Here is a 52,683-nt window from a genome sequence, read left to right on the forward strand (position 1 = left end):
GCGCCAGGTGATCGTATTACGCTGGTATTGCCTGAAGCATCCGTCAGCATTGCCGGTATCGTACCGCGAATGAAGCGTTTTACAGTTGCCGGTATATTTTCAGTTGGGGCTGAGCTGGATTCCAGTATGGCCTATATCCATATTGAAGATGCGGCCCGTGTGAAGCGCATGCCTGCAGGCAGTGTGGATGGGTTGCGGGTTGCGTTTAACGATCTGTTTCAGGCGCCGTTTCTGGTTAGAGAGTTGGCATCGGAGCTGGCTCGACCCATGCAAGTGTCTGACTGGACGCGTACGCATGGCAATCTGTTTCAGGCTATACAGATGGAAAAGCGCATGATCGGCTTATTACTGTTTTTGATCGTGTTTGTTGCGGCTTTCAATATTGTCTCTACGCTGGTTATGGTGGTAACAGATAAACGCGCTGATATTGCTATTTTGCGTACTATGGGAGCTACCCCGGCGATAATTATGCGTATATTTATGATACAGGGTGCCGTGATAGGTTTTATTGGTACGTCGCTAGGTTTGCTGCTGGGTGTGATATTGGCGCTGACGGTCAGTGATCTGGTGTCCGGCTTTGAACGCCTGATGGGCATAGAGTTTTTGTCAGCTGAGGTCTATTTTATCAATTATCTGCCATCTCAGGTGCAAGTGAGTGACTTAATCTCTATTGTTACGATAGCCTTGTCGATCAGCTTCGTTGCCACACTTTACCCGGCCTGGAAGGCCTCAAGAACACAGCCGGCCGAGGCATTGCGTTATGAATAACACCAAGGTACTAAGCGCAACTCAGATCAGTCGTCGCTACCAGGAAGCTGGTCAGACATTGGAGATTCTGAACCAACTTGACTTCAATGTTGAGAAAGGGCAGCGCCTGGCCATCGTTGGCAGCTCCGGCAGTGGTAAAAGCACCTTGCTGAACATTTTGGGTGGTCTGGAAAAACCTGATACTGGTGATGTGACTTTGCTGGGAGACTCCCTTTACGCAGTGTCAGAAAATCGGCGTTGTCGTATCCGTAATGAAAAGCTGGGGTTTGTGTATCAGTTTCACCATTTGCTGCATGAGTTTAGCGCGCTGGAAAATATTGCTATGCCCTTGTTGATCCGGGGAGAGTCTGTGACAGTTGCCAGTGATGCGGCATCATTACTGTTGCAACAGGTTGGGTTGAGTCACAGGGGTAGCCATAAGCCCGGTCAGCTCAGTGGTGGTGAGCGTCAGCGTGTCGCCATTGCCCGAGCACTGGTAACGCATCCCGCCTGTGTACTCATGGATGAACCCACTGGTAACCTGGACCGGCATACGGCAGAGGAGGTGCAGAGCTATCTGGATTACTTGAACCAGGCGCTGGGGATCGCGTTTGTAGTGGTGACTCATGACTTGAATTTGGCAGCGAGGATGGATCAGGTGTTTGTACTGGAAGACGGGCGCTTGGTGCAGCAAGCGGGCTCTTAATCCGGGTTGTTCTGTTTGTCTTGCTGTTGACGTTTCAGGCGCTCCCGGCCTCGTTTGATCCAGGTGCGACGTACCTGGATAGTCCAGAGAATACGAATACTGATAAATCCGATAACGCCGGCAATCAACCCTGAGATCAAACAGCCCAACAATAAGGGGCGCCAGATATGCTTGAAATTATCGTAAAGCGTATCCAGGTGCCACACCATGGCATCTGCACTGTCGCCAACACCCAAGATTAATTGTCCGATACGATAGGAAAAATAGAGCATGGCTGGCATGGTGATTGGATTTGAAATCCAGACCAGAGTAACCGATATGGGTAGATTCGAACCAATGAATACGGCCAGTATCGCAGCGACAACCATTTGAAAAGGCATAGGAAGGAACGCACAAAAAATTCCGACCAGAAATGCCAACGAAACAGAACGGTGAGAAAGGTGCCAAAGTCCCGGGTTTTTGATATGTTCACCTAACCAGCTAAGCTGCGGGTGATTTTTCACCCAGTGAGGATCTGGCATATATTTTTTTAGAATTCTGCGGGGCATAATCAGCTAATCAAGGATTGGTTACCTGAGTATTATGCCGTGTTACACCAGTCAAACCAATAGCAAGGGTCAAGGATGATCGCTTATCTTTCCGGTCTGTTGAGCGTAACTTTTCTGCCTCAGCTTTCGCTGGCCTGGCTGCTTCTTTTGCTTCTTCCTTTTTGCTGGGTTTATCGCCTGCGCCAGATACTTCTGTGTTTTCTTGCAGGTGTATTGGTAGCTGCTATGTATGGCGCCTGGCAGTTACACCATCGCCTTCCGGAAACCCTCGATCGCACTGATGCTCTGTGTCAGGGTGTTGTCGCGGGTTTACCTGAATTTACTGATCGGCGAACGCGTTTTATTTTATCAGTGAAGGCTTGTGACAATGCCGCCCCGGCAATACAGCAACTACGTCGCATTCGAGTGAATCAATATCATCAGCACAATGACCTTGCTGGCTCAATAGCTGCCGGCGATAAGCTAACGCTTTTACTTAGGTTACGCACACCACATTTTCTGCAAAACCCGGATGCCTTTGATCTGGAGTTGCATTTTCTGCGTTCTGGCTGGGATGCCAGTGCGACTTTGCTGGAGATTAAAGAGCATCAATCGAAAGCGTTGCGTTTGCAGTCAATCCGAGGGCATTTTCGTGACTACCTTTGGCGTAATTTTGCAGGTACACAAGCTGCCTGGTTATTACCTGCCATTACACTGGGTGATCGTTCATCCATGACGGATGCGCATTGGCAGGTGCTGCAGCGAACTGGTACAGCACATCTGCTCGTGGTGAGTGGGTTGCATATTGCGGTGATAACGGGTGTTGGATTATTGCTAGGACGCCTGTTAACCAGTCTGTTGTTGCTGGCAGGGATACGTCACAGATACGCGCGTGCTTTACCATTAATATTGGCCTTTGTATTTGCTACGGGTTATGCCGTTATAGCTGGATTTAATTTGCCGGTTCAACGCGCCTGGTTGATGGTCTGCGTGTTTCTGGCAGGAGAGTGGCGATTGCTACAGTTTTCCGGTTGGATGCGTTGGCGTATTGCGCTTATAGTGGTTCTAACTCTGCAGCCTCTGGCGATTATACAGCCAGGTGCATGGATGTCCTTTGCAGCGGTCGCACTATTGCTGTTCCTGTCAGACTGTTATCAAACCAGACATAAGCGATGGTTGGGGCAGTTATTCAGGGCGCAGTGGGTCATTTTCATTGGCATGATTCCGGTTATGGCAGTGGTGTTTCAACAATTTGGTCCTGTGGCCCCTCTCATTAATCTGCTGGCAGTTCCGGTTTTTTCTTTGTTCATCATGTTATTGCCAGTTTTCTTGTTAGGGATGATGTTTGACTGGGGCTGGGTTGCCGGGGTGCTGGTTTTATTTCTGGATGGGTTTTGGCAGTTTCTGGAACAATTAGCCTGGATGCCAGGGGGGCATCATAGCATCGCCAGCCCTTCAACAACTGTATTGCTATTGCTGGTGCCTTTGCTAAGTGCCTTGTTGGCTCCGGTACCCTGGCGATGGAAGTGGATAGCCTTGCTGTTATGTGTGCCGCTGATCTGGCCTGCGTTGCAGAAGCCATCAAGGGGTGAGTTTCGTGCTCTGGTATTTGATGCCGGACAGGGGCTTGCTGTTCTGGTTGAAACGCATAACCATCTACTCATGTATGATACAGGTCCGGGTTATTTTGGTGGCGGCAGTGCCTGGCCTTATGCCATAGAACCCTGGTTCAAAGCGCGTAACTATGATGCTTTGGATCATCTGGTGATCAGCCATAATGACCTTGATCATGCCGGTGGCTTAGTTGCTTTGAATGCCAGTCTGGTAGTAGGACGACAGGAGTCAGGAAGCTTACAGCTGCAGGCGCGCGGTTTTGAATCATGTCATCTGCAGCAGGTCTGGGAATATGATGGAGTCAGCTTTCGCTATTTGACAGATGGGCCTTCAGGTACAGCCGGTGAGAATGATCGCTCGTGTGTGCTTGAAGTACGTAGTGCAGATTGTACATTGCTTCTGCCCGGTGATATCCGTGTAGCAACCGAGTATGACCTGATGCGTAGCAATCGTCTCAGACCGGTTACCTGGCTGGTTGCTGCGCATCATGGCAGTAACACCTCTTCCAGCGGCGTTTTCATAGACCGGCTGCAACCAGAGGCCGTAATATATACAGCCGGTTTTAATAATCGTTATGCCCATCCAGCCACAGAAGTGGTTGAGCGGTTTGCTCTACGCGGCGTTCAGGCATACGACACAGCCGTGATGGGGGCCATTACACTCAGTGCTGAAATCGGCCAGTGCCTGGAGTCAGCACAAAGGCAACGAAAAAGACGTTATTGGACAAGCGGTTGACCTGATGTTTTTGTTTGTTTCATGGTAGAGTTAACAGGTGATATAGGGAGGCTTGCAGAGTGTTTGAACTGATTAAATCGGGTGGTTGGCTTATGTTGCCGATCATCGCTTGTTCTATTGCTGCTATGGCGATCTGCTTTGAGCGCCTATGGTTTTTGAAAACAACGCGAGTGATTCCTCAGGGGCTGCTGGCTGAAGTCTGGGAGTTGATCCGCAGTGGTGAAATGACGCCTGAGCGTTTGCGCTCAATCTCAGAGGGCAGTCCGCTGGGAAGTGTGATCGTTGCAGGTGTGCGTAATGCACGCTATGGTCGCGAGATTATGAAAGACAGTATCGAGGAAGCGGCCAGCCATGTTATTCATGAGCTGGAGCGGTATTTGAACCCGCTCGGGACCATCGCGGTCATTACACCCTTGCTGGGACTGTTGGGCACTGTTATCGGTATGATCAAGGTCTTTACTGCTATCATGATTCAGGGAACAGGGAATGCCAATGTATTGGCTGGCGGTATTTCGGAAGCGCTGATTACGACGGCGGCCGGGTTGTCCATTGCTATACCCGCGCTGGTTATGCACCGCTATTTTCAACGCCGCATTGATACCCTGGTACTTACTATGGAACAGGAAGCTGTGAAGCTGGTTGAGGTGTTGCATGGCGAACGTGATGACAGTCTGTGACAGCAGGAGCGTCCGGTGAAATTTTCTCGTCAACGACAAGAAGACCTCAGTATTAATCTGACGCCATTGATTGATGTGGTGTTCCTATTGCTGATTTTCTTTATGGTAACCACGACCTTTACACGTGAAACCCAGTTGGAAGTGAGTCTGCCTGAGGCCGCTTCGGCGCAGACTGTCGCGCAGGAGCAGGAACGCATCGATGTGGTTATTAACGCTGAAGGGCTATATTCCGTCAATGGACAAGCGCTGGTAAATGCGCAGATACAAACGCTTCGCCAGGCTATCGCGGAGCAGATCGAGGTCGGAGAGCGGCGCAGTATTCCCTTTGTTATCACAGCGGATGCTCAAACACCGCATCAGGCGGTGGTGTCGGCTATGGATGTTGCCGGCCAGTTAGGTTTTTCTCAGCTGCGCATCACAACACAGGACAGTGCAGAGCCATCATCCTTGGCTACTGATGACCCGGACCGATGAAATCCATTCTGGAGCACGCCTGGTATAGGCAGGCAGCCTGGTTAAAATTATTACGGCCCTTGTCAGCTGCTTTTACTTTTCTGGCTCGGCGGCGGCGTGACGATTTTCGTAAAAATGAGCGGAGTTGGGTTGCGTCTGTACCTGTACTGGTAGTTGGCAATATTAATATTGGTGGAACCGGGAAGACACCGGTTGTTTTGGCACTGATTGAACTGTTGAAATCCCAGGGCTATAAACCGGGGGTGGTTAGTCGTGGTTATGGCGCTAATCCACCTTGCTTTCCCTGGTTGGTCGAACCTCAGCAGAGCGCTCATCAGGCGGGTGATGAGCCGTTATTGATTGCAACACGAGGACAGGTGCCTGTAGTTATTGATCCTGATCGTCCAGCTGCTGTGCGTCATCTGCTATCACACTATGATTGTGATCTGGTTATCAGTGATGATGGGCTACAGCATTATGCACTGGCACGCGATATTGAAATTGCGGTTATTGATGGTGTGCGCGGTCTGGGTAACGGACGCTGTTTACCGGAGGGAGCGTTGCGCGAGCCACCTGAGCGTCTGTCTGAAGTGGATTTTATCCTTCAGAATGGAGAGGGTGCCGGGTTGCAGCATGCGCATGCTCAGGTATTTCAACTGGCTGCGACGGCTTTTTTGAATTTGCACACCCAGGAAATGCAGCCGGTTGATCTATGGGTATCAGCGCATGGTTTAGCGCCTGTCACGGCGGTTGCAGGTATTGGCAATCCCGGACGTTTTTTTGCAACCTTGGAAGCATTGGGCTTACAGGTTGTGGAGCATCCTTTTGCAGATCATCACCCCTTTGTTGAAGAAGATTTACGCCAGGCGGATGGCACTTTAGTCATCATGACCGAAAAAGATGCGGTAAAATGCCGTCAGTTCAATTGTCCCGGTTGTTGGGTGCTGCAGGTCAGCGCCATTTTGCCGGATAGCTTTAAACAGTCACTACTGCAGCGTCTTGCAGTCGTCCAAGATGAAAAAGGTAATCTGTATGGATAAGAAATTACTGGATATACTGGTTTGCCCGGTATCCAAAGCACCACTTGAGTATAACAAGGATTCAAATGAGCTGATCTGTCGCGCCAGTGGTCTGGCTTATCCGATTCGTGATGATATCCCGGTATTGCTGGAAACTGAGGCGCGAACGCTGACAACAGAAGAGCGGCTGAAAGAGAAATAAAACCATGGGATTTTCTGTAGTGATACCGGCGCGATATGCGTCCAGCCGTTTTCCTGGTAAACCCCTTGCTGATTTACTGGGTAAGCCTATGCTTCAGCATGTTTATGAACGTGCCTGTGAAAGTGAGGCGTTGCGGGTCATCATTGCAACGGATGATCAGCGTATAGCCAATGCAGCAAAGCAGTTTGGTGCAGAGGTCTGCATGACCTCGTCTGAACATCCATCAGGTACCGACCGATTGCAGGAGGTGGTGCAGCTGCTGGGCTTTTATGCAGATGATATCGTGGTGAATGTTCAAGGTGATGAGCCGTTGATACCGCCACGTATTATTAATCAGGTGGCACATAATTTAATGGCAGTACCTGAAGCAGGTATCGCTACGCTGTCAGAGCCGATTGAGTCGATAGAGGCATTACTCAACCCCAATGTCGTCAAGGTAATTAATGACCGTCAGGGGATGGCATTGTATTTTAGCCGTGCCACGCTACCCTGGCCGCGCAATGCCTTTCAGTCAGGAGATCAGTCGGTGATGCCGCAAGGTTTTTCCTGGCAGCGCCACATTGGCCTATATGCTTATAGAGTGCGCATGCTAAATGATTTTGTGACCTGGCCACCAGCCGCCTTGGAAGAAACTGAGTGTCTTGAACAGTTGCGCGCTCTCTGGAATGGTGTGCGGATCCATGTAGCCCCCGCTGATGAGGCACCACCTACAGGTGTAGATACACCGGAAGATCTGGAGCGGGTCCGTGAATGGTTGGTACAACAGGCCAGTCGCTGATGCTTGAGGTGCAGAAGCAGGTATCGTTGCAGGCACTGAACAGTTTTGGTTTCAGTAGTATTGCTGACAGCTATACTGAAATTACTGAGCCGTCACAATTACCCTTGCTAATAGACTACTGTCAGGCGCATAAGTTGCCCTGGTTGCTGCTAGGTGGCGGTAGTAACCTGGTGTTGTCTGCACATGTGCCCGGTGTGGTTGCGCTAATCAAACTTCAGGGTGTTGATATTACTTCACTGGAGCCGCCGTATGTTCGTGTGCGCGTTGCCGCAGGGGAGCCCTGGCATGAGACGGTGTCCTGGCTGTTGAGTCAGGGTTATTATGGTCTGGAAAACTTAGCACTGATACCTGGTGCGGTTGGCGCAGCACCTGTGCAGAATATTGGTGCCTATGGTGTTGAGTTGAAAGACCGTGTCACAGGGGTTGATGTATATGACACCTTACAAGGACAGTTTACACGACTGAGTTCAGCTGAATGTCAGTTCAACTACCGTGACAGCCTGTTCAAGTCCGTTGAGCCGGGGCGCTACATTATTACAGCGGTTGAATTTGAATTATTTACTAATCCTGATCACCTGGTATTGAATTATCAGGCGCTGCAGAAAACCTGTGAAGTGTTGGCAGGTTCTCAGGTTATAACACCAAGGCATGTATTTGACGCGGTCTGTCAATTGCGTCGGAATAAATTACCCGATCCGGCAATGCTGGGTAATGCTGGAAGTTTTTTTAAAAATCCATGGGTGAGTCAGGCTAAATACCAGATACTCCGGCAGAATTTTACCGATCTGGTCGCTTATCCTGATGCTGGTGGCTACAAATTGGCAGCCGGTTGGCTGATTGAAGCCTGTGGCTGGAAGGGTAAGCATTACGAGAAAGTGGGGGTTTATGCCAAGCAATCTCTTGTACTGGTCAATTATGGTGGTGGTGACCGGGAGCAAATTGAAAGTCTGGCTACGCAGATTAGCGATTCAGTTCATGCTGTTTTTGGAATCTGGTTGGAGCCTGAGCCGCGTTACTATCCTTGATTCAGAGCACCAATAGAAAGGGCGGGGTAAACCCGCCCTTGGCTATTATGAAGAACTGCTATCGCTGTCTTCTGTTTGTTGAGCCTGACGCCGCTTTAAGCGAGGGTCATTAGAAGCACGACGACCAGATCGACGGGCTGGCGGCGGTTGAGGGATGCTCTCCTCAGGTGCTGTTAGCGTTTCCTTAACGTCACTGGATGCTTCTTCAGTATCCAGATCAATCGTTACTTCGGCAGCAGGTTCCTGTGCAACCTCTTTGGCTATCTTGACCTCAGCTTCTGGTTCAGCTTCTGGTTCAGCTTCTGGTTCAGCTTCTGGTTCAACCTCAATCTCAGGTGCCGATTCAACAATTTCCGTTGTCTCATCTGAGGCCGTGATTTCAGTATCCGCAGTGGTTTCTACAGTAGTCTCTGGAGTCTCAGAGGTGAGGTCGGTCGCTTTGTGATCAGCTGTCTCGTCAATTTCTGGCGCTGCTGGTTCTGGCGCTGCTGGTTCTGGCGCTGCAGGGGCTTCCGCTGGAGCGGGTTGTTCAATTATTTCAGCCTTTGCTTCAGTCTCATTGAGCGGCTCTGCGAGCTGTTCTGCTGTCTCTTCCACTAATGCTGTATTTTCCATCTGCAGCGGTGCATCTACCGAAGTCTCCTCGGCTTTGGAGGCAACAGCTTCCTGAACTTCCTGAGCTTCCTGTATTTGCTGTTCCGGATCTGACAGATTTGATTCTGTCTCATCGGTTGCAGTCAGTGTGCGTTTTGCATTGCGCTCACCGGTACGGCGACGACGCCCACGCTGACGACTACGGCTATTCTCGGATTCTGAATGCTCTTTCTCTGCGCCAGTATCCTGTGTAGCGGCTGTAACATCCTGTGGTTGTTTGTTCAGTTCGGTTTCAGTGACCGTCTGTTCAGATGCTTCAGGTTTATCCTGTCGACGCTTGTCATTGTTGCGACGGCGACGGCGTGGGCGCGTAGCATTGTCATCTTGAGTCGATTTTTCACCTATAGGTGGCAGGTTCTGCTCCGGCTCAATAGTGATGACTTCTTCCTGACGCTCATCACGACTACGATCCCTGCGTTTGTCGTTGTCTTTAGGACGACGGCGGCGCTTATCACCTTGTTGAGTCTGGCGTGCATTTTGTCGGCGCCCGTCAGCTTCGGTGCGACTGTTGTTGCTACGCTCTTCTGCTGGCTTTTGCGTTGGAGTCTGTTTCTGCTGCGTAGTCGCTGTCGTGGGTTGTGCAACAAACAGTGTTTTCAGCGTTGACATTACACGGCGTGCAAACGAGCTGCCGCTACTTTCCGGAGCTTTTACTGTGGGAGCATTGGATGGGCTCGGCTGTGCAGGAGCTTCGGTTGTAACGGACACCTTACGTTCAGGTGGCGTGATGGTTTTTACAGCGGCTTCTTCACGTTTTATCGGTTTGCGCGCACTGTCATCGGCATCCTGCTGCTGAGGTTCAGGCTTGTTGCTGAAGCCAGTGTTGTCTGTTGTGGCGACAGTATGATCATCACGTAGTCTCACGACTTCGTAGTGAGGTGTTTCCATATTTGGATTGGGTACGATAACAACCTGAACATCGTGACGGCGTTCAATCGCATGCACTTCAGCACGTTTCTCATTCAGCAGAAAGGTAGCCACGCTGACTGGCAGGATCGCACGGATCTGTGAGGTGCGGTCTTTAGAGGACTCTTCTTCGATCAGTCGCATGATGGATAGAGCCAGTGAGCCAGTATCGCGAATAACCCAGTGCCGTTACAGCGAGGGCATACACTACCACGGGTTTCGCTGAGGGAAGGGCGTAAACGCTGGCGTGACATTTCCAGCAAACCAAAACGTGAAATACGGCCCATCTGTACGCGGGCACGGTCCACTTTTAGTGCGTCACGCAAGCGGTTTTCGACTTCGCGCTGATTCTTGATTGGCGTCATGTCGATGAAGTCGATGACGATCAGGCCACCAATATCACGCAGGCGTAATTGGCGGGCAATTTCATCTGCCGCTTCCAGATTGGTGTTGAGCGCTGTCTCTTCAATATCGCTACCGCGTGTTGCACGGGCTGAGTTGATATCGATGGACACCAGTGCTTCAGTCGGATCTATAACGATAGAACCACCGGATGGAAGTTGCACTTCACGCTCGAATGCGGTTTCGATCTGACTTTCAATCTGAAAACGGTTAAACAGTGGTGTTTCTTCTTTATACAGCTTAATACGGCTTTCGAAGGTCGGGATGACCTGGCGTACGAACTGCAATGCCTGCTCATAGACTTCCGGGCTGTCGATCAGCACTTCACCGATGTCGGCACGCAGGTAGTCACGGATGGCACGGATAACCACACCACTTTCCTGATACACCAGAAACGGTGCTTTGCGTTGGTTAACTTCGAGAATGGCATCCCAGAGCGTCGTCAGGTAGTCAAGATCCCACTGCAGTTCTTCACTGCTGCGACCGATACCTGCAGTACGGATGATGACACCCATATTGTCAGGAACCTTTACACCGGACAGTGCTTCTTTAAGCTGGGCGCGGTCATCACCTTCGATACGGCGGGAGATACCACCCGCACGCGGATTGTTTGGCATCAGTACCAGATAACGACCGGCGAGGCTGATAAAAGTAGTGAGCGCAGCGCCTTTATTGCCACGTTCTTCTTTATCGACCTGCACAAAAACTTCAGTGCCTTCCTTAACGACTTCGCGAATATTTGGGCGTTGTCCGCGTTCAGGAGATTTACTGAAGTATTCACGGGAGATCTCTTTCAGTGGCAGGAAGCCATGACGGTCGGCGCCGTAATCAACAAAGGCCGCTTCAAGGCTGGGTTCAACCCGGGTAATGCGGCTTTATAGATGTTGGATTTTTTCTGTTCACGGCTATCCGATTCCATGTCCAGATCATACAGGCGTTGGCCATCAACAAGTGCAACACGCACCTCTTCCGATTGAGTTGCGTTAATCAGCATTCTTTTCATGTTGTTATGCGTTCTCAAAAACGTAACGCATTGCACCCCGTTCGCTTTGAGCCTAGCGGGTGTAAGTAAAGTCCAGTCTTTGTGACCGGCTGTCGCTATCGGCGAATGCAGCCGCAGGGCAGACAGTGTCTGCCAAACATGTCGGCGGTGAAGGAAACGTTAACCAATGTGGTTATTCTATATGCCTTGTGTCTGCGTTTAAGCAGTTTCCGGGTTAACGTGCATCTTCACCTCCAACCGGACCCTCGCTCTTGCAAAGGTGGTGAAAGCGTTACTTCAAATTCTGTTTTAATTTCAAATGAAATCAGTTAATGCTACTTGCACAAAGGCAACGATGGATTGAAAAAGTTCAGATATAAACGTCACCGGTTGCCCTGATTCGAAAATAGCTAAAGCCAACGGCTAGCAGCATCGGTAGAATATATCAGTAAAGCAACACCGCATCAATCAGTGAGACTGAATCAAAATATGTCAGATACCAAAGATCAAGCACTTCGCCCCAGTGTGCGCTTTATTACTGTTGCTGATGACAGGGATGGCCAGCGTATCGATAATTTTTTACGCACCGAGCTCAAGGGTGTGCCAAAGACCCTGGTGTATCGGATACTGCGTAAGGGTGAGATCCGTGTTAATAAAAAGCGGGTAAAGCCTGACTATAAACTCAATGCTGGAGATGAGTTGCGGATTCCGCCTATCCGAGTTCCAGAGCAAAATGAGCCTGTACCTGTGGGGCGGAGTTTGGCCGAGCATCTGGAGTCGGCAGTGCTGTATGAAACCGATGCACTCATTGTGATAAATAAGCCGTCCGGGCTGGCTGTGCATGGGGGCAGTGGTATCAATAATGGTTTGATAGAAGCGTTGCGGCAGATACGTCCCCAGGCGCGTTTTCTTGAGTTGGTACATCGACTGGACAGAGACACCTCTGGCTGCATTATGGTAGCAAAGAAGCGCAGCATGTTGCGTTATCTGCACGAGGGGTTGCGTGAGAAACGTATTCATAAAGTCTATCACGCGATTGTCTGTGGCAAGTGGCCTAACCGTCGCCAACGCATCAATGCACCCTTGTTACGGGATGAGCTGAAATCTGGAGAGCGGATTGTGCGGGTGCAGCCAGATGGCAAAGAATCTATAACTGATTTTCAGGTACTGCGCCGATTTGGTGATCTGGCTACGCTGGTTGAGGCCTGTCCTTTAACCGGACGTACCCATCAGATTCGTGTACATAGTCAGTTTAGTGGTTATCCTATTATAGGTGACACCAAGTATGGTGTTGATGCAGCGAATGCACAGATGCGCACAATGGGGTTGAAGCGGTTGATGTTGCATGCAGCGGAGCTTCGTCTGACTTTGCCTGATGGTGAGTTGTTGAAAGTTCAGGCGGAGTATGATGTGGAAATGGCTCGGGCTATAGAGGTGCTGGTTAAAATAATGGTTTGATCAGTAGCGGTATGCTAATCAAGGAGGGATCAGATGTTGACTATGCGTGCACGCATTCTGGCGTTAATCGGTGCATTAATTGCTCTGATGTTGGGTATGCAGGGCCTTTATCTCAACCTTAGTAAAGCTGATCTTCTGAGTGAGCAAATAGGACTGCGCGCCTTAAGTGTGGCCAAAACAGTTGCAGTGATACCTGAATTGATTGCAGCTTTTGATACCCAGGATCCAGCCATGATTATCCAGTCAATTGCTGAACGTATTCGGCAGGAGACTGGTGCCGAATATGTAGTGGTGGGTAATCGCGATGAGGTGCGTTACTCGCATCCGGTTCCTGAACGGTTGGGTCAGAAAATGGTGGGCAGCGATAATGAACCCGCCTTGTTTTACGGTGAATCTTATATTTCTTTTGCAACTGGTACGCTTGGGGAGGCTATGCGAGGAAAGACTCCAGTCAGGGATATACAGGGGAATATAATCGGTGTGGTCTCCGTTGGTTTTTTAGTTGATCAGGTATCTGAGGATGTGGGGCGCTTGCTCTATCTGGGGTGGCTGATGATTGCTACCTCAGTATTGCTGGGTTTGGGCGGTGCTGTGTGGATTTCGGCCCATATAAAACACCTTATTCTTGGTTTGGAACCGCATGAAATAGCAAGATTAATCAATGAGAAAGAAGCAATACTTCAGTCAATACATGAGGGTATTGTTGCGGTGAATCGTGAGGGTCGAATTACCCTGTTGAATCAGTCAGCGCAGCGCACACTTGGTATCAGTGGGCACCATGAATTTCAAGGTATGCCAGTGGATGAGTTAGTGCCACATTCACGTCTTCAGGATGTACTAACCAGTGGTAAACGCCAGTTTGATCAGGAACTCTGGATTGGCGATACATCAGTAATCGTAAACCGTGTGCCTATTTTTAATCCTCAGGGAGAGGTAGATGGTGCCGTGTCCACTTTTCGTAGTCAGCAAGAGATTCGCGAATTGAATGCGGCTCTGAAGCAGGTCAATGCAGATGCTGATCTTTTACGTGAACAGGCACATGAATTTTCAAATCGACTCTATACAATCTCGGGTCTGCTGCAGTTGGAGAAAATTAATGAAGCGCTGGCACTGATCCACCAGGAAGGGCAGGTCGAGCAGGATCAGGTGCGCTTTGTGCTGCAGCATCTTAAAAATCCGGTTGTAGGCGCCATGCTGTTGTCAAAGATGAATCAGGCGCGTTTGCGGCATATACAGTTTGATATGGATAATGACAGTTCGCTCGAAAGTACGCTGCATCAACAGGGTCAGGATGCTTTACTTAAAATTCTCAGCAATTTGATTGATAATGCCTTTGATGCAGCAGAGGAAAGGACTGACACCCTTCCCAGAGTGCGATTGTTTTTTACTGATCTGGGTGAGCAGTTGTTGATTGAAGTTGAAGATAATGGTGCCGGCGTTGAATCCACCACACTGGAACAACTGATCCAACAGGGGTATTCAACCAAATCTGGGAATCACGGTGGCATAGGTTTGGCCTTAGTCAAACGTATAACGGATAGCTATGCAGGAAATATCTATCTTGAAGAGGGCGAGCTTGGCGGGGCCTGTTTTGTCGTAACCCTGGATAAAGCCTTATCAGTATTGCAGATGTGGCGGGAGATCAATGACTGAATATCGAGTGCTGATTATTGAAGATGACTTTCGTGTGGCTGATATTAACCGGCAGTTTATTGATCAGGCTGATGGCTTTGTTGTGGCAGGTATATGTCACACGGCGAGTGAAGCGCTGAAGTTTTTGGAGCAACAGGAGTGCATGCCAGATCTGGTTTTGCTGGATGCGTATATACCGGATGTTAAAGGGCTGGAGTTGCTGTGGGAGTTGCGTCGACGTTATCGGGCTCTCGATATCGTCATGGTTACAGCCGCAAAGGAAGTTGAAACCATTCAGGAGGCGCTTCGGGGAGGTGTTTTTGATTACCTCATCAAGCCGATAGAGAGCAGTCGGATGATGCAGATGCTGAAGCGCTTTGGTGATGAAAGGGCATTGATGCAGCAACATACTGAACTTGAACAGTCTATGCTGGATCGGGCGTTGATTCGCAGTGATTATGTGCCGGTAGAGGGAGGCCGACTCCCCAAAGGGATTGATCCACTTACGTTGGATCGAGTTAAAGGCGGGTTAGGCACAGGTGTTGCGCACACAGCCAGCTCATTGGCGCAACAGACGGGTGTCAGTCGATCAACTGCCAGGCGTTATTTGGAGTTTCTGGTAACGCGAGGTGAAGTAAGGGCTGAATTGGATTATGGCGAGGTTGGACGTCCTGAGCGACGTTATTTACTGGCTTAATGATTCATGCTCTCCAGTACCCGTGAACAAAATGAGCAAAATGGCGTTTATGCTGCTTTTATCAATTATGATCACAAGGTTGTGAGCTAATAGCGAGCTAATTAGATTGATCCGTGGTTATCCATAAAATGATAAGAAACAACGGAGCGCTCTATGCATTCTCTATTAAAAAAACCTCTCAAAACCCTCACGTTGATGGCTACTGCAATTACGCTGTCTACAGGTCTTATCGGCAGTGTAGCTGCTGCTGACTGGACACCATCACGAGCTGTTGAATTTATTGCCCCGGCTAATCCCGGGGGTGGTTGGGATACACTCGTTAGAACCACGGCAAATGTAATACGCACAGAAGGCCTTGCTGATCAAAACTTTGCAGCAATCAATGTGCCAGGTGGCGGTGGTGCAGTTGCCTGGGCTCAGATAGCGCGTGATAGTGGTAACGACCACAAGCTCTTTGCCACCAGCCTCCAATTATATTGGTGCCTTTGGCAGGAACTTCGCGTTTTAATCATACTGATTTTACCCCCGTAGCTCGTCTGATCACTGATTACTCCATTGTGCTGGTGCCCAAAGATTCTCCTTATGAAAGCATTACTGATTTATTTGATGCGATTAGTGAAAATCCGCGTTTAAGTGTTGGTGGTGGCTCAGCTGCAGGCTCAATGGATCATATCTCTATGGCCGGAGCTGCCGCGGCAGCAGGGATAAATGCAACGTCAGTCAACTATATTGCCTTTTCTGGGGGTGGCGAAGCATGACCAGTTTGTTAGGCGGTCATGTAGAAGCCGTAATTACGGGTGCTGGTGAGGCCTCAGCTCAACTGGGTAGCGGAGAATTACGTGCGTTAGGTGTATCTTCACCTGAACGAATTCCGGGTCTGGATGTGCCAACTTATAAGGAACAAGGGTTGGATTACACCTTTGATATCTGGCGTGGTGTGATGGCACCCAAGGATATCTCTGAAGAAGCCTTGCGTTATTATGAAAATCTGTTTGCCAGAATGATGGAAACAGATGACTGGAAAGAAGCAACAGAACGCCTCGGCTGGTTGGATGCCTATCAGAACAGCGAAGAGTTCGGCGCATTTCTGGATATGCAGCTAACACAGTTCCGGACAGTTCTGAGTGAACTGGGGCTGCTGCGTAACTAGGTTACCTTAGACATATTGCCAGCGTTGACTGAAGCGTATTGCAGTCAACGCATTTATCTGACGTATAAAAAGGTGACTCTATGGCACGCTTAACGGCTAATCAATTGATTGGAATAATTCTGTTCGTCTTTTCATTAGGTTATATCTGGATGGCCTTTCAGATCCCGGTTTTTCCTATACCGCGCCCAGTGGATTCTGATGCGTTTCCAAAAATATTGGGTGTTGGATTATTGATATTGTCCATCGTGCTTTTTTTCGACAAACAAGCATCCACCAAAGTGGATTTTCCAGATGCTGCAGAGCTTTTACCAGAGGACGCCGCGCTATCGAAGCGACCGGCTGTCCAGGTGATGGGTGCTGCTGCGGCTGTTCTGGCCTATGCGTTGTTGATTGAGCCTTTGGGTTTTTTGTTGTCTTCTGCATTGCTTGGCTTTGGATTGGCATTTTGGTTTGGATATCGCCAGCACTGGATCAATTTGCTGACAACCGGTGGTGTCGTCCTGGCCCTTTACTTGCTGATGAATAAGGTCATGGGAATCTACCTGCCTCAGGGTGTGTTGCCCTTTTAATGCTTACCAGTTCAGATAATAAGAAGGTCTATCATGGAATCCCTGAATAACCTGATCTTTGGTTTCAGTATAGCGCTGGACCCTGTAAACCTGATGTATGTATTTATCGGTGTGTTTGCTGGCACAATTATTGGTATGCTGCCCGGATTAGGGCCTATTAGTGCGCTGGCGCTGATGATACCGATCACTTTTAATCTCAACCTGCAACTGGCCTGATTTTGATGTCGGGAGTATATTATGGCGCAATTTTTGGGGGCTCGACTTCATCGATACTGCTGAATGCTCCGGGGTTGCCGGCACAGTGGCTACGTCATTTGACGGTTACCCTATGGCACAAAAAGGGATGGCCGGTAAAGCACTGGCCATCGCCGCTTATGCTTCTTTTATCGGTGGCACAGTATCCGTTATCGGATTAATGCTGATCGCTCCGCTGCTATCTAAAGTGGCGGTAAGCTTTGGTCCAGCTGAATACTTTGCGCTGATGGTATTAGGCTTAACCGCTGTGGTCAGTCTGTCAGATAAATCACTGTCCAAAGGGTTGATTGCCGCCATAGTTGGCATGATGATTTCAATTGTCGGTATCGACTTACAGACGGGTACGGAGCGCTATACTTTCGATAGCTTAGAGTTGATTGAGGGTATCGATTTTCTGGTAGTAGCTTTGGGTATTTTTGCCTTGGCTGAAGTGTTTTACATGCTGTTAAAAGGCGGTGGTAAAGTTCAAAAACGTAACGAAATCGGTTCGCTTAGGCTGACCCGGTCGGAAGTGAAAGAGATTGCGGCACCTATAGGGCGTAGTTCGTTGCTGGGCTTTTTTACCGGTGTATTACCTGGTGCTGGAGCCACCATAGGCTCGTTTTTGGGCTACAGCATGGAAAAACGCATAGCTAAAGATGGCGATACTTTCGGTAAGGGTAATATCAAAGGGGTGGCTGCACCAGAATCAGCCAATAATGCCGCTTGTGGTGGGTCGTTTGTACCCTTGCTGACTCTGGGTGTACCAGGTTCAGGTACTACAGCGGTGCTACTGGGTGCGCTGCTGGTTATGGGTGTCACACCGGGACCGATGATGCTGGAGCAGCGTCCGGATGTGTTTTGGGGGGTTATTGCCAGTATGTATATTGGTAATATTTTCCTATTGGTGCTGAATCTGCCATTGATTCCTTATATAGCGCGTATTCTGGATGCACCTCGTCCACTGTTGCTGTCGCTCATACTGATTTTTTGTATGGTGGGGGTCTATGGTCTGAGCTTCAGTAGCTTTGATCTAATACTGTTGCTGGTGTTTGGTTTGATCGGCTTGGCGATGCGTTTGCATGGATTTCCAGCCGCACCACTTATCCTGGGGCTAATTCTTGGTGCCTTGATGGAGGAATCTATGCGACGAGCCCTGCAAATCTCTGGTGGAGAGTGGGGTGTATTTATTGAAAAACCCATATCACTAACCTTGTTGCTGATAGCCTTGTTATCACTGGGACTGCCTTTAGTTAAAAAAGCCATGTCAAAAATAAGGTCAAAATGATTTCTTAGTTGGATTGCGTATTTCCGCAAGGTTATAATACTGGCCTTTCGGAAATACCAACCGCAGGATCATAATGACCGCCCTTGATGAAATTCACCAGTTCCTTCCTTGTGCAACCCCTGATCGTTGGATCGATGAAGCCGTAAAGCCAGAAAATCTCTGCTTGCTGTTGACCGATCATGCGCACTGTGAAAAGAAAGCCGCATCCACCGCGATGACGTTGATGTTTCGTTATGTGGATCGTCCTGATCTGCTGAATAAGATGTCCAGGTTAGCGCGGGAAGAGTTGATTCACTTTGAGCAGGTGCTGGCGATCATGCAGGAGCGGGGGATGGTGTATGACCATTTATCCTCTTCACGCTATGCCGGCGGTTTGAGAAAGCATGTCAGAACATCAGAGCCGGGGCGGCTGATCGATGTGCTGATTATCGGTGCTTTGATAGAAGCGCGTTCCTGTGAGCGCTTCGCCAAGCTGGCGCCTTTTTTAGATGAGCAGTTGGGAAAGTTCTACCGTTCTCTGTTGAAGTCCGAATCACGTCACTATCAGGATTATCTGCACCTGGCACGTGAATATGCGGGCGAACCGATTGATGAACGCATCGCCTTTTTCTGTGAAGTCGAGCGGGAGTTGATTGAAGCTGAGGATGAGGAGTTCCGCTTTCACAGCGGAACCCCGGTAGCGTTGCAATAGCTACACGCCAGAATCCGGATCAGATCTCGAAAGAGATCAATTGGGTGCCGCGAGTATCGGCCTTGATATACCAGCCTTGTTTATCCCAGTCACCGAGTACCATGCGCTCGGCCGTGCCGCTGGTGAGTGCCAGTGGGTGAACAGCCGGGCGGTGCGTATGGCCGTGGATCAGGCGACTGACGGCGGCTTTTTCCATGGCTTGTTGCACCGTAGCGGGGCTGACATCCATGATCGCTTCAGCTTTTGCGGCACCCTGTTTTTTACTTTCCATCCGCAGTTGTTCGGCAATGGCGATACGCTCATCCACTGATTTCTGTAAAAATGCCTGTTGCCAGGCCGGATCTCTAACCTGTTGGCGAAACGTCTGATAGGCCGTGTCATCGCTGCAGAGCTGGTCACCGTGCATCAGTAACGTCATCACGCCGTCAGGAAAGCGTAGCTTAAAGGCTTCCGGCAGTAGTTGCGTGCCAGCCTGTTTGAGCCATTGCTGGCCCACCAGGAAGTCCCGGTTACCCGCCTGAAAAAACAACTGCATGCCGCGATCACTCAAACCTCGCAACTGCTCGGCCAGTTGTTCAGCTCCTGGCAGGGGGGCGTCATCACCTATCCAGTATTCAAACAGATCGCCCAGCAGGTAAAGCTGCTGGCAATCGCGATCAAGGTTGTCGAGGAAGCGGCTGAGCCCGGCCGATAAATCCGGTCGGCCGGGCTGCAGGTGGATATCAGATATCAGTATTAACGACATAAATTGATGGATTACTCGGCGTTCGGCGCTTCCACGATCTCAGCTGAGACAATGATAACGTCTTCAGCCGGAACATCCTGGTGGCCTGCACGAGAAGTAGTCTTTACCTGTTTGATTTTATTAACAACATCCATGCCTTCGATCACTTTACCAAACACGGCATAACCCCAACCCTGAGAGGTTTTGGCGGTGTGATTAAGGAAACTGTTATCTGACAGGTTGATAAAGAACTGGGCTGATGCTGAATGAGGGTCCATGGTACGGGCCATGGCGATGGTGCCGGTATCATTGGTCAGGCCGTTGTCGGCTTCATTTTCGATGCTGTCTTTGGTGTCTTTTTGCAGCATACCGGGTTCAAATCCACCACCCTGAATCATAAAGCCATCGATGACACGATGAAAAATAACGCCGTTATAAAAGCCATCTTCCACGTAGGATGCAAAATTAGCGGCTGTTTTAGGCGCTTTTTCATGATTCAGTTCAAGGGTGATGTCGCCGTGGTTAGTGTGCAAAATGATCATCGTTTAAATCCTGTTGTGCTGAGTAAGGCCACTATTATACGCAAGTAGAAGTTTGCTGCATCTCAACTAATACAATTTTCAGTCGTTTTAATGTTCAATCGGCTACGCTGGGCCGTGCTTTAGCAGCTGCAGTCAGTTTATAATAGTCGGTTAATGTCAGTGATAGCTGAACCGCTATCCGTTTCATCAGCCAGTATAAGTTGCCCCTATGACCAAGCATGACAGCGTAAAGCCCACTAATTTTATTCATCAGATCATTGAACAGGATCTGCAGAACAACCTTAATGATGGCAAAGTCACTACCCGTTTTCCGCCAGAGCCGAACGGTTATCTGCATATAGGTCACGCCAAATCCATCTGCCTGAACTTTGGTACGGCATTAAAGTTCGGCGGGGAGTGTAATCTGCGTTTTGACGACACTAACCCGGAGAAGGAAAGTCAGGAGTATATCGACTCAATTGTTGAAGATGTGCGCTGGCTGGGTTTTGAGTGGGCTGGCAAGATACGTTACACCTCGGATTACTTTCAGCAGTTGCATGACTGGGCGGTACACCTGATCAACACAGGCAAAGCCTATGTGGACCACCTGAATGCGGAACAGATGCGCGAATACCGTGGCACCTTGACGGAGCCGGGGTGCAATAGTCCATATCGGGAACGCACAGTTGAAGAAAATCTGGCACTGTTTGCACAGATGAAATCCGGCGAACTACCTGAAGGCAGTTGTGTGCTGCGGGCTAAAATTGATATGGCGGCAGCGAATATCAATCTGCGTGATCCGGTGATCTATCGTATTCGTCATGCGCACCATCACCAAAGTGGTGATAGCTGGAAAATTTATCCTTCTTATGATTTTGCTCATGGACAGTCTGATGCGTTAGAGGGGGTTACTCATTCCATCTGTACCCTGGAGTTTGAAGATCACCGGCCATTATATGACTGGCTGATCGCCAACCTTCCAGTACCGGTGATTCCGCGCCAGTATGAGTTTGCCCGGTTAAATCTGAACTACACCATCACCAGTAAACGCAAACTCAAGCAACTGGTCGATGAGCAGCATGTCAGCGGCTGGGATGATCCACGTATGCCAACGATTTCCGGTCTGCGTCGTCGTGGTTATACGCCGGTAGCTATTCGTAATTTCTGTGACATGATCGGGGTCACCCGTTCCAATGGTGTGGTGGATATGGCGATGCTGGAATCAGCCATTCGCGATGACCTCGATGCCAATGCCCCACGCGCCATGTGTGTGACACAGCCGTTGAAAGTGACCATTACCAACTTCCCGGAAGGGGAAGAGGAGTGGTTCGAATTACCCGCACACCCGAAAGATGACACGATGGGTAGCCGTAAAGTGAGCTTTGGCCGTAATTTGCTCATCGAGCAGGAAGACTTTGAAGAGGTGGCGCCACGTAAGTGGAAGCGCCTGGCTGCAGGCGAGGCGGTGCGTTTGCGTGGTGCCTACGTGATCCGTTGCGAGGAAGTAATCAAGGATGCTTCAGGGCAGATTGTTGAGCTTAAGTGCAGCTATGATACAGCCACCCGAGGTGCCAATCCTGAGGGTTATAAAGCCAATGGCGTGATTCATTGGGTGAATGCAGATAACTCAGTGGCCTGTGAGGTGCGTCTGTATGATCGTCTGTTTACAGAAGCCAATCCGGAAGCTGATAAAGAGAAAACATTCCTGGATTACATTAACCCTGAATCTCTGGTGGTATTAACTGGTTGTCGTGCTGAGCCTGGGCTGGCAACAGCGGTAGCCGAAACCAATTTACAGTTTGAGCGTTTGGGCTATTTCTGCGTAGATAAAGCCACAACGCCTGATCAGTTGGTGTTCAATCGTACCGTTACTCTGCGTGACTCCTGGGCGAAGATTCAGAAAGGCTGATGAGTTGGCGTCTGATTCTGCTTGTGGCTGTTCAGCTCGGGCTTATAGCCTGTGCAGAACCGGCAATTAAGCCCGATCCGGTCGATTCCGGTGAGTCAGATGAGGCGTTTGTTTCTGAGCCGTTTGAGGCAAACGCTGAATCTGACCCCTTCGAGGCGGTTGTCAGTCAGGCTTATCCTGAACTGCCAGATCGTTTAACCATCGAGGCGCTGGCCGGATTAGCGGACGCCGTTAATGAAAGCTCAGGTCTGGCCTATCGCAATGGACATGTCTGGACGCATAACGATAGCGGTAATGATGCCATGTTATTTGAGCTGAGTGCCTCGGGTGAGCAGATTAACCGTCGCGTACATCCGCTGGAATCAGTCAATCACGACTGGGAAGCCTTGGCTCAGGATGATGATTACCTCTATATTGCTGATTGCGGCAATAACCTGGGTGATCGGATCTGGATTCAGATTTATAAAGTAGCCTGGGATGAGCTGGATGCGGCTCGGGATCGTGGTGTGGTGGCTTCACAACGGCTCAATGTTCGCCTGGCCGATACGCAGCCTGAGCGTAATCTGCGTGCTCATAATAATGACTGTGAAGCGCTGACAGTAGTAGGTGATGAACTTTGGCTGCTAACCAAGAACTGGCAGAACAATAACACCCGCCTGTATCGTCTGAACAAGCATGCTGAGGCTCAGCAGGCTATCAGTCATGCCGAGTATCCAGTCCGAGGTCTGATTACCGGCGCAGATTATAATCCGCAAACACAGCAACTGGCATTAATTGGCTATCGGCTGGGGTTTTTAAATACATCCGCGTTTATCTGGTTGTTACCGGTCACAGACGGACAGCCAGACTGGAGTCAAGCCAGTTATCATCAGCTTAACCCGATGGGGCAGTGGGAAGCTATTATGTGGCATGAGGGTGATCTCGTCGTCACGCGTGAGACCAGTCTGCTGGGCCGGGCGCAGCTTGGCATTATCCGACTGAATTAACCTTGGGTTAACCTGTATCCTATATAATCCGTGCTCTGGCTGTGTCGCAGTCAGAGGCCATATCAAGATCAAGAGTGCATAGCATGTTACAGATATACAATACCCTGACACGTTCCAAAACACCCTTTGAACCTTTGCAAGCTGGGAAAATCGGCATGTATGTGTGTGGTGTAACGGTCTATGATTATTGTCATATTGGGCATGCACGGGTGATGGTGTCGTTTGATGTGATCACCCGCTATTTACGCTGGTCTGGCTGGGAGGTCAACTACGTCCGCAATATCACCGATGTGGATGACAAAATCATGCGCCGGGCGGCCGAAAATGGCGAAACCGTTGAACATCTGACTCAGCGGATGATCGCCGCAATGCATGAGGATGAACAGACCCTGTCAGTGTTACGCCCGGACCATGAGCCGCGGGTCACCACGCACATGGATAATATCATTGTGTTTATCACTGACTTGATTGATAGAGGCTTTGCTTACCGGGCTGACAATGGTGATGTATATTACCGTGTCGAGAAGTTTGATGGCTATGGCAAGCTCAGTGGTCAACAGATCGAAGAGCTGCGTTCAGGTGCGCGTGTGGAAGTTGATGCCTTGAAAGAAAGCCCACTGGATTTTGTGCTCTGGAAAGCGGCCAAGGCTGGCGAGATCAGTTGGTCCTCCCCCTGGGGAGATGGGCGTCCGGGCTGGCATATTGAGTGTTCAGCCATGTCGCGTTGCTGCATAGGCACCACCCTGGATATTCATGGTGGCGGGCCGGACTTGCCGTTTCCACACCATGAAAATGAGATAGCCCAGTCCGAAGCGGCCAATGATTGTACCTATGCCAATTACTGGATGCATGCGGGTGCCGTCAGGGTGAATCAGGAAAAAATGTCCAAGTCGTTGAATAACTTTTTTACCATTCGTGACGTATTGAAAGCCTATAACCCGGAAGTGGTGCGCTATTTTCTAACCAGTGCACATTATCGCAGCTATATCGATTATTCAGAATCCAGCTTGACTGAGGCGCGTTCTGCCCTGGAGCGTTTCTATCAGGCACTGCAGGGTGTTGAGCTTGCCGCTGAACCACAGGGGGTTAATCCAGCCTACCAGCAGCGTTTTTGTGAGGCGATGGATGATGATTTTAATACTCCGAAAGCGCTGGCGGTGTTATTTGAGCTGGTGAATGAATTGAATAGCGCAAAACGTGAGCAGTCTGCATTACTGCCGCATCTGGCAGGGGAGCTGAAACGTCTTGCCGGAGTGCTGGGGTTATTGCAGCAGAGTCCGGATCAGTTCCTCAAGGGGGAAGATAAAGCCGGTGAGATCAGTGCGGCAGAGATCGAAAGCTTGATAGATGCACGTAAACAAGCCAGGGACAACAAGGACTATGCAGGTGCTGATCGGATCAGACAGACGCTTCTTGATCAAGGCGTGGTGTTGAAAGACAGTCGTGAAGGCACCAGTTGGTATCGTGAAACGGTTTCCTCCTGAGCTATAGCAGTCAGCGGAGCTTCTGGTCGTAATGCTGGAATACAGCATTCCACTTCAATCAGTTTTGTGTAGATAGAGGGTTTTCATGCACGAAGGAACGCAGTTTTCATCAGCTGAAGAGCAGCTGGTTTATTTGCAGGCATTGATTGAAGCTGAGGATCACTCAGGTCTTTGTCGTGCCTTGGAAGATAAAGAATCTGCTGATCTTGCGCGCTGGCTGGAATCCTTCCCTGCCAATCAACGCCATCAGATCTGGTTAGCCGTACCGGATAGCCAGCTCGGTGAAGTGCTGGCTGAAGTGGCTGAGGATATCCGTACAGAGTACATGACCGATATGTCGGTGGCTGATGTCACTGAGCTGGTCAAAGGACTGGATGCGCAGGAAGTAGCCGAAGTACTTGATGTAGTCGAAGACCACCTTAAAACAGAGGTCTATGAGTCACTTGACGAGATTATCCGCTCTCAGGTGGAGGTGCTCCAGGCGTATGACGAAGATACCGTTGGTCGTTACATGGACCCGGAAACCGTCAATGTCAAGCAGGGCGTAACTCTGGAAGCCGTACAGCGCTTTGTACGTATTCATAAGTTGCTGGATGATGAGTCACAGGAAATTATGGTGACAGATAAGGATAAGCGCCTGCTGGGTACGATTACCCTGATTGATCTGGTTAAACAGAATCAGGATTCGCTGGTAGATGAGTTCATGTACAAGGCCTTCACCCTGAATGACACTATGAAGGTCAATGACGCCGCTTCAGTGCTCAGGCCAGGGAACTTTATTTCGCGCCGGTAACCAATGCTGAGGGGGTCTTGGTAGGGCAGTTGAACATTGCCGATATTATTGAAATTACTCAGGATGATTCCGACATGACTTTAAAGCACATGTCTGGTGTCAGTGATGAGGAAGAGTTATTTTCCCCTATTCTTCAGAGTGCCAAAAGTCGGGGTATCTGGCTGGGTATTAATCTGGCGACAGCCTTTCTGGCCGCGGCCGTGATTGGTCAGTTTGAGGCCGTACTGGAACAGGTAGTGGCTCTGGCCGTGTTGATGCCTGTCGTTGCCAGTATGGGCGGCATTGCCGGGAGTCAGACGTTGACAGTGGTGATACGCGGTATGGCGCTGGGGCAGATAGCCGGTAATAACAAGGTCTGGCTATTCAATAAAGAGTTATGGGTGGGGTTGACCAACGGGGTTATCTGGCACTGGTCGTTGGCCTGATCTCTCACCTCTGGTTTGGTGATCCAAAGATATCTCTGGTCATTTCAATTGCAATACTCGTGAATATGACACTTGCCAACCTGGCCGGTATTACGATTCCGTTGCTGTTGAAAAAGCTGAAGATCGATCCGGCTCTATCAGGGGCTGTCATTCTGACAACGGTAACCGATGTTGCAGGCTTTTTGTCTTTCCTGGGGTTGGCAACCCTCATAATTTTGCATTGAAGTAGTAAAGCACATTAAAAAGCTTATATAAGCCACAGAATAGTGGAGCCGAGAAGTACCGTGCAAGATATTCCTGCCCAGACTATCAGTGTCTGATGTCTTTGGTGAAGCCATCCCAATAAGCGTGTTTCAGGGGTCAGATCATCGTCTATACTACCTTGGGACCAGCGCTGTTGTGGTTTCATCACGTATGTATCCTTAATAATTAAGCACAGAAGGCGTGCGTGGTTGCCTTTGGGGTATATACAAACCAGTGCTGATGCGTTGCCGCTTTCTGTATTGTCCCAGCCGGTTTGCCATGGATAGCAGTTGTGCCATCGGGTTGCCTACACAGAGTTTTACGGGTGAGTTCCACAGGTAAAACAACAGATCCTGGGTAATCTCATTAGCAAAATTGGCGGATCCGAATAACCCTGAAAGATAGGCATTCAACTCTTCATGATGTTGAGACAGGTATTCAGACAGGTCAGTTGCTTGTTCATCCATCCTCTGATTCTCCCGGATAATTCATTTCAATAAGCTTACATTAGTCGTAATGATAACTATTATCAATAGCAGTCATAGTATTTTTAAAAAAAATCAGGAAGGATAAAAATCTCTTGTAATATTTATGATAAGCGTTATCATTTGTGTTGAGATTGATTAGATTAGAGGGCTTGCTGATGTATGTCTGTATCTGTAATGGTGTTACTGAACGTGAAGTGCATCAGGCAATTGATAGTGGGGCGACGAGCGTGCGTGATTTGAATCGTTCACTTCAGGTGGGTAGTTGCTGTGGCAAGTGTGTTTGCCTGGCCCGTGATATGTTGCGTACGCAATCACAACCTGATGTTAGTTGCGACTTTGTAGATGCGGCTGCCTGTTAGGTTTTGCCTCCTGATGCTCATGGAAGAGCACTGAATTTCTGTTCCCATCCTCATTTCCCTGTTCATTTTCCTTTCTGTAAGACATCTCTTTTTTCAAAATAATGTTAAGTCCCAAGGTGTTGGTTTGTGTATGCCTGGGCGATTATCTGCGTTGATATTCAAGCGATTGGCGAAAAAAAACCGTAACACAGTTTGAGCTGTGTTACGGCCTAACGTGCTGAGAGCACATGAACTGTAGTGCGGTTAAGCACGAGTTCAACCTGTCAATGAATCTTCATGGTAATGCAAAGCGTTATCGTTTGCAATTGCTTTGAAGAAAAAATCTATAATTTTTTTTAGTCTTGTTTGTGGATCAGATTTGCGACTGTAAATAATTCTGCAGCCCCAGTTTTTCTATCAGCCCGAGTTGCTGCTCAAGCCAGTGGGCATGATCTTCCTCTGTATCCTTCAATAGCGTAAGTAGCATGTCGCGACTTTGATAATCCTGCGCTGTCTCACACAGTGCAATAGCGGATTTGAGCTGAAGGGTGACTTCGTATTCAAGATTCAGGTCAAACTGCAGCATCTCCGGTACGGTTGCCCCTATATTGCTGGCCCGCGAGTTGACAGGTCGGGTTGGCCGCCAAGAAGGAGAATGCGGTCGATCAGCATGCCGGCGTGGTTTTTTTCATCATCAAACTCATGCGCAATACGCTCATGTAGTTTGGATAGCCCCCAGTCTTCGTACATCTTTGAGTGTATAAAATACTGGTCCATGGCAGCGAGTTCGCCACCCATCAATTTGTTTAGCGCGTCAATAACATCAGGATTGCCTTTCATGCTCTATCTCCGTTCGGTTCATTGTTCAGGTCATGGACTGTAGGTAGTTTTCTATGCTGATACTATCGATCAGTTGCAGCTGGGTTTCCAGCCAGTCCAGATAATCTTCTTCATATTCCAGGATTTCTTCAAGCAGCTCACGGCTGACATAATCCTGCTCGGTTTCACAAATTTGTATAGCTGTTTTTAGCAGTGTCAGTTGGTCTGATACAAAACCCAGATCCGCTTTAATCATCTCTTCCGGAGTTTCACCAATGCGAAGACGATCAAGGTGTTGTAGGTTGGGAAGCCCTTCCAGTAAGAGTACACGCTCTATAAGCTTGTCGGCTTGTTTCATGTCCTTGATGGACTTTTTATACGCCTTTTCATTCAGTGCTTCAAACCCCCAGTTGCCGAACATTCTGGCGTGCAGAAAGAACTGGTTAATTGAGGTTAACTCACAGGTTAGTACCTTGTTGAGTTGTTGAATTACGGATTTATCACCTTTCATAATGTCAGTCCGATCAGTTGGGTTGTCTGTTTTATCCAGATAAATAATAGCACTTAATCACTAAACTGTGTTGACAAACGGCTTGATGGTAACGATAATTGTTATCGTTAGTATTAAGGAGCTTATATGAGCAATCAACCATCAGTGCAGGTCAAGGCTGAACAAAAGAAGGCTGCCCCACTCATTGGCAGTCATGGAAGTTCACCAAGGATATCCAGCGAGGAGCTGCTGGCAGGTAATGGACGACTCGAGATAGTGCATGAAAATGAAGTCTATCGTTTATCACGGACGAAAAATGGAAAACTGATACTGACCAAGTAGTACGGATCAAATAAGTACCTGGTACTAGCAATCCCAATCAACGACGCGTAATGCCAGCGACCCAGTGCCCTCAGGCAGCCAGCTCACGCGGATGACATCTTTTGATGCTATCCACGGAGCCAAAACATGAATAACTATTGGTTTGAATTTGTTTGCATCGGCGTAAGCGCCTTGTGTGCTTCGATGTTTTTGCTGCCTTCACAAATCCCTATCTGATGTTTCTTTCTCTCTCATTCAGGTGGGTGACTATTATATGGGTGATAACGTTATGAGCTACACAGTTTATTTTCCACGCCAACTGCTGGCTTTGGCAGTTGGGTTTGCAATGTCAGGTTACGCTCTGGCTGAAGCATCAGTACATCAGGTATCGAAGGCATCCCTTAAAGAGTTAACGGTTACCGCCTCGCATACCGAGCAGGATGTGCTGAATGTAGCCAACACTGTCAGTGTTATCACAGAAGACGATGTGCAGAAGCAGCAGGCTGCCGATGTGCAGGATATGTTGCGTTATGAAACCGGCGTGTCTGTTCGTGCTCAACCTATGCGAGCCGGTGCAACATTCAGCAGTGTCGGTAGGGGTGGGAATGAAGGCATCAATATTCGCGGCCTTGAAGGGAATCAGGTAACCATTCAAACCGATGGCGTTCGTTTGCCAGCGCTTTACAGCTTTGGTCCGATTGTAACCGGTCGCGCTAACTACCTGGAGCCTGAGGGTTATCGTCGGGCTGAAATTCTTCGAGGGCCCAGCTCAACCTTATACGGCAGTGAAGGTCTGGCCGGAGCTGTCAGTTTTGTGACCAAAGACCCTGAAGATCTGCTGACGCTGGGTAAGGATCAGCAGTTCAATATCAGAACCGGTTATGCTTCAGAAAACAGAAGCTGGTTTGCCACGCCCTCGGTGGCGGCGAGAAATGAACAGGTCTCAGCCATGCTGCTCTACACAGTAAGGGATGCCGAGCAACTGCGCAATCAGGGTAAAACAGCCGGGGTTGGAAGTTCCCGAACCCTGTCAAACCCGCAGCAGATCGATAGTGATTACTGGTTGGGTAAACTGGTATGGGATATCAATGAGGTACATCAGCTGAAATTTACCGCTGAGATGATTGATCGAGATACGGATACGGATGTTTTGACTGGCGTAAGTGGCACAGTAACCGCTTTGAATGCTGATGATCGAGTACGTCGTGATCTGCATAAGATCGATTATCTGTATCAGCCTGTAAATCCTGGTTTTTTGCGCATGGCGCGTATCAGTTTGTATCAGCAAGATAGCAGTGAGCGTCAATTCAGTGATGAGCGTCGCAGCAATGGAGATCGGACGCGTGATAATGAATACAGTGAGTTAGTGCAGGGTGTTAATACAGTATTTGAAAGTCAGATAGAGCAAGGTACTGCTACTCACACCTTGCATTATGGGCTGGATTATTCTCAGACAGATGTCGAAGCCATGCGGCTTGGCACGCCGGCAGGAACCGATTTTCCGGATAAGCCTTTTCCAGATACCGATTATCAGTTGTTAGGGGTGTTTGTTCAGGATGAGATAGCCCTGGGTCAGTGGCGCATTATTCCGGGTCTTCGCTACGACAGTTACAAGCTGGATCCGCAAGCAGATGATCCTCACTATCGTGGTTTGGCGCCGGAGTCATTGGCGAATAGTGCGGTGTCAGCCAAACTCGGCATTGTCTGGCAGCAGTCACAACGGCTGAACTGGTTTGCCCAGTATGCTGAAGGCTTCCGGGCTCCTACTCCTCAAGATGTAAACAGTGGGTTTACCAATCTGAGCAGCCCATTCTTTTCTTATCAAACCATTGCTAACCCTGACCTGAAGGCTGAAACCAGCCGCATGTATGAAATAGGTTTACGTGGACGTGATGAGCAGTTGCGCTATAGCGTCAGTGTGTTTCGTGCTGACTATAAAAATTTTATAGAGAACGTGTCTGTCAGTGGAACGGGTTCACCCGCTGATCCTATGACTTTTCAAAGTATCAACCGTGACAAGGTCAAGGTTACAGGTATTGAAGGTGATGCCAGATGGCAACTGGATCCTGTCTGGGCCGTTTCTGCCGGTTTTTCCTGGCACCGTGGTGATCGACGTGATGATGAGGGTAAAACGCCCTTGGCCAGCATTGATCCCGCCAAAGTGTTGGCCGGTCTTCACTACGCGCAAGGTGGATATTATGCCGACCTGATGCTGACGCATACGCAGGCAAAAAAACGTAATCCTGACGCCGACGGTTACTCACCCGGAAGTTTTACGACCGCGGATCTGATGGCCGGTTGGCAGATTAATCAAAATGCTTCACTACAGGCGGGTGTATTTAATCTGACCGATGAGCGCTATACCCATTGGGCTGATGTGCGAGACCTGAAAATCACTGATTCACAGGTGGTTGATGCTTATACCAGCCGGGGCGTAATTTCAAGGTGAGTTTTAATTATCAATTCTGAGTCTGAGGGCGCAGGGATAGGTTATGAATATGATGAATCACAATCTGGAAATGATTATGCAGGAAAATCTTATTCAGCAGGTTGAGACGCTGATGCGGGAAAAACCACAACTGCGCCCTGTTGAAATGGCGGAGCAGTTAAAGGTTAGTGAATGGGCTGTGGTATCAGCCTTGCCAGGCGAGATGGTCTATCTGATTAAGGGAAACCTGGCTGAAGCCATTCTTCAAGATGTTTCACATTGGGGAGCTGTGACTACAATCGTTGAACGAGACGGCTCAATATTTGAGTTCAAGGGGAGTTTGCCCGAAGGTAAGCCGGGTTTTGGCTACTATAACCTGATGGGTGAGGCAGGGCAGATGCATGGGCATTTGAAGCTAAATGCCGTAGCGAATATCGCATTGCTCAGCAAGCCTCTGCGAGGCAAAGAAGCGCACGCTATCGTGTTCTATAACCGGTCCGGTGCCTGTGTATTTAAAATCTACCTGGGTCGTGATGCGCAGGGTCTGATTCATGCACATCAGTTGCAGGCTTTTAATCGACTTAAGGGGTTGGGTTATGCCCGTTAATTTACGTCGCATAGGCTGTTCAGTGGTTTTTTTTCTGTCAGTTGGCATGGCTTCTTTGGCAGTCGCTGAGCCGCAGCGTGTGATTTCAGTCGATGGCTCTATTACTGAAATTATTTATGCATTGCGGCAGCAGCATCGGTTGGTGGGTCGCGACACTACCAGCACCTGGCCGGAGGAAGTAAAGGCATTGCCCGATGTGGGTTATATGCGCCAGCTGTCGGCTGAAGGCTTGTTGTCCTTAAGGCCGGATCTGATTCTTGTGACGGCGGATGCAAAGCCCGAATCAGTACTGAATCAATTGCAACAGGCGGGTGTGAATATCCGTGTGATCCCAAATAGTTACTCGGTATCGGGTGTTGAGTATAAAATTGCTGAAGTGGCTGATGCGCTCGGGGTGTCCAGGGAGGGTGATGCGCTAATACAAAAATTTTCTGATGAAACTGATCGTGTGATATCACGCTTGAGGGCTAATCATTCGAAACAGGTCCGTGCAATCTTTGTCATGGGTGTTCGTAACAGCAGCATGATGGTGGCGGGAAAAGGAAGCCGGGCAGATGCATTTTTGAGGCTGGCCGGTCTGATTAATCCCTTTAGTGACAGCGTTGAAAACTATCAGACGGTGTCTGCTGAAGCACTGATAGAGGCTAATCCAGATTTAATTCTGACTCTGGAAAATGCTGAAGTGATGGGCGGCGGACGAGATAGGGTCCTGGCTGATCCCGCTATCAGTCGTACGCAAGCAGGGCAGGCTGGCAGCGTCATGGTCATCGATCCACGCTGGCTCAATTTTGGTCCGGAATTGCCTGAAAGTCTCAACACTCTGGTGAATAGCCTGGCTCCTGAAAACTCTGTCGGTCTGGCGGGATCAGGAGAGCAGAATTGATGCCGCGAGTTATAAGCTCACCGCGACTGGCGGCCTGGCTGTTGGTGCTGGCGTTGCTGATAACGCTCAGTGTTGCCTTGACACAGGGGGCTATGACGCTAAGTGTCTGGCAGGTCTACGGTGTACTTGGCGGTTTGCTGGATGATGCGCAGGCTGCCCTGGTTGTTATTGATATTCGTTTACCACGTGTCGTTCTTGGTACGATCGTTGGTGCTGGCCTTGCTATTGCCGGAGCCGCTATGCAGGGGCTTTTTCGTAATCCGCTGGCAGACCCTGGCCTGGTTGGCGTATCCAGTGGCGCTGCCCTGGCGGCCGTTATGGTGATCGTGCTGGGTGGCAGTTATCTGCAGCAGTGGGTGGTCTTATGGGGTTACTTCGCATTGCCGTTGGCTGCCTTTATCGGTGGGATATTGGTAACGGCATTAATCTACCGGGTGGCAACCCGTGACGGACGTACCGATGTTGCCATCATGTTGTTAGCCGGTGTTGCCATCAATGCGATCGCCGGCGCGGCTACAGGCATTATGACCTATTACGCGTCTGATGAAGAGCTGCGCACCCTCACTTTCTGGTCGATGGGCTCACTGGCCAGCGCCTCTTGGGTAGATGTAGCCATGTCTGGAGTACCCATTCTATTGGCGTGCATTTTATTGCCTTTGTATTCCCGGACACTGAATGCTTTTTTGATGGGCGAAAGTGTCAGTACGCATATGGGCTTCGATGTAAAACGCATGAAAACTATCGTCATAGCCCTGACTGCACTGGCGGTAGGGGCTGCTGTTGCGGTCAGCGGTGTGATAGGTTTTGTAGGATTGGTGGCACCGCACCTTGTGCGTTTACTCACCGGTCCGGACCATCGTTGGGTGTTACCCCTGAGTGCCGTGATGGGAGCGCTACTGGTAGTGGCTTCAGATATTTTTGCCCGGCTACTTATTGCACCTGCAGAATTGCCTATTGGGTTGATGATGGCTTCGATTGGTGGTCCTTTCTTCCTATGGCTTTTGTTACAGCAACGTGCAAGGGTGGGTTTCTGAATGTTGTCCGGATATGAATTAACGCTGAGGATAGAGGGCAAAAAACTCCTCGACTCTATCTCGTTAGCTATACCCGCTGGCGAGATGCTGGCCGTTCTGGGGCCGAATGGTGCGGGCAAGTCTACTTTGCTCAAGGTGATGAGTGGTGATGTTGTCAGTTTGCAGCATCAGGTGGCACTGCATGGACGGCGCTTAAGTCACTGGACTACCGGCGAATTGGCACAGTACCGAGCTGTAATGCCACAGAGTGTGCAGTTGAACTTTGCTTTCACGGTCGAAGAAGTGATTGAAACCGGTATACGTCACCCTATGCTCCGGTCAGAGCGGCGGGCCCATATAGTGAATATGCTGTCGCTGTTTGATGCCGAGCAATTGATCGCTCGAAACTATCTTACACTATCTGGCGGGGAGCAGCAGCGAGTGCAGTTGGCACGAGTTTTGTCACAGTTAGAGTCGATGCCAGCTTCGCAGCCTCGCTATTTGTTATTGGATGAATGTACTGCAAGCCTTGATTTGAGTCATCAACATCAGGTGTTTTCAGTGCTGCAGCAAAAAGTGCGTCAGCAGGGTATGGGGGTGCTAGTGGTACTACATGATTTAAATCTGGCCGCTCAGTATGCTGATAAAATTCTACTGATGAGTGCGGGTAAAGTAGCCTGCCAGGGTTGTGTAAGAGATGTGTTGCGGTCTGACCTGCTCAGTGAAGTGTACCGCTATCCTATTGATGTAATGGAACACCCCGGTGGGTGGCCACTTGTGATTACCGCGCCATCTGCCGAGGTTGCGTGATACAGAACTTATAACAGAACTTATAACGGTTACCGGAGAAACGCAATGAATGAAGATCAGAGCCATTTACAAGAACGTCTTTTACCAGAGGTCAGGGTATTTAGAGATAGCCGTAAAACACTGGTGATGGCTACGCTGGACCAAGCGGCTAATCCTAATGTCAGCTACGCTCCCTTCGCGTTACAGAAGGATGGATATTATGTGCTGGTTAGTGAAATTGCGCGGCATGGCCAGAATTTACAACTCTGTAATCGTGTATCAATCATGTTGATAGAGGATGAAAGTGAGACACGTCAAATCTACGCGCGTAAGCGCCTGACGTTTGATGCTGTGGCAAATGAAGTATCCAGAGATAGTCAGGAATGGCAACAGGGCATTGATGCACTGCGTGTGCGGCAGGGTAATATTATTGATAACTTATCTCAGCTAGGTGACTTTCATTTGTATCGTTTGATTCCTGAAAAAGGTTTATATGTCAAAGGCTTTGGGCAGGCATTTACTGTATCAGGTGATGAGTTGATAGACTTCGTTCATCTTAAAGAGGGACATAGAAAATTAAAAGCATCCTAGGTTTTATTGGAAGTTTGATAACCCGTTAGGTTTACTAACCAGCCAGCCAGAGAGCTGTTTTTCTCGTGCCAGCCAGATTCAATCACATTATCCCTGTTGGGATTTTCTGGAAATTAAACTATGTGTACTGGTTATACACGTCGAAGTCTACTGCTTGTGGTTACCGCAAGTACGATGTTACTGACTACAGTTGTGGTTGCTGCTGATAAGCACCTTTTGCCGTCAATGCGAGTCGAGGCTGGAGCGCTTGAATCATTGGATCAGGGAACAGAAACCTACCATAAATCCTTAATCGAGGCACTGCCTGGTGGTAATGGTGATATAACCAGCGTGCTTAAGCTTAACCCCAGTGTACAGTTTGATGACACGCAGCTCAGCAGTAAAACCCCGGGAGAAATAGACCCGCCAATATCAGTATTAACGGAGCCGTTTATTGGCAAAATTCATTTTTACTGGATGGCATTTCCATCAATAATGATCTGGATCCAGTTAGTGATAACGCGTTGAGTATGACCGATGTGCCAGGCCGTAGTCAGGGGATAGCTCTGGACACGGATTTAGTAGACAGTATTGAAGTTTTTGACAGCAATGTCAGCGCAGAGTTTGGTGGTTTCAATGGTGGGGTCGTTAATGTGACCTCGCGCAGACCAGCAGACCGCCTCTCCGGAAAAATATCCCTGCAGCATACCAATGACTCCTGGACGCAATATCATATTCACGAAAGCGAACTGGCCGATATGGAAAACTCGACATCAGCGCTGCGACAACCTGAGTTCAGTAAGTGGATAACACGTGCAACCCTGGAAGGTCCTGTAAATGATGAACTGGGGCTGCTGTTCAGCTTTTCACGCAAGGATTCGACCATTCCTCTGAAACTTTACAATCCTGATACCTATGCATCACCGGCGGGCGGGGGGCAAAAAGACCAGGAGCGCCGCATTGATAATTACTTCCTTAAATCTCACTGGACACCAACCGAAAACCTGGTCGTAGATGCCTCGCTTACCCACGCACCACAGGATAATTTGTACTTTATCGCCAACGGAAAAAATACCGATACACACATAGTTTCCGGCGGCTATAGTGCTAGCGTCAAAGTAGACTGGACACTGCAGTCGGGCGTCCTTTCGCAAACTTTTGGTTTTAGTGACCTGGAAAACTCACGTGAAACGCTTACCGATTATTACCGCGGCTGGCGTTGGTCACCGGAAAAAAACTGGAGTAATCCATTGGCAACGGATGCAACACATTTAAGCTCAGAAGGTAGCTGGGGCGATATTGAACAACAGCAGCGCAGTGTCAGTTATAAGTCGAATATGGACTGGGATACCCTGTATACAGGGGCTGTAGAGCATCGCATTAAAACCGGTGTGGAGCTTGGCTGGCAGCGCGCTAGTTATCAGCGCCCCGAGGATATGGCCTATGGATCTTTACTGGCGGCTACCACCAGCTGTATAGAAACGGTCTGGTGCTCCATGAGTCCCACCCCACAGTACGGCGGTAACGGACAGGCTTTCCGGCGCCTGAATGTCTATGAAGCCGGAGAAATAGAATATGAAACTACTCAATGGTCTGCTTACCTGGAAGATACGCTGACACTGGGACGTTTACAGTTACGCCCAGGTGTCCGCTTTGATGCCGACAGTTTTATGGATGATGCCACCTGGTCACCGCGTTTTGCGGCTGAACTGGATGTATGGGGTGATAGGCGTACCCGTTTAAGCGCGGGTGCAAACCGCTATTATGGTCGGAATATGCACGCCTATCGCCTTAATGAAGGTCGGTCAGCATTAAAATACGTTCTGAATCGTTCCAATGGCTCCCAGGAATGGGGTGATCCAGTCCGCACCCTGAATAATACCCGCTTGAATGAATTGAAATTACCCTATGATGATGAACTGATGCTGGGGTTGGATCAACAATTTGCGGGTTATCAACTGGCGCTGAAATATGTTCACCGAGATGGCAAGGATCAAATCGTACGTGCAAGAAGCAGTGCGCTAGGTCTTGAACCGGGTTCTGGTGATCTGACAGCAGACTACTTCACCTACAGCAATCAGGGGAGCAGTACCAGTGAGACGCTCACCTTGACTCTTTCGCCAATGGAATCAATTCGTTTTCGGGATACTGAGCATCATTTTCAACTGGCTTTGGACTGGACAGATGTGACGCGCTCGCATCGGGACTACAGCACCACTATGAGTTCAACTGAGTATGATGATCCTTACATACGTTATGATGGCCGCTTTATGCGTTACTCTGAACGGCCTGCTGATAATTTTAACCGTCCCTGGACAGCCCGCTTGACGACTGTGTCCAGTCATCCGGCAAGTGGACTGACCCTGACCAATTTCCTGCGCTATCGTGCCGGGTATCGGGCTATGGGTGTCACTGACGATCTGGTTGAATACCAAGGCGGGTTAGTTGAAGTGTGGGAAGAGTATCAGTACAAAGAATCAGTGAACTGGGATATACGCCTGGGATGGGAAAAACGCTTATCGGGTGAGTCGGCTGTGTTCGCCAACCTGGACGTGTACAACCTGCTCGATAAGGTGAATCTGATTGATTTGAGCAACAGCGATGTGCCGACCTACGAATCAGGTCGTCAAGTCTGGCTGGAGGTGGGGTACCGCTTTTGATGATTAGCTACATAAACTGGAAAAAACCACTGCTGATTGCAGTGGTTTTTTTGATTATGCTGGTCAAATACAGCTATGAAACCCCTAACCAGGGTACTGATTTGTCGTTGCGTCAAATTTATTCTCAATCCAGCGACAGTTGGCCGGCGCCCTGGATTGATACTGGTGTTAACTGGCAAGAGTTAGCTTATATACCGAGCAGCCATCCGCTGATGCTGGCTTGATAGCCCTGGGAGAGCAGCTCTTTTTTGATCCCTTGCTATCAGCGTCAGGGCAAATCGCCTGTGCCTCATGTCATGAACCCGAGTTGGCTTTTGCTGATGCCCGGAAAGTATCCTTTGGGCATGACCGTCAGGCAGGCAAGCGTAATGCCCCCTCTATACTTTTCAGTGGTCATTTTCAGGCACAGTTCTGGGATGGCAGGGCGGCTAGTCTTGAAGCGCAGGTACTGATGCCGATTCAAGACCCGGTTGAAATGGCCCTTACCTTGCCTGCTTTACAGCAGCGTTTGCAAGCACATGATACCTATCCAGCGGCCTTTGCTCAGGTGTCGGGTGAAGCTGGCATTACGCTGGAAGCTGTGTCCCAGGCACTCAGCGCCTATATTCGTAATCTGCGTTGGCGCACAACTGCGTTTGACCGTTTTATGCAGGGAGACTCGCAGGCACTGGATGATGTGGCTATACAGGGGTTGCATTTATTTCGAACCAAAGCCCGTTGCATGAACTGCCATCATGGCGCGTTGATGTCAGATCAGCAGTACCATAATCTTGGACTTACTTATTATGGTCGTCATTATGAAGATCTGGGGCGTTACCATGTTACAGGTGATGTTACCGATGTCGGTGCATTTCGTACACCGACACTCAGAGGAGTAAGCCGGACAGGCCCATGGATGCACAACGGCTTGTTCCCATCGTTAGAGGTATATTGCGGATGTACAATGCGGGTATGCCAAGACCTCAAGCTACAGATAATCAACAACAAGATCCACTGTTTCCCGAGACCTCTCACTTATTGCAGCCACTGGAATTGTCGGCCGACGAAATCCAGGCGCTGAAACATTTTTTAGATCAGCTATAAAAGCAACTTTTTAAAACCCGGTGTTGCAATAAATATTAATTATACTGATAATAGTTCGCATTAGCCTTACATGTAACTAATTTAAGGTTTGCAATGTGTTTAGCCAGCCACCTGAAATCATACATTCAGTCAGCCAGTCACAACATGCTTTGTATCCCTCGGTAAGCAGCTCTGTGGGTGCACTTTGTCTCAGGTAACTAATGAATTTGGAGTGGTGAATGAAACGACTACGATTAAAGCTATTGGCAGCTTCAATCGCTTCTGTGACTGGTATGGCCGTTGCTGATGAGGCTGTGCGGTTGGATAGCATGGTTATTAGTGCTTCGGGTTTTGAACAGAAAATTGCTGACGCACCGGCAAGTATTACTGTAATTACGCAAGAGGAGCTGGCATCGAAACCCTATATGACCCTCCTGGATGCAGTGCGTGATGTCGAAGGGGTGGATGTAGGAGAAACCACGGATAAAACCGGGCAGGGTGGCATCAGTATTCGCGGTATGGGCGCTGACTATACGCTGGTATTGATCGATGGTCGCAGGCAAAACAATGTGGGTGACCTCTACCCGAATAATTTCGGTGGAAACCAGTTCAACCATATTCCACCGCTGGACACGATAGAGCGTATCGAAGTGATCCGTGGTCCCATGTCAACGCTCTATGGAGCCGATGCCCTGGGTGGTGTGATTAACATCATTACCAAAAAAGTGTCTGATGAGTGGTCTGGCTCTATTACACATAGTCAAACCTTTGAAGAAAATGATGATTTTGGTAATGACCGTACCACGGACTTCAGCGTATCTGGCCCGTTGATTGAAGGTCGCTTGGGTATTGGTCTGCGAGGCAGTCTGTATAATCGTGATGAATCCAATCCCCAGTACGCCTCTGTGACCGATCCGGCGGGTACAGTACATGACCGTAATCTTGGCTTTGGTCGTGGAGGTCGTACGGTTGATAATGAAAATAAAAATCTCGGTATGAAATTGAATTTTCGTATCGATGAGCGTCAGGATTTGACCTTTGATTACGAAACCTCCAAGCAGGTGTATGACAATACGCCACGTGAAGATGGCTCATATCCGCTGGGCACCAAGGATGAAGTGGGTTCTGTTATGCGGGTCTCCGGTGGCGAGGTACAACCGCGTGTAGGTTATGCGGCCGATCAGGAATTCACTCGCGAGCAGTTTTCTCTTCGCCATGAAGGGCAGTGGCGCTTTGGTAACAGTGACCTTAGTGTGCATTATATTGAGACCAATAATAACGGTCGTACTCTGCCTTTTACAGTGCAGGAGCGTGACCAGTTGCAGCAGATGTATGATGACAATGGATCCAGTTGGGCTGGTATTGAGGATCAGGTAGAAGCGACATTTTTACCGCGTCCCAAGCGTGTGATGGAAACACGACAAACCACCTATGATGCGAAGTTTGATGCATTGCTGGGTGATCATTTACTGGTGTTTGGTGGTCAGTATATTGATGCGGAAATGGAAGACGGTGTGTTTGGCATGGATGGTGATGGATACAAGTCAGGCACAGCACAACCTCACAAACAATGGGCGCTGTTCCTCGAAGATAACTGGGAACCCTTGCAAGACCTGACTCTGACTGGTGGTGTGCGCTACGACAATCACGATGTGTTTGGTAGTAATGTCAGCCCGCGGCTCTACGGTGTTTGGCAGGCCAATAGTGACTGGACCATCAAAGGTGGTGTGAGCACTGGTTACAAGACACCGAAAACCAGCGACCTGTTTCCCGGCATTACCGGTTTTGGTCGTCAGGGCACCATGCCATTTGTTGGTACACCGGATCTGCAGCCTGAAACCAGTGTGAATACGGAACTTGCTGTCTATTATACCCATCCACAAGGCATAACTTTAATGCCACAGTGTTTAGTAACAAGTTCAAGGATAAAATATCCAGTGGTGACAGTGTGCCTAACTGTGAAGTAAGTGCTGTTCCTGGCTGTGTGGATATAGGTGGTGGTTGGGCCGATCTGGGCTTTACTGAGTTTTCCCAGAAGCAAAATATTGACCGCGCTGATATTACCGGACTGGAGCTTGCCGGGCGTTACTGGATAACCCCTTCCTGGTCGATTCGCGGGAATTACACCCTGACAGACTCAGAGCAGAAGAGCGGTGATCAGGCCGGACAGCCGTTAACCGGTACCGCCAGGCATATGCTCAATGCGACATTGGACTGGAAGGTTAATTCTGACCTGAATCTCTACGTGGCGATGGAAGCCCGCTCCAAACGTTACCGCGGTTGGGATGAAGATACAGACTCAGCACTGCACTACAAGGATTACGAAATCTTCCATTTGGGAGGTTCCTACCGCGTTGGCAAAAACCTGACTATTCAGGCACGAGTAAACAATTTGCTGGATGAAGACTTCACTTCATATCAAACCAGTTTTACTGATAATGGCGATGGAACCTATACGCCAACCTACAGGGATGATTACAACATAAAGGCAAAATCAAGAAACTTCTGGTTGTCAGCTAACCTGCGTTTCTGATCAAGCACTTTAACTGCTTTAACATACTAGACTTGAGCCACCCCAACCGGGGTGGTTTTTTATGTACAGGATGTACGGTATACCCAAAACACTCGCTCCGCTCGCGGGGCAGGCCCTGCCGCGGGCGCATGGATGCGCAGGAGCGGCGCGATATACCGCGGGCGCATGGATGCATTTAAAACTGTAAATTATTGTAAATATTATCATTACGCATTGCTGCATTGATGGGTTTTTCCGGATAATGCTCGAAGTGTTTCAAAGGAATTCCGTAATGACGCAAACAAAATCATCTTTATCTACCTGGCTTTGGCTGCTGCTGGTTTTAATCAGTGCCGGTATGGTTGCAGGATATTACTTTCTATATACCCTCAGAATGATGCGCCGGTGGCTTATGCTACTGTATCCAGTGGAACGATCGAAAATATCGTTACGGCTACCGGCAGGTTGCAGCCGCGTGAATATGTTGATGTGGGTGCTCAGGTTTCAGGTCAGTTGGTTGAAATTCATGTCAATGTTGGTGATCAGGTTGAGGAAGGCCAGTTGTTGGCCGAAATTGACTCTACAGTTTATCTGGCCAATGTTGAAGGAACGCGGGCGCAGTTGCGTAATTTGCAAGCGCAGATGAGCGATAAGCGGGCACAGCTGGAATTGGCGGATATACAGTTCCGTCGTCAAAAACGGTTGGTCGAGACTCGCATGACTTCTGAAGAGTCTTTGCAGATTGCCGAGGCTACCCAACGCTCAGCGGCTGCCCAGGTGCAGGCACTGGCGGCTCAAATTGAGCAAACTACGTCTTCATTAAGGCTGAAGAGGCCCGCCTGAACTACTCACAGATCTATGCTCCTATGTCGGGTACTGTCGTTGAGGTATTGGCACGCAAAGGGCAAACACTGAATGCCACGCAGCAAACGCCGACTATTTTACAGATTGCGGATCTCTCGGTAATGACGGTGCAGGCACAGGTGTCTGAGGCGGATGTGAACCGTCTCAAGCATGGCATGGAGGCTTATTTTACTACCCTGGGTGATCAAAATCGTCGTTGGACCGGGCAGCTGCGTCGAATAGAACCGACACCACAGGTTGAAAATAATGTTGTTCTCTACAATGCCTTGTTTGATGTAGAGAACAGCCAGAGCTTACTCTTTCCGCAAATGACGGCACAGGTCTTTTTTATTATTGATCGGGCGGAAAACGTTCCAGTGCTTCCGGTGGGGGCGTTGAGAAAACAGGTTTCTACATCAACACCAAGTTCGAAGCGGGGTGATCACCCTGTCGAGGTGGTGTTGGTTAATCCAGGCGGTGAAACCCAACGTCGGGAAGTGACTACAGGCTTATCCAATCGTGTACAGATCGAAATTGTTGCAGGGCTGGAGTTGGGTGATCGTGTTGAATTACCTGGTGCAGCCACATCGGGTGGTAATCGGCCTCAAGCATCAGCCGGTGCGATGAGGGTGCTAGATGACACAACCTGGTATGCCTCTTATTGAGCTGCGCGACATTTATCGCACCTTCCGCAATGGTGACGAGAATGTGGATGTCCTTAAGGGTGTTAACCTGAGTATTCAGCCAGGGGAGTTCGTAGCTATTGTCGGGGCATCGGGTTCCGGTAAGTCAACCTTGATGAACCTTCTGGGTTGCCTGGATCGACCTACTAAAGGCCAGTATCACTTCAATGGCCGGGATGTATCGTCACTCAATAAGGATGAGCTGGCGGCCTTAAGACGTGATGCGTTTGGGTTCGTATTTCAGAGCTACAACCTTCTTCCCAGTGCAACGGCAAGAGAGAATGTTGAAGTGCCCGCCGTCTATGCCGGTATTGCCAGGCTGGAGCGTCATCAACGCGCTGAGACATTGTTAACGCGTCTGGGACTTTCCGATCGGCTGGGACACCATCCCGGGCAGTTGTCTGGTGGTCAGCAGCAACGCGTGTCCATTGCTCGTGCGCTGATGAATGGTGGTCAGGTTATTCTGGCCGACGAGCCAACCGGTGCGTTAGACAGTCAGACAGGTGAAGAAGTGATGGCGCTGTTTGCAGAGCTGGCAGCGCAGGGGCACACGTTGATTCTGATTACCCATGATGCCAAAGTTGCGGCGCATGCTGATCGGGTGATCGAAATCAGTGATGGTGTGATAACTTCAGATCCGAAGCCAGCAGCCTCCCGGCATGATCAGCAAACGCCTATTATTGCATCGTCTTTGAACACGCGCCCCGGGAATTTTTTTACTAATATGGGTGAAGCGCTGCGTATGTCTATAGGGGCGCTTACCGGTAATCTGTTTCGTACGGTGTTGACCTTACTGGGCATCGTGATTGGTGTCGCGTCCGTTATTACTATGCTTGCCATAGGTGATGGGGCGCGGCAATCCATAGTCGACCGTTTCAGTTCCATGGGCAGTAATTTGTTGCTGGTGCGTCCAGGTGCACCTAACCAGCGTGGCTGGGGGACAACAACACTGATTCCTGAAGATGCTTATGCTGTGAATGAGTTACCTGGCATTGTTGCTGCTATTCCGGAGCAAAGTGGTTCAGTGACTCTTCGGGCAGGGGGCGAGATCATAGCTCTGAGGTGATGGCGACATCCTCAGCTTTTTCCGAAGTACGCAACTGGCCAGTAGAGCGCGGCAGTTTTTTTACAGCGGAAGATGAACTGGATTTTGCCAGTGTAGCAGTGCTGGGGCAAACGGCAGCTAAGGCAATTTTTCCAGACCAGGATCCACTAGGGCAGTATGTGATGGTCGATAACGTGCTGTTTCTGGTGATCGGTGTGATGAGCCGCGAGGCGCGTCTCCCATGGGACGGGATGAAGATGACGTGATCATCGTACCATTTGAAAGTGGCGGCGTACGGCTGTTGGGACGCCGTTATCTGCGTACCATGACGGTAGCCGTTGCCAGTGATGCCGATATTTATCAGGCACAGCAGCAGGTACATGATCTGCTGTTCATGCGTCATGGTGTTGAGGATTTCCAGATACGCAATATGGAATCCATCATTGAGTCTGTAACTGAAACCCAGAACACCATGACGCTGTTATTGGGCTCGATTGCGGCGATATCGCTGCTGGTTGGGGGATAGGGGTGATGAATATCATGCTGGTGTCGGTCACTGAGCGCACGCGGGAAATCGGTGTGCGGATGGCGACGGGCGCCCGAACCGGCAACATCATGCAGCAATTTCTGACTGAGGCTGTACTGGTCTCTGCACTGGGTGGTTTGCTGGGGTGGTGATTGGGCTATCTGTGACACTGATGCTGGAAAAGCTGGGAACAGACGTTGCTTTCAGTAGCCTGCCGGTCATGCTGGCTTTTGGTTGTGCTTTTATGACGGGCCTGATATTTGGATACTTGCCTGCCCGAAAGGCTGCGCACCTTGATCCAGTAGTCGCACTTGCCTCTGAATAAAATTTAGCCCTTGTTTACAAAACTTTACAGCACTTCATTGATGTTACATTTGACAATCATTATCATTAGCATTAAATTATTGATTCTTAATCGATAAGCATTCGGCTGCGTTCGGTACACAGGAGACAGTTGCATAATGAATAAAAGTTGGTTGTTCGGTGTTGGGTTTTTATTAAGTTGTAGCCTTCCCGTGTTAGCTGAAGAGTCAGTCAAGATTGAGCTTACGTTGCCCGTTATTGAAGGGTCGATGCACTACCGTCCTATGTGGCCGTCTGGGTTGAAAATGAGCAGGGTGATGTAATTAAAAATCTGGCTTTATGGAGTAAAGAGCCTGATTGGTTAAAGGATATGCGCCGTTGGTGGCGAAAAACAGGTCGCTATGGCGGAGCTGATATTGATGCGGTTTCCGGCGCGACCCAGCGTCCTGGTCGTTACGAGTTGGTCTGGAATGGTTTAGATTCCGATGGTAATGCTGTTCCTGCAGGCCGTTACAGTGTTCATCTTGAAGCCGCGCGCGAACATGGTAGCCGCAGTTGGGTGCATACAGAGATTGAGCTGGGACAGGGGCAGAAACACTACAGCATTGAACCCAGTGAAGAGTTAGGCAGTATTCAGATCACTACAGGAGTTACGCAATGAAAGCGGTAAAAAAGATGGCCGGAGCGGCCGCGATCACCATGGCGTTGGCAAGTGCTGGCGCTGTAGCGCATCCATTATGGATGTTGCCAAGTGAATTTAACCTATCAACCGATGAGGGGCATTGGATCACGGTTGATGCCACAGCGTCACATGGTGTCTTCAGTTTTGATAAGCCGGTTAGCTTGAATAACGTTACCATTTATCGTCCCGCGGGTGAGCGTCAGCGTATGGGTCCTTACTACAAAGGGCAGCGTCGCAGTGTGTTTGACCTGCAGCTCAATGATCAAGGTACTTATAAGGTTGAGCTGAAAACGCCGGCGCGCTATATGACCCGCTTTGTCGTGGGTGGCCGGGATACACAGCGCCGCATCATGGCCAATAAGCAGGAAGCGGCCTCTCAATTGCCAGATGAAGCACGTGATGTTGTCACTATGGCGATGCAAAACATCAGTGTTTTTTATGTTTCCCAAAAAGCGCCCACTCGCGATGTGCTGGATGTTACCGGTGAAGGGTTCGAAATGGATGCGATCACCCACCCAGTGATATTGTTGTGGGAGAGTCAGCCACTTTCCGTTTTACCTTTGATGGTGAACCTTTAGTTGACGCCCCGGTTGAAGTTGTGCCTCACGGTACCGCTTATCGTTCTTCCCGTCAGCAAATTGAGCTTGTCACCGATGCCGAAGGGCGAGTTAGCTTTGCCCCTGAAATGGCGGGTCCACACCTGTTGTCTGCCAATGTGCGTTTTGAAGGGATGGTGTGCTTGCCGATGAAGTGGGGTGAATTTCCTGTTTTCATTTGAAGCAATTCCGGAATAACACAGGGAGGTCGAATGAACAAGTCAGCCTTGTGTTTGGGACTGCTTCTACTGAGCTCGCAGTCGGTCTGGGCGCACTATCCCTATATGGACTGCGCTCGTGAAGGTGAGGGAATACGTTGTGATGTTGGCTACAGTGATGGAAGTTTTGCCGCAGGAAGTGACGTGGTCATTTATGATTACGACGAGCAGGAAATCGACAGGGCAATATCCGATGAACACTCCAGCGTTTACTTTGACTGGCCGGAAGGTGAGTTTTTTATCCAGTTTGATGCTGGACATGAAGAGCCAGCTGAGTTTGATTATGTGGAACTGCAGTGATGTCTGAAGTATCCGCTGCTGCTGTGATTGAAACAGTGATGCCTGATGATGGTAAGCGCGAATCACTTTGGGTGTGGCTGTTGATAGCGGCGGTGCTGCTGCTTGGGGCGCTAGGCATCTGGTTGCGTCAGGAAGTTGTACCGCAGCGGACTCAGATTGCCCTGAGCCCGTCACAGTCGCAACAGTTAATGTCCTTGTCGATCGCCAGAGAGGAAATTCAGTTCCTGGCTGAAAAGCCCTGGCCTGCGCCAGAAAGCTTGGAAAGTCTCGGACTTGAGCTGTTTGCCTCATCTTCCAGTCATCGCTGGCATCAGCCAGGTGATGACTGTTACCAATGGATCTCCCGGCAGCATGACGGCGACTTTTTATTGCGCATTTCAGACGCTGTGATTTTTTATCATCCCGGTGAGGTAGAGTTGCTATCAAGTTGTACTCCGGATGAGCATTGGACGTTAATGGATAATTGATCTTATGAAAAAGCTCTTTTTGTTGTGTGTTTTGTTGTTTATTTCTACGCTGGCATCTGCCGAAAAATTAGTGGTGGGCATTACGCTGCATCCTTATTACAGCTATGTCAGTAAAGTCGCCGGTGATCGGGCCGAGGTGCTGCCGCTGATTGCAGGGGGCTTTAACCCCACAGCTATGAGTTGCAACCGGCAGATTTGACCCGGCTTTTGCGTATGGATGCGCTGGTTGTCAACGGCATAGGGCATGATGAGTTTGTTATGCACGCGCTGCAAGGGTTGGAGTTGCCAAAACTTACAGTGATTAATGCCAACAAGGACTTACCCCTACTGTCGTCTGGTGAAGGCAGTAACAGTTACAACCCACACACCTTTGTTTCCATTGATGCTGGTATACGCCAGATCTACACCATTGCCCGTGAAATGGGAAATCTGGATCCAGACAATGCCGCTTATTATCAAGCAAATGCACTGAGCTATGCGCGCGAATTAAGAACGATGAAAAATCGTTATCTGACTGAAATACTGGAACTGGATCTGGTCGGTGTACGCATCGCCAGCACCCACAATGCTTACGGATACCTGTTGCAGGAATTTGGCATAGGTATTGATACAGTGATTGAGCCAGCACATGGTGTAGAACCTAATCCCACCCAGTTGCAGGATACAATAGAACGGATTCGCAGCGCTGATATCCGTGTGCTTTTCACTGAACTGGATATGGAGAACCGTTACGTATCCGTGATTGAAGAGGTGACCGGTATCGGTATTCACCATTTCTCGCACATGACCCATGGCGAGTATGATGCAGACATGGTTTCCAGGGAGATGGAACATAATCTGTCCACGCTGGTAGAGGCGCTGAAAACAGCTGTATCTGCGCCATGAACATTAAAGGACCTTCTGTTGAACTGATAAACCTGTCTCTGCAACTCAATCGGGTGACACTGCTTGAATCGCTGAGTGCACATTTCCAACCGGGACGTATGCATGCAATAACCGGCCCCAATGGTGCCGGGAAATCTTCACTGATTAAGTGCTTGCTGGGGTTAATGCCACACTCAGGCCAGATTCGGCGACACTGGCCGGGGCGTCCCGGTAATATTGCCTATGTCCCTCAACAGAGCGCCTTTGAACCCTCGCTACCGGTTACGATTGAAGAGTTTATGCTGACATCTGTGTCGCGCTGGCCGATGTTTTTCAAGCGTAGAGTTGCTGAACAACAGCGTATCAGCGGTTGTTACAGCGGGTTGGTCTGGACAATAAACAGGATTTGCGCCTGGGCCAACTCTCGGGCGGTGAGCGTCAGCGGCTTCTGTTTGCACAAGCCCTGGAGCGAGACAGCCATCTCTGGTGTATCGATGAGCCGATGACCGGATTGGACCAGTCAGGCCAGGCCCTGATGACGGCTGAAATGATCAAGTTACGTGACCAGGGCGCAACACTATTTGTGGTGCATCATGATATGGACTGGATCAAGCGTCATGCTGATGAGCTATGGGTCATTGAAGACGGTCTTAAGGATCATCAGCAGTTGCATCGACCCAGCCAACTTCCTGCCTTTGAATTTGCCGAAGCTGTGGAGGCATTTGCGTAATGGAAGCACTACGTCAACTGGCCTATACACTGTATGAGTCAGGTTATTTACCGGAAATGTTCCAGTATGGCTTTCTGACCAATGCTCTGGTTGCGGCTTGTATTATGGGGCCGCTATTGGGGGCGCTTGGACCATTGGTGGTGGTCAAGCGCCTGGCATTTTTTTCTGAAGCCGTCGGGCATGGTGCCCTGACAGGTGTCGCTATTGGAATTTTGCTGGGAGAGCCGGCCACTCAACCTCTGGTTGCACTGTTCTGTTTTTGTACGTTGTTTGCCTTGCTGCTGCATTGGATCAAAAGCCGTACAGACATTCCTTATGATGCACTGGTAGGGGTGTTTCTGTCATTCGCCATCGCGCTGGGCGCCGCCTTACTCTTGTATGTTGCCAAGCGAGTGAATGTACATATTCTCGAAAACGTGTTGTTTGGTTCCATTCTGACAGTACGGGATATGGATATTCTGGTGCTGCTGATCATCGCGGTGTTCTCTGTCGGTTTGTTGTTGTATTCAGGGAACCGTGCCTTGCTCGCCAGCTTGTCACCCGATTTGGCGCGTACCCGCGGTATGTCGGTTCGTCTTTATGATTATGCCTTCGTGTTACTGATTGCCCTGGTCACCGTCGCCTCTGTCAAAGTCGTTGGCGCGATATTGGTTGGTGCCTTGCTACTCATACCGGCAACGGCTGCACGCTTGATCAGTCGGAATGGCCGGGAGTTTTTCTGGTACTCAGTGGTGTTTTCAACCTTCAGTTGCTTGCTGGGTATCTTGTTACCTATGGCAGGTACCTTACCGATTCCTTCTGGTGCAGCAATCGTGATGATTGCCTCCGCCTGTTTTCTTATTGCTTTGGGAATACGTCGATGGAGAAGTATACAATGAAGTCCTTCTGGTCATTGCTCGCACTGCTAACTCTGCTGATGCCTCTTTCTTTGCACGCCTCTCAGGGGCGGGTCGTCAGTATTGCACCGGTTGCGCATCTGATTGCCACTGAACTTCTGCAGGAGACCGGCATAGACACAGAGTTTCTGCCACCCGCACGCTTACCGGTTAACCGTATTCCAGGCTGGCTTCGCCGGGTTGACGCGGGTGATCTGGAGTCGGCTGATGTGGTGATTACGATTGAGTCGGTATGGCCGTCGTTGCCGCTTTACCCCTTAATGCGCTCCGTCTCTATTCAGGTTGTACCCATAGATCTGGCAACCGAGCTGGCACCGGGTGGTGCGCGCGTGCTGATGCATCCAGATGCTGTGGAGAGTGAATATTTCTGGTTAGATCTGAATAACTTAACGCAAATGATTAATGTAGCTTCTAAAGATTTGTCGCGTGTCTGGCCGGAAGAGTCAGGTACTATTGAGCGTAACCGGTTTGACCTTCAGCGCGCCATTCAGCGCACCCAGATACGCATAGATGGCTATTTGCTGGAGCGTGATATCGAGACCCTCAGCCTGGCTGACGAACGCCTGATGCCCTTGGCTCAGTCCCTGGGTATGCCTATCAGTGAGACCGGCCATAATCTGCGTCTGACACTAGCGGCGGCTGACGATCAACATCCTGAATGGCTGATCGATCCGCTGCATCGTATTGGCGCTGATTCGCTCAAGGATTGGCTGACAGCGCTGGAAACAGGGCTTCAGGTTAACTAGTGATGAGGACACCTGTTTCAACGCCCGTTCCAAGCAGGCTACCGCAGATCAATCGCTGGATACGCTGGCTGCATATATACAGTGCGGCACCGGTATTATTGTCGATGCTGTTTTTTGCGATTACCGGTTTTTTCCTGAATCATCCGGAAATACCTCTGGGGGAAACGCGCACCAAACAGCTTGAACTTGAAATTCCTGACGCCATAGCCGCTCAGGACTGGCAGGCTAACAAGACACTCTACAGTCTCAGTATTCTTGGCTGGCTGGATGAGTCGCATGATATTCGTGGCGTCAAAATAGAGATCGAATGGGAAGAGTCCGATGATCTGCTGATGATCGTTTTGGAAGGCCCAAACGCCAGTCAAACGATTGAAGTATTTCCGGAAGAAGGCCTGGTAAATGTTTTCACACTCTCTTTGCCTGTGGTGCCTATGCTTAACAATCTGCACCGGGTAAAGAGCGTCAGTGAAAGCTGGCGCTGGTTTTCGGATATTTCAGCTATTCTTATGCTGATTTTCTGCCTGACGGGGCTCTGGCTGTTGTTGGTGAATAAACTGCAGCGTGTTACCTCGGTAACCTGGGTGACCTTGGGTAGTGCTGTGTTCCTGGTTATCATTTATCTGATGCATTAATGATGATCATTGGCGCGATGGTGCATAAAACAGCCTTCTGGATAGCGATGCATCTGTCACGACTACTTTGGCTGGTACTGGGTATCGCTGTGCTGCTGGTTGGCATGCTATTGCTGCTGCGATTGGAAGGCCGTCTGGATCTGGAAATTAACGCTACACTGCCGATAGAACCCCTGGGTATATTGGGAACACATTGGTTAGGCCGCTTACATTCACTGCCTGTGGCCGGGTTTGATAGCCACATTACCCACCTGTTTACCGTCACGGAGATGCGGGTGTTGAATACCCTGCAGCAATTGTTCCGCCTGGGCGTGGTGTGCTTGTCACTGGGCCTGGTGTTGCTGTGTATAGCTGATTATCGGCGCTATTGGCGCCATATACTCCTGATGGCCGTGTTTTTGATTGTTATGCAGACGACTCAGCTGTTTTTTCTGCTGGGTTCCGGCTCCTCAACACCGGTGATGGATGTCTCTAAATTATCGTTCGTGCTGTTGCTCAGTCTTTGGGCCCGACCTTATCTGCAGTTGCAGGATGCGGCGAGTAAGCCTTTTTGATTGCCTATGCCAGCCAGACGGGCAGTGCCAGGCAACTGGCAGCTCAACTGCAGCAATCCATAGGTAATCAAGCCGAGCTGCGCTGTATGTCAAAACTGACTCCCCAGTGTCTGGCACACTATGATATCGCCTGCTTTGTGGTCAGTACCTGTGGCCAGGGTGAAGCGCCTGATTCAGCCATTTCCTTTATGCATTCAATGCAGCAGTCAGCATCACTCACTCAGCAGACCGCTTTCAGTGTGTTGGCCTTGGGGGACAGGCACTACGCCGATTTTTGTGCCTTCGGGCACAGCCTGGAGCAACGGCTGATGCAACAGGGGCTGCACTGCATTGCGCCCCTGGTTGAAGTGGATCAAATGGACATGACGGCAGTAAATCGCTGGTGGGAAAGCCTGTCTATCCAGCTGGGACAGGAAACCCAAGCCATCGAGATAGATTATGAGCCGTTTGATCTGCTGCAGAATGAGTGCTTGAATCCGTCGCAGTCACACCGTCACGTACACCATCTTCGCCTGGCTAAACAAGGGATTGCCTATCAGCCAGGTGATGTCCTGGCTGTAAAACCACGGAGTCAGAAAAGCGCACTTGTAGCGCGACTGTTAAAGCAAGGCTGGGCGGCTGATACCCAGGTAATCTACCAGGGAGAGTCGGTGTTACTGCAGGATGCTTTGCAGCAACTCGACTGGACCGATCAGCCGGCCGATGACCCGCAGCAGTTGATTGATCAGCTCAAACCGCTACATGAGCGTCTCTATTCCATTGCCTCTTGTGAGGAGGGGCAGGTCGATCTGCTGGTTCGCCAACATATCAGGACTGATGGCAGTGTTGGCAATGCCTCTGGCTATCTCTGCAGCCTGGCGGCAGGGGATCAGGTTGAAGCCAGTGTGCGAGCCCACCCCGGATTTCGTTTACCCGGTGATGTACCTTTGATTTTAATTGGTGCCGGTACCGGGATTGCCCCATTTATCGGCTTTCTGGCTCAAAAGCAGCAGTGGCAGTCGAAGACAGGTAATTGGCTGTTTTTTGGCGAGCAGTATTCACAGCAGGATGCCTATTTTGCTGATCAGCTGCAGTATTTCCAGGAAGCGCGGATACTGACACGCCTGGATTGTGCCTGGTCACGTGAAGACGGAGAGTATGTGCAGGATAAGCTGCGTCTGCATCATCTGGCTTTGCATGAATGGGTGGTGCAGAAAGGCGCGCATGTGTTTGTCTGTGGCAGTCAGGCAGGTTTTGGTGAGTCGGTGTTGCGGGTGCTCCAGGATATTTTTCCCGAAAATGGGCTGGCGGGGCGGTTGCATACAGATTTGTATTGATTCAAGCCAGTGATCTTATGCTAGTCATGCTAGTTTTGGGTAGTGGTGTGATTTGGTGCCATGCCGGGGGT

57 protein-coding genes and 6 pseudogenes are annotated in these 52,683 nt (G+C 49.6%); 56 read left to right on the plus strand and 7 right to left on the minus strand.

Features of this window, described 5'->3' with window-relative positions; translation table 11 throughout:
• Together LH51_RS01585 and LH51_RS01590 are read left to right on the plus strand one after the other, a co-directional pair.
• A partial coding sequence (locus LH51_RS01585) for an FtsX-like permease family protein (protein ID WP_036519154.1) occupies positions 1-768 on the plus strand: 768 nt, incomplete at its 5' end.
• Positions 761-1,453, plus strand: a complete 693-nt coding sequence (locus LH51_RS01590; protein ID WP_036519157.1) for an ABC transporter ATP-binding protein — start codon at positions 761-763, stop codon at positions 1,451-1,453. The genes LH51_RS01585 and LH51_RS01590, both read left to right, overlap by 8 nt.
• Here LH51_RS01590 and LH51_RS01595 read toward each other — a convergent pair.
• A complete protein-coding gene (locus tag LH51_RS01595) occupies positions 1,450-1,956 on the minus strand; it encodes a DUF2062 domain-containing protein (protein WP_235263413.1) in 507 nt (168 codons plus the stop codon). The two genes, LH51_RS01590 and LH51_RS01595, sit on opposite strands and share 4 nt — an antisense overlap.
• Before the next feature lie 120 nt (positions 1,957-2,076).
• On the opposite strand from LH51_RS01595, the gene LH51_RS01600 reads away from it, so the two are divergent.
• From LH51_RS01600 to murB, 7 genes are read left to right on the plus strand one after another with little or no spacing between them, the layout of a single operon-like run.
• On the plus strand, positions 2,077-4,329 hold the full coding sequence (locus LH51_RS01600) for a DNA internalization-related competence protein ComEC/Rec2 (RefSeq protein WP_036519163.1): 2,253 nt from the start codon (positions 2,077-2,079) through the stop codon (positions 4,327-4,329).
• Between the two features lie 59 nt (positions 4,330-4,388).
• Complete coding sequence (locus LH51_RS01605; RefSeq protein WP_036519166.1) at positions 4,389-5,006, plus strand: MotA/TolQ/ExbB proton channel family protein; 618 nt, start codon at positions 4,389-4,391, stop codon at positions 5,004-5,006.
• A 15-nt stretch (positions 5,007-5,021) separates the two neighbouring features.
• Entirely contained in the window at positions 5,022-5,480 is a 459-nt protein-coding gene (locus tag LH51_RS01610; RefSeq protein WP_036519168.1) for an ExbD/TolR family protein, read from the plus strand.
• A complete protein-coding gene (gene lpxK / locus LH51_RS01615) occupies positions 5,477-6,499 on the plus strand; it encodes a tetraacyldisaccharide 4'-kinase (protein ID WP_036519171.1) in 1,023 nt (340 codons plus the stop codon). Before LH51_RS01610 ends, lpxK begins: the two co-directional genes overlap by 4 nt.
• Positions 6,492-6,680 (plus strand): Trm112 family protein, encoded by a 189-nt coding sequence (locus LH51_RS01620; RefSeq protein WP_036519173.1) that lies wholly within the window; start codon positions 6,492-6,494, stop codon positions 6,678-6,680. Before lpxK ends, LH51_RS01620 begins: the two co-directional genes overlap by 8 nt.
• A 4-nt stretch (positions 6,681-6,684) precedes the next feature.
• The gene (gene kdsB / locus LH51_RS01625; RefSeq protein WP_036519174.1) at positions 6,685-7,458 is read left to right on the plus strand and encodes a 3-deoxy-manno-octulosonate cytidylyltransferase; all 774 of its coding nucleotides are present in this window, start codon (positions 6,685-6,687) and stop codon (positions 7,456-7,458) included.
• A complete protein-coding gene (gene murB / locus LH51_RS01630; RefSeq protein WP_235263414.1) occupies positions 7,431-8,483 on the plus strand; it encodes a UDP-N-acetylmuramate dehydrogenase in 1,053 nt (350 codons plus the stop codon). Before kdsB ends, murB begins: the two co-directional genes overlap by 28 nt.
• 45 nt (positions 8,484-8,528) lie before the next feature.
• Here murB and rne read toward each other — a convergent pair.
• Positions 8,529-11,448 (minus strand): annotated as a pseudogene (gene rne / locus LH51_RS24580) (ribonuclease E).
• A gap of 468 nt (positions 11,449-11,916) precedes the next feature.
• On the opposite strand from rne, the gene rluC reads away from it, so the two are divergent.
• The 9 genes and pseudogenes from rluC to LH51_RS01670 all read left to right on the plus strand — a co-directional run bounded on the left by rluC (position 11,917) and on the right by LH51_RS01670 (position 19,146).
• Complete coding sequence (gene rluC / locus LH51_RS01640) at positions 11,917-12,885, plus strand: 23S rRNA pseudouridine(955/2504/2580) synthase RluC (protein WP_052063346.1); 969 nt, start codon at positions 11,917-11,919, stop codon at positions 12,883-12,885.
• Between the two features lie 33 nt (positions 12,886-12,918).
• A complete protein-coding gene (locus LH51_RS01645) occupies positions 12,919-14,538 on the plus strand; it encodes an ATP-binding protein (protein WP_081960615.1) in 1,620 nt (539 codons plus the stop codon).
• Entirely contained in the window at positions 14,531-15,214 is a 684-nt protein-coding gene (locus LH51_RS01650; RefSeq protein WP_036519176.1) for a response regulator, read from the plus strand. Before LH51_RS01645 ends, LH51_RS01650 begins: the two co-directional genes overlap by 8 nt.
• Before the next feature lie 153 nt (positions 15,215-15,367).
• Positions 15,368-15,745 (plus strand): hypothetical protein, encoded by a 378-nt coding sequence (locus LH51_RS23865; RefSeq protein ID WP_235263415.1) that lies wholly within the window; start codon positions 15,368-15,370, stop codon positions 15,743-15,745.
• 26 nt (positions 15,746-15,771) lie between these two features.
• Positions 15,772-15,972 carry a hypothetical protein gene (locus tag LH51_RS23870; RefSeq protein ID WP_327123964.1) on the plus strand — a complete coding sequence of 67 codons (201 nt, stop codon included), beginning with the start codon at positions 15,772-15,774 and terminating at the stop codon, positions 15,970-15,972.
• On the plus strand, positions 15,969-16,364 hold the full coding sequence (locus tag LH51_RS23875) for a Bug family tripartite tricarboxylate transporter substrate binding protein (RefSeq protein ID WP_327123965.1): 396 nt from the start codon (positions 15,969-15,971) through the stop codon (positions 16,362-16,364). The genes LH51_RS23870 and LH51_RS23875 overlap by 4 nt, the downstream gene beginning before the upstream one ends.
• 80 nt (positions 16,365-16,444) lie before the next feature.
• Positions 16,445-16,933, plus strand: coding sequence for a tripartite tricarboxylate transporter TctB family protein (locus LH51_RS01660; RefSeq protein ID WP_036519179.1), 489 nt, complete (start codon positions 16,445-16,447; stop codon positions 16,931-16,933).
• Positions 16,934-16,966: 33 nt separating this feature from the next.
• Positions 16,967-18,455, plus strand: a pseudogene (locus LH51_RS01665) (tripartite tricarboxylate transporter permease).
• 73 nt (positions 18,456-18,528) lie between these two features.
• Positions 18,529-19,146 carry a tRNA-(ms[2]io[6]A)-hydroxylase gene (locus LH51_RS01670; RefSeq protein WP_036519182.1) on the plus strand — a complete coding sequence of 206 codons (618 nt, stop codon included), beginning with the start codon at positions 18,529-18,531 and terminating at the stop codon, positions 19,144-19,146.
• 19 nt (positions 19,147-19,165) lie between these two features.
• On the opposite strand, the gene LH51_RS01675 is transcribed toward LH51_RS01670, so the two are convergent.
• Positions 19,166-19,891, minus strand: a complete 726-nt coding sequence (locus tag LH51_RS01675; protein WP_036519184.1) for a UDP-2,3-diacylglucosamine diphosphatase — start codon at positions 19,889-19,891, stop codon at positions 19,166-19,168.
• Positions 19,892-19,902: 11 nt separating this feature from the next.
• A complete protein-coding gene (locus LH51_RS01680) occupies positions 19,903-20,412 on the minus strand; it encodes a peptidylprolyl isomerase (RefSeq protein ID WP_036519187.1) in 510 nt (169 codons plus the stop codon).
• 208 nt (positions 20,413-20,620) lie between these two features.
• Here LH51_RS01680 and LH51_RS01685 point away from each other — a divergent pair, with 208 nt between their 5' ends.
• The 5 genes and pseudogenes from LH51_RS01685 to LH51_RS21950 all read left to right on the plus strand — a co-directional run bounded on the left by LH51_RS01685 (position 20,621) and on the right by LH51_RS21950 (position 26,212).
• Positions 20,621-22,300: a glutamine--tRNA ligase/YqeY domain fusion protein gene (locus tag LH51_RS01685; RefSeq protein WP_036519189.1), complete on the plus strand. Its 1,680-nt coding sequence runs from the start codon at positions 20,621-20,623 to the stop codon at positions 22,298-22,300.
• Positions 22,300-23,286 (plus strand): hypothetical protein, encoded by a 987-nt coding sequence (locus LH51_RS01690; protein WP_052063347.1) that lies wholly within the window; start codon positions 22,300-22,302, stop codon positions 23,284-23,286. The genes LH51_RS01685 and LH51_RS01690 overlap by 1 nt, the downstream gene beginning before the upstream one ends.
• Positions 23,287-23,369: 83 nt before the next feature.
• A complete protein-coding gene (gene cysS, locus LH51_RS01695) occupies positions 23,370-24,770 on the plus strand; it encodes a cysteine--tRNA ligase (protein WP_200881833.1) in 1,401 nt (466 codons plus the stop codon).
• A gap of 85 nt (positions 24,771-24,855) precedes the next feature.
• Positions 24,856-25,563 carry a magnesium transporter MgtE N-terminal domain-containing protein gene (locus LH51_RS21940; RefSeq protein ID WP_235263416.1) on the plus strand — a complete coding sequence of 236 codons (708 nt, stop codon included), beginning with the start codon at positions 24,856-24,858 and terminating at the stop codon, positions 25,561-25,563.
• A 272-nt stretch (positions 25,564-25,835) separates the two neighbouring features.
• Positions 25,836-26,212: pseudogene (locus tag LH51_RS21950) on the plus strand (magnesium transporter).
• A 198-nt stretch (positions 26,213-26,410) separates the two neighbouring features.
• Here LH51_RS21950 and LH51_RS01705 read toward each other — a convergent pair.
• Positions 26,411-26,698 carry a hypothetical protein gene (locus tag LH51_RS01705; protein ID WP_036519193.1) on the minus strand — a complete coding sequence of 96 codons (288 nt, stop codon included), beginning with the start codon at positions 26,696-26,698 and terminating at the stop codon, positions 26,411-26,413.
• 152 nt (positions 26,699-26,850) lie between these two features.
• Here LH51_RS01705 and LH51_RS01710 point away from each other — a divergent pair, with 152 nt between their 5' ends.
• Positions 26,851-27,078: a (2Fe-2S)-binding protein gene (locus LH51_RS01710; protein WP_235263422.1), complete on the plus strand. Its 228-nt coding sequence runs from the start codon at positions 26,851-26,853 to the stop codon at positions 27,076-27,078.
• A 352-nt stretch (positions 27,079-27,430) separates the two neighbouring features.
• Here LH51_RS01710 and bfr (LH51_RS01715) read toward each other — a convergent pair.
• Both bfr (LH51_RS01715) and bfr (LH51_RS01720) read right to left on the minus strand, forming a co-directional pair.
• A pseudogene (gene bfr / locus LH51_RS01715) lies at positions 27,431-27,897 on the minus strand (bacterioferritin).
• Between the two features lie 25 nt (positions 27,898-27,922).
• Positions 27,923-28,387, minus strand: a complete 465-nt coding sequence (bfr, locus tag LH51_RS01720) for a bacterioferritin (RefSeq protein WP_036519199.1) — start codon at positions 28,385-28,387, stop codon at positions 27,923-27,925.
• A gap of 126 nt (positions 28,388-28,513) precedes the next feature.
• Here bfr (LH51_RS01720) and hemP point away from each other — a divergent pair, with 126 nt between their 5' ends.
• The 32 genes and pseudogenes from hemP (at position 28,514) to LH51_RS01835 (ending at position 52,612) form a co-directional block, all read left to right on the plus strand.
• Positions 28,514-28,708: a hemin uptake protein HemP gene (gene hemP, locus LH51_RS01725; protein ID WP_036519201.1), complete on the plus strand. Its 195-nt coding sequence runs from the start codon at positions 28,514-28,516 to the stop codon at positions 28,706-28,708.
• A 268-nt stretch (positions 28,709-28,976) separates the two neighbouring features.
• Positions 28,977-31,136, plus strand: a complete 2,160-nt coding sequence (locus LH51_RS01730) for a TonB-dependent hemoglobin/transferrin/lactoferrin family receptor (protein ID WP_160173662.1) — start codon at positions 28,977-28,979, stop codon at positions 31,134-31,136.
• Positions 31,137-31,185: 49 nt separating this feature from the next.
• Positions 31,186-31,722 (plus strand): heme utilization cystosolic carrier protein HutX, encoded by a 537-nt coding sequence (gene hutX / locus LH51_RS01735; protein WP_235263423.1) that lies wholly within the window; start codon positions 31,186-31,188, stop codon positions 31,720-31,722.
• Entirely contained in the window at positions 31,712-32,605 is an 894-nt protein-coding gene (locus tag LH51_RS01740) for a heme/hemin ABC transporter substrate-binding protein (RefSeq protein ID WP_052063349.1), read from the plus strand. The genes hutX and LH51_RS01740 overlap by 11 nt, the downstream gene beginning before the upstream one ends.
• Positions 32,605-33,639, plus strand: a complete 1,035-nt coding sequence (locus tag LH51_RS01745; RefSeq protein WP_036519203.1) for a FecCD family ABC transporter permease — start codon at positions 32,605-32,607, stop codon at positions 33,637-33,639. Before LH51_RS01740 ends, LH51_RS01745 begins: the two co-directional genes overlap by 1 nt.
• A 3-nt stretch (positions 33,640-33,642) precedes the next feature.
• Positions 33,643-34,428 carry a heme ABC transporter ATP-binding protein gene (locus tag LH51_RS01750; protein ID WP_442934801.1) on the plus strand — a complete coding sequence of 262 codons (786 nt, stop codon included), beginning with the start codon at positions 33,643-33,645 and terminating at the stop codon, positions 34,426-34,428.
• Positions 34,429-34,473: 45 nt separating this feature from the next.
• Complete coding sequence (hutZ, locus tag LH51_RS01755; RefSeq protein ID WP_036519207.1) at positions 34,474-34,998, plus strand: heme utilization protein HutZ; 525 nt, start codon at positions 34,474-34,476, stop codon at positions 34,996-34,998.
• Positions 34,999-35,172: 174 nt separating this feature from the next.
• Positions 35,173-35,505, plus strand: a complete 333-nt coding sequence (locus LH51_RS18665) for a hypothetical protein (protein WP_144244134.1) — start codon at positions 35,173-35,175, stop codon at positions 35,503-35,505.
• 2 nt (positions 35,506-35,507) lie between these two features.
• Positions 35,508-37,637, plus strand: coding sequence for a TonB-dependent receptor (locus LH51_RS01760; RefSeq protein ID WP_052063351.1), 2,130 nt, complete (start codon positions 35,508-35,510; stop codon positions 37,635-37,637).
• Positions 37,637-37,861: a hypothetical protein gene (locus LH51_RS20335; RefSeq protein ID WP_144244135.1), complete on the plus strand. Its 225-nt coding sequence runs from the start codon at positions 37,637-37,639 to the stop codon at positions 37,859-37,861. Before LH51_RS01760 ends, LH51_RS20335 begins: the two co-directional genes overlap by 1 nt.
• Positions 37,858-38,697 (plus strand): cytochrome-c peroxidase, encoded by an 840-nt coding sequence (locus LH51_RS01765; RefSeq protein WP_160173663.1) that lies wholly within the window; start codon positions 37,858-37,860, stop codon positions 38,695-38,697. Before LH51_RS20335 ends, LH51_RS01765 begins: the two co-directional genes overlap by 4 nt.
• A gap of 241 nt (positions 38,698-38,938) precedes the next feature.
• The gene (locus LH51_RS01770) at positions 38,939-40,666 is read left to right on the plus strand and encodes a TonB-dependent receptor domain-containing protein (RefSeq protein ID WP_268746509.1); all 1,728 of its coding nucleotides are present in this window, start codon (positions 38,939-38,941) and stop codon (positions 40,664-40,666) included.
• Complete coding sequence (locus tag LH51_RS23320) at positions 40,603-41,232, plus strand: TonB-dependent receptor domain-containing protein (RefSeq protein ID WP_268746510.1); 630 nt, start codon at positions 40,603-40,605, stop codon at positions 41,230-41,232. Before LH51_RS01770 ends, LH51_RS23320 begins: the two co-directional genes overlap by 64 nt.
• Before the next feature lie 384 nt (positions 41,233-41,616).
• Positions 41,617-42,054: an efflux RND transporter periplasmic adaptor subunit gene (locus LH51_RS21090; RefSeq protein WP_052063352.1), complete on the plus strand. Its 438-nt coding sequence runs from the start codon at positions 41,617-41,619 to the stop codon at positions 42,052-42,054.
• A 23-nt stretch (positions 42,055-42,077) separates the two neighbouring features.
• Positions 42,078-42,719, plus strand: a complete 642-nt coding sequence (locus tag LH51_RS21095) for an HlyD family efflux transporter periplasmic adaptor subunit (RefSeq protein ID WP_052063353.1) — start codon at positions 42,078-42,080, stop codon at positions 42,717-42,719.
• Positions 42,706-44,048, plus strand: a pseudogene (locus LH51_RS01780) (ABC transporter permease). Before LH51_RS21095 ends, LH51_RS01780 begins: the two are co-directional and overlap by 14 nt.
• Positions 44,024-44,308, plus strand: a complete 285-nt coding sequence (locus tag LH51_RS21955) for a hypothetical protein (protein WP_235263424.1) — start codon at positions 44,024-44,026, stop codon at positions 44,306-44,308. The pseudogene LH51_RS01780 and the gene LH51_RS21955 overlap by 25 nt, the downstream one beginning before the upstream one ends.
• A gap of 5 nt (positions 44,309-44,313) precedes the next feature.
• A complete protein-coding gene (locus tag LH51_RS21960; RefSeq protein ID WP_235263425.1) occupies positions 44,314-44,460 on the plus strand; it encodes an FtsX-like permease family protein in 147 nt (48 codons plus the stop codon).
• 11 nt (positions 44,461-44,471) lie between these two features.
• A complete protein-coding gene (locus LH51_RS21965; protein WP_235263426.1) occupies positions 44,472-44,633 on the plus strand; it encodes a hypothetical protein in 162 nt (53 codons plus the stop codon).
• Between the two features lie 264 nt (positions 44,634-44,897).
• Positions 44,898-45,272 carry a DUF2271 domain-containing protein gene (locus LH51_RS01785; protein ID WP_052063354.1) on the plus strand — a complete coding sequence of 125 codons (375 nt, stop codon included), beginning with the start codon at positions 44,898-44,900 and terminating at the stop codon, positions 45,270-45,272.
• 80 nt (positions 45,273-45,352) lie between these two features.
• Positions 45,353-46,071 (plus strand): annotated as a pseudogene (locus LH51_RS21970) (DUF4198 domain-containing protein).
• 30 nt (positions 46,072-46,101) lie between these two features.
• On the plus strand, positions 46,102-46,407 hold the full coding sequence (locus LH51_RS01795) for a hypothetical protein (protein WP_036519208.1): 306 nt from the start codon (positions 46,102-46,104) through the stop codon (positions 46,405-46,407).
• On the plus strand, positions 46,407-46,874 hold the full coding sequence (locus tag LH51_RS01800) for a hypothetical protein (RefSeq protein WP_036519209.1): 468 nt from the start codon (positions 46,407-46,409) through the stop codon (positions 46,872-46,874). The genes LH51_RS01795 and LH51_RS01800 overlap by 1 nt, the downstream gene beginning before the upstream one ends.
• Before the next feature lie 4 nt (positions 46,875-46,878).
• Entirely contained in the window at positions 46,879-47,073 is a 195-nt protein-coding gene (locus tag LH51_RS21100) for a hypothetical protein (RefSeq protein ID WP_200881834.1), read from the plus strand.
• Positions 47,074-47,087: 14 nt separating this feature from the next.
• Complete coding sequence (locus LH51_RS01805) at positions 47,088-47,759, plus strand: metal ABC transporter solute-binding protein, Zn/Mn family (RefSeq protein WP_235263427.1); 672 nt, start codon at positions 47,088-47,090, stop codon at positions 47,757-47,759.
• On the plus strand, positions 47,756-48,244 hold the full coding sequence (locus LH51_RS01810) for an ATP-binding cassette domain-containing protein (RefSeq protein ID WP_052063357.1): 489 nt from the start codon (positions 47,756-47,758) through the stop codon (positions 48,242-48,244). The genes LH51_RS01805 and LH51_RS01810 overlap by 4 nt, the downstream gene beginning before the upstream one ends.
• On the plus strand, positions 48,145-48,468 hold the full coding sequence (locus tag LH51_RS21105; protein ID WP_442934800.1) for an ATP-binding cassette domain-containing protein: 324 nt from the start codon (positions 48,145-48,147) through the stop codon (positions 48,466-48,468). Before LH51_RS01810 ends, LH51_RS21105 begins: the two co-directional genes overlap by 100 nt.
• Complete coding sequence (locus tag LH51_RS01815; RefSeq protein ID WP_036519210.1) at positions 48,468-49,346, plus strand: metal ABC transporter permease; 879 nt, start codon at positions 48,468-48,470, stop codon at positions 49,344-49,346. The genes LH51_RS21105 and LH51_RS01815 overlap by 1 nt, the downstream gene beginning before the upstream one ends.
• Positions 49,328-50,110, plus strand: coding sequence for a hypothetical protein (locus LH51_RS01820; RefSeq protein WP_144244137.1), 783 nt, complete (start codon positions 49,328-49,330; stop codon positions 50,108-50,110). The genes LH51_RS01815 and LH51_RS01820 overlap by 19 nt, the downstream gene beginning before the upstream one ends.
• Positions 50,111-50,112: 2 nt before the next feature.
• Positions 50,113-50,742: a PepSY-associated TM helix domain-containing protein gene (locus tag LH51_RS01825; RefSeq protein WP_036519214.1), complete on the plus strand. Its 630-nt coding sequence runs from the start codon at positions 50,113-50,115 to the stop codon at positions 50,740-50,742.
• A complete protein-coding gene (locus tag LH51_RS01830) occupies positions 50,742-51,296 on the plus strand; it encodes a hypothetical protein (protein ID WP_036519216.1) in 555 nt (184 codons plus the stop codon). Before LH51_RS01825 ends, LH51_RS01830 begins: the two co-directional genes overlap by 1 nt.
• Positions 51,293-52,612, plus strand: coding sequence for a flavodoxin domain-containing protein (locus LH51_RS01835; RefSeq protein WP_036519218.1), 1,320 nt, complete (start codon positions 51,293-51,295; stop codon positions 52,610-52,612). Before LH51_RS01830 ends, LH51_RS01835 begins: the two co-directional genes overlap by 4 nt.
• Positions 52,613-52,683: the final 71 nt, after the last annotated feature.

The sequence above is a fragment of the Nitrincola sp. A-D6 genome (genome assembly GCF_000764495.1).
Classification (GTDB): Bacteria; Pseudomonadota; Gammaproteobacteria; order Pseudomonadales; family Balneatricaceae; genus Nitrincola.

What these genes read in the sequence shown, in the direction of transcription:
- LH51_RS01590 (WP_036519157.1), top strand. Translation starts at nt 761, where the DNA reads ATGAATAACACCAAGGTACTAAGCGCAACTCAGATCAGTCGTCGCTAC.
- LH51_RS01600 (WP_036519163.1), top strand. Translation starts at nt 2,077, where the DNA reads ATGATCGCTTATCTTTCCGGTCTGTTGAGCGTAACTTTTCTGCCTCAG.
- lpxK (WP_036519171.1), top strand. Translation starts at nt 5,477, where the DNA reads ATGAAATCCATTCTGGAGCACGCCTGGTATAGGCAGGCAGCCTGGTTA.
- LH51_RS01620 (WP_036519173.1), top strand. Translation starts at nt 6,492, where the DNA reads ATGGATAAGAAATTACTGGATATACTGGTTTGCCCGGTATCCAAAGCA.
- kdsB (WP_036519174.1), top strand. Translation starts at nt 6,685, where the DNA reads ATGGGATTTTCTGTAGTGATACCGGCGCGATATGCGTCCAGCCGTTTT.
- murB (WP_235263414.1), top strand. Translation starts at nt 7,431, where the DNA reads ATGGTTGGTACAACAGGCCAGTCGCTGATGCTTGAGGTGCAGAAGCAG.
- rluC (WP_052063346.1), top strand. Translation starts at nt 11,917, where the DNA reads ATGTCAGATACCAAAGATCAAGCACTTCGCCCCAGTGTGCGCTTTATT.
- LH51_RS01645 (WP_081960615.1), top strand. Translation starts at nt 12,919, where the DNA reads ATGTTGACTATGCGTGCACGCATTCTGGCGTTAATCGGTGCATTAATT.
- LH51_RS01650 (WP_036519176.1), top strand. Translation starts at nt 14,531, where the DNA reads ATGACTGAATATCGAGTGCTGATTATTGAAGATGACTTTCGTGTGGCT.
- LH51_RS23865 (WP_235263415.1), top strand. Translation starts at nt 15,368, where the DNA reads ATGCATTCTCTATTAAAAAAACCTCTCAAAACCCTCACGTTGATGGCT.
- LH51_RS23875 (WP_327123965.1), top strand. Translation starts at nt 15,969, where the DNA reads ATGACCAGTTTGTTAGGCGGTCATGTAGAAGCCGTAATTACGGGTGCT.
- LH51_RS01660 (WP_036519179.1), top strand. Translation starts at nt 16,445, where the DNA reads ATGGCACGCTTAACGGCTAATCAATTGATTGGAATAATTCTGTTCGTC.
- LH51_RS01670 (WP_036519182.1), top strand. Translation starts at nt 18,529, where the DNA reads ATGACCGCCCTTGATGAAATTCACCAGTTCCTTCCTTGTGCAACCCCT.
- LH51_RS01675 (WP_036519184.1), bottom strand. Translation starts at nt 19,891, where the DNA reads ATGTCGTTAATACTGATATCTGATATCCACCTGCAGCCCGGCCGACCG.
- LH51_RS01680 (WP_036519187.1), bottom strand. Translation starts at nt 20,412, where the DNA reads ATGATCATTTTGCACACTAACCACGGCGACATCACCCTTGAACTGAAT.
- LH51_RS01685 (WP_036519189.1), top strand. Translation starts at nt 20,621, where the DNA reads ATGACCAAGCATGACAGCGTAAAGCCCACTAATTTTATTCATCAGATC.
- LH51_RS01690 (WP_052063347.1), top strand. Translation starts at nt 22,300, where the DNA reads ATGAGTTGGCGTCTGATTCTGCTTGTGGCTGTTCAGCTCGGGCTTATA.
- cysS (WP_200881833.1), top strand. Translation starts at nt 23,370, where the DNA reads ATGTTACAGATATACAATACCCTGACACGTTCCAAAACACCCTTTGAA.
- LH51_RS21940 (WP_235263416.1), top strand. Translation starts at nt 24,856, where the DNA reads ATGCACGAAGGAACGCAGTTTTCATCAGCTGAAGAGCAGCTGGTTTAT.
- LH51_RS01705 (WP_036519193.1), bottom strand. Translation starts at nt 26,698, where the DNA reads ATGGATGAACAAGCAACTGACCTGTCTGAATACCTGTCTCAACATCAT.
- bfr (WP_036519199.1), bottom strand. Translation starts at nt 28,387, where the DNA reads ATGAAAGGTGATAAATCCGTAATTCAACAACTCAACAAGGTACTAACC.
- hemP (WP_036519201.1), top strand. Translation starts at nt 28,514, where the DNA reads ATGAGCAATCAACCATCAGTGCAGGTCAAGGCTGAACAAAAGAAGGCT.
- LH51_RS01730 (WP_160173662.1), top strand. Translation starts at nt 28,977, where the DNA reads ATGAGCTACACAGTTTATTTTCCACGCCAACTGCTGGCTTTGGCAGTT.
- hutX (WP_235263423.1), top strand. Translation starts at nt 31,186, where the DNA reads ATGATGAATCACAATCTGGAAATGATTATGCAGGAAAATCTTATTCAG.
- LH51_RS01740 (WP_052063349.1), top strand. Translation starts at nt 31,712, where the DNA reads ATGCCCGTTAATTTACGTCGCATAGGCTGTTCAGTGGTTTTTTTTCTG.
- LH51_RS01745 (WP_036519203.1), top strand. Translation starts at nt 32,605, where the DNA reads ATGCCGCGAGTTATAAGCTCACCGCGACTGGCGGCCTGGCTGTTGGTG.
- hutZ (WP_036519207.1), top strand. Translation starts at nt 34,474, where the DNA reads ATGAATGAAGATCAGAGCCATTTACAAGAACGTCTTTTACCAGAGGTC.
- LH51_RS18665 (WP_144244134.1), top strand. Translation starts at nt 35,173, where the DNA reads ATGTTACTGACTACAGTTGTGGTTGCTGCTGATAAGCACCTTTTGCCG.
- LH51_RS01760 (WP_052063351.1), top strand. Translation starts at nt 35,508, where the DNA reads ATGACCGATGTGCCAGGCCGTAGTCAGGGGATAGCTCTGGACACGGAT.
- LH51_RS20335 (WP_144244135.1), top strand. Translation starts at nt 37,637, where the DNA reads ATGATTAGCTACATAAACTGGAAAAAACCACTGCTGATTGCAGTGGTT.
- LH51_RS01770 (WP_268746509.1), top strand. Translation starts at nt 38,939, where the DNA reads ATGAAACGACTACGATTAAAGCTATTGGCAGCTTCAATCGCTTCTGTG.
- LH51_RS21095 (WP_052063353.1), top strand. Translation starts at nt 42,078, where the DNA reads ATGTCGGGTACTGTCGTTGAGGTATTGGCACGCAAAGGGCAAACACTG.
- LH51_RS21955 (WP_235263424.1), top strand. Translation starts at nt 44,024, where the DNA reads ATGGGACGGGATGAAGATGACGTGATCATCGTACCATTTGAAAGTGGC.
- LH51_RS21960 (WP_235263425.1), top strand. Translation starts at nt 44,314, where the DNA reads ATGAATATCATGCTGGTGTCGGTCACTGAGCGCACGCGGGAAATCGGT.
- LH51_RS01795 (WP_036519208.1), top strand. Translation starts at nt 46,102, where the DNA reads ATGAACAAGTCAGCCTTGTGTTTGGGACTGCTTCTACTGAGCTCGCAG.
- LH51_RS01800 (WP_036519209.1), top strand. Translation starts at nt 46,407, where the DNA reads ATGTCTGAAGTATCCGCTGCTGCTGTGATTGAAACAGTGATGCCTGAT.
- LH51_RS21100 (WP_200881834.1), top strand. Translation starts at nt 46,879, where the DNA reads ATGAAAAAGCTCTTTTTGTTGTGTGTTTTGTTGTTTATTTCTACGCTG.
- LH51_RS01805 (WP_235263427.1), top strand. Translation starts at nt 47,088, where the DNA reads ATGGATGCGCTGGTTGTCAACGGCATAGGGCATGATGAGTTTGTTATG.
- LH51_RS01810 (WP_052063357.1), top strand. Translation starts at nt 47,756, where the DNA reads ATGAACATTAAAGGACCTTCTGTTGAACTGATAAACCTGTCTCTGCAA.
- LH51_RS01815 (WP_036519210.1), top strand. Translation starts at nt 48,468, where the DNA reads ATGGAAGCACTACGTCAACTGGCCTATACACTGTATGAGTCAGGTTAT.
- LH51_RS01820 (WP_144244137.1), top strand. Translation starts at nt 49,328, where the DNA reads ATGGAGAAGTATACAATGAAGTCCTTCTGGTCATTGCTCGCACTGCTA.
- LH51_RS01825 (WP_036519214.1), top strand. Translation starts at nt 50,113, where the DNA reads ATGAGGACACCTGTTTCAACGCCCGTTCCAAGCAGGCTACCGCAGATC.
- LH51_RS01830 (WP_036519216.1), top strand. Translation starts at nt 50,742, where the DNA reads ATGATGATCATTGGCGCGATGGTGCATAAAACAGCCTTCTGGATAGCG.